49 protein-coding genes (1 of these 49 running past the window's edge) are annotated in these 57,671 nt (G+C 31.7%); 37 read left to right on the top strand and 12 right to left on the bottom strand.

The genetic code is table 11. The features are described from left to right. The 5 genes in view from HXZ74_RS14635 to HXZ74_RS14615 are tightly spaced (at most 9 nt apart) and all read left to right on the top strand, a layout consistent with a single transcriptional unit that may run on beyond the window. Positions 1-612: the 3' portion of a fumarylacetoacetate hydrolase family protein gene (locus HXZ74_RS14635; protein ID WP_115000416.1), read on the top strand. 357 nt of this gene lie to the left of the window's left edge; 612 of the gene's 969 nt are visible here — the last part of the coding sequence; its start codon lies beyond the left edge, outside the window; the stop codon is at positions 610-612. A gap of 9 nt (positions 613-621) precedes the next feature. After that, positions 622-1,500 carry a flavin reductase family protein gene (locus HXZ74_RS14630; protein ID WP_038330496.1) on the top strand — a complete coding sequence of 293 codons (879 nt, stop codon included), beginning with the start codon at positions 622-624 and terminating at the stop codon, positions 1,498-1,500. Between the two features lie 3 nt (positions 1,501-1,503). Then, positions 1,504-2,175 (top strand): NAD(P)H-binding protein, encoded by a 672-nt coding sequence (locus tag HXZ74_RS14625; protein ID WP_115000417.1) that lies wholly within the window; start codon positions 1,504-1,506, stop codon positions 2,173-2,175. Beyond that, positions 2,172-2,354, top strand: a complete 183-nt coding sequence (locus HXZ74_RS14620) for a YqaE/Pmp3 family membrane protein (protein WP_038330492.1) — start codon at positions 2,172-2,174, stop codon at positions 2,352-2,354. The genes HXZ74_RS14625 and HXZ74_RS14620 overlap by 4 nt, the downstream gene beginning before the upstream one ends. Further along, complete coding sequence (locus HXZ74_RS14615) at positions 2,351-2,911, top strand: hypothetical protein (protein ID WP_147279990.1); 561 nt, start codon at positions 2,351-2,353, stop codon at positions 2,909-2,911. Before HXZ74_RS14620 ends, HXZ74_RS14615 begins: the two co-directional genes overlap by 4 nt. Positions 2,912-2,957: 46 nt before the next feature. Here the strand turns inward: HXZ74_RS14615 and HXZ74_RS14610 are convergent, their stop codons facing one another. Then, complete coding sequence (locus tag HXZ74_RS14610) at positions 2,958-3,431, bottom strand: lipocalin-like domain-containing protein (RefSeq protein WP_115000418.1); 474 nt, start codon at positions 3,429-3,431, stop codon at positions 2,958-2,960. A 153-nt stretch (positions 3,432-3,584) separates the two neighbouring features. Between HXZ74_RS14610 and HXZ74_RS14605 the strand changes: the two genes are divergently transcribed. The 3 genes from HXZ74_RS14605 to HXZ74_RS14595 all read left to right on the top strand — a co-directional run bounded on the left by HXZ74_RS14605 (position 3,585) and on the right by HXZ74_RS14595 (position 7,197). Continuing rightward, complete coding sequence (locus HXZ74_RS14605) at positions 3,585-4,178, top strand: hypothetical protein (protein WP_286476051.1); 594 nt, start codon at positions 3,585-3,587, stop codon at positions 4,176-4,178. 112 nt (positions 4,179-4,290) lie between these two features. Continuing rightward, on the top strand, positions 4,291-6,561 hold the full coding sequence (locus HXZ74_RS14600) for an ATP-binding protein (protein ID WP_286476049.1): 2,271 nt from the start codon (positions 4,291-4,293) through the stop codon (positions 6,559-6,561). Between the two features lie 3 nt (positions 6,562-6,564). Continuing rightward, the gene (locus tag HXZ74_RS14595) at positions 6,565-7,197 is read left to right on the top strand and encodes a response regulator transcription factor (protein ID WP_280061540.1); all 633 of its coding nucleotides are present in this window, start codon (positions 6,565-6,567) and stop codon (positions 7,195-7,197) included. Between the two features lie 281 nt (positions 7,198-7,478). Here the strand turns inward: HXZ74_RS14595 and HXZ74_RS14590 are convergent, their stop codons facing one another. Then, positions 7,479-9,203 carry an MFS transporter gene (locus HXZ74_RS14590; protein WP_038330483.1) on the bottom strand — a complete coding sequence of 575 codons (1,725 nt, stop codon included), beginning with the start codon at positions 9,201-9,203 and terminating at the stop codon, positions 7,479-7,481. Between the two features lie 334 nt (positions 9,204-9,537). On the opposite strand from HXZ74_RS14590, the gene kduI reads away from it, so the two are divergent. From kduI to HXZ74_RS14550, 8 genes are read left to right on the top strand one after another with little or no spacing between them, the layout of a single operon-like run. Next, a complete protein-coding gene (gene kduI, locus HXZ74_RS14585; protein WP_280061541.1) occupies positions 9,538-10,374 on the top strand; it encodes a 5-dehydro-4-deoxy-D-glucuronate isomerase in 837 nt (278 codons plus the stop codon). A 7-nt stretch (positions 10,375-10,381) separates the two neighbouring features. Beyond that, positions 10,382-11,164: a gluconate 5-dehydrogenase gene (locus HXZ74_RS14580; RefSeq protein ID WP_286476048.1), complete on the top strand. Its 783-nt coding sequence runs from the start codon at positions 10,382-10,384 to the stop codon at positions 11,162-11,164. 14 nt (positions 11,165-11,178) lie between these two features. After that, a complete protein-coding gene (gene uxaC, locus HXZ74_RS14575; RefSeq protein ID WP_286476046.1) occupies positions 11,179-12,576 on the top strand; it encodes a glucuronate isomerase in 1,398 nt (465 codons plus the stop codon). A gap of 8 nt (positions 12,577-12,584) precedes the next feature. Further along, entirely contained in the window at positions 12,585-13,592 is a 1,008-nt protein-coding gene (locus tag HXZ74_RS14570; protein ID WP_286476045.1) for a sugar kinase, read from the top strand. A 2-nt stretch (positions 13,593-13,594) separates the two neighbouring features. Continuing rightward, a complete protein-coding gene (locus HXZ74_RS14565) occupies positions 13,595-14,269 on the top strand; it encodes a bifunctional 4-hydroxy-2-oxoglutarate aldolase/2-dehydro-3-deoxy-phosphogluconate aldolase (RefSeq protein WP_038330475.1) in 675 nt (224 codons plus the stop codon). A gap of 44 nt (positions 14,270-14,313) precedes the next feature. After that, positions 14,314-15,834, top strand: coding sequence for an MFS transporter (locus HXZ74_RS14560; RefSeq protein WP_286476043.1), 1,521 nt, complete (start codon positions 14,314-14,316; stop codon positions 15,832-15,834). 19 nt (positions 15,835-15,853) lie between these two features. Further along, positions 15,854-17,311 carry a tagaturonate reductase gene (locus HXZ74_RS14555; protein WP_286476041.1) on the top strand — a complete coding sequence of 486 codons (1,458 nt, stop codon included), beginning with the start codon at positions 15,854-15,856 and terminating at the stop codon, positions 17,309-17,311. Positions 17,312-17,320: 9 nt separating this feature from the next. Further along, entirely contained in the window at positions 17,321-18,934 is a 1,614-nt protein-coding gene (locus HXZ74_RS14550) for a UxaA family hydrolase (RefSeq protein WP_286476039.1), read from the top strand. Position 18,935: 1 nt separating this feature from the next. On the opposite strand, the gene HXZ74_RS14545 is transcribed toward HXZ74_RS14550, so the two are convergent. Further along, complete coding sequence (locus tag HXZ74_RS14545; protein WP_286476038.1) at positions 18,936-19,958, bottom strand: LacI family DNA-binding transcriptional regulator; 1,023 nt, start codon at positions 19,956-19,958, stop codon at positions 18,936-18,938. Between the two features lie 460 nt (positions 19,959-20,418). On the opposite strand from HXZ74_RS14545, the gene HXZ74_RS14540 reads away from it, so the two are divergent. From HXZ74_RS14540 to HXZ74_RS14485, 12 genes are read left to right on the top strand one after another with little or no spacing between them, the layout of a single operon-like run. Beyond that, on the top strand, positions 20,419-23,652 hold the full coding sequence (locus HXZ74_RS14540) for a SusC/RagA family TonB-linked outer membrane protein (RefSeq protein ID WP_286476036.1): 3,234 nt from the start codon (positions 20,419-20,421) through the stop codon (positions 23,650-23,652). An 18-nt stretch (positions 23,653-23,670) separates the two neighbouring features. Beyond that, entirely contained in the window at positions 23,671-25,494 is a 1,824-nt protein-coding gene (locus HXZ74_RS14535; protein WP_286476034.1) for a RagB/SusD family nutrient uptake outer membrane protein, read from the top strand. Between the two features lie 12 nt (positions 25,495-25,506). After that, on the top strand, positions 25,507-27,195 hold the full coding sequence (locus HXZ74_RS14530) for a DUF4957 domain-containing protein (RefSeq protein ID WP_286476032.1): 1,689 nt from the start codon (positions 25,507-25,509) through the stop codon (positions 27,193-27,195). A gap of 14 nt (positions 27,196-27,209) precedes the next feature. Next, the gene (locus HXZ74_RS14525) at positions 27,210-29,420 is read left to right on the top strand and encodes a pectinesterase family protein (RefSeq protein ID WP_286476030.1); all 2,211 of its coding nucleotides are present in this window, start codon (positions 27,210-27,212) and stop codon (positions 29,418-29,420) included. A gap of 30 nt (positions 29,421-29,450) precedes the next feature. Continuing rightward, positions 29,451-30,434 carry a DUF4861 family protein gene (locus HXZ74_RS14520; protein ID WP_280061551.1) on the top strand — a complete coding sequence of 328 codons (984 nt, stop codon included), beginning with the start codon at positions 29,451-29,453 and terminating at the stop codon, positions 30,432-30,434. Between the two features lie 10 nt (positions 30,435-30,444). Next, complete coding sequence (locus HXZ74_RS14515) at positions 30,445-31,659, top strand: glycoside hydrolase family 88/105 protein (RefSeq protein WP_280061552.1); 1,215 nt, start codon at positions 30,445-30,447, stop codon at positions 31,657-31,659. 5 nt (positions 31,660-31,664) lie between these two features. Then, complete coding sequence (locus tag HXZ74_RS14510; RefSeq protein ID WP_286476028.1) at positions 31,665-33,293, top strand: glycoside hydrolase family 43 protein; 1,629 nt, start codon at positions 31,665-31,667, stop codon at positions 33,291-33,293. Continuing rightward, positions 33,293-34,105, top strand: a complete 813-nt coding sequence (locus HXZ74_RS14505; RefSeq protein WP_286476027.1) for a rhamnogalacturonan acetylesterase — start codon at positions 33,293-33,295, stop codon at positions 34,103-34,105. Before HXZ74_RS14510 ends, HXZ74_RS14505 begins: the two co-directional genes overlap by 1 nt. After that, positions 34,105-35,772 carry a glycoside hydrolase family 28 protein gene (locus HXZ74_RS14500; RefSeq protein WP_286476025.1) on the top strand — a complete coding sequence of 556 codons (1,668 nt, stop codon included), beginning with the start codon at positions 34,105-34,107 and terminating at the stop codon, positions 35,770-35,772. The genes HXZ74_RS14505 and HXZ74_RS14500 overlap by 1 nt, the downstream gene beginning before the upstream one ends. Continuing rightward, positions 35,756-36,658 carry an alpha/beta hydrolase gene (locus tag HXZ74_RS14495; RefSeq protein ID WP_286476023.1) on the top strand — a complete coding sequence of 301 codons (903 nt, stop codon included), beginning with the start codon at positions 35,756-35,758 and terminating at the stop codon, positions 36,656-36,658. The genes HXZ74_RS14500 and HXZ74_RS14495 overlap by 17 nt, the downstream gene beginning before the upstream one ends. Further along, positions 36,655-37,629 (top strand): pectinesterase family protein, encoded by a 975-nt coding sequence (locus tag HXZ74_RS14490; RefSeq protein ID WP_286476021.1) that lies wholly within the window; start codon positions 36,655-36,657, stop codon positions 37,627-37,629. Before HXZ74_RS14495 ends, HXZ74_RS14490 begins: the two co-directional genes overlap by 4 nt. A gap of 1 nt (position 37,630) precedes the next feature. Then, the gene (locus HXZ74_RS14485; protein ID WP_286476019.1) at positions 37,631-38,371 is read left to right on the top strand and encodes a rhamnogalacturonan acetylesterase; all 741 of its coding nucleotides are present in this window, start codon (positions 37,631-37,633) and stop codon (positions 38,369-38,371) included. Between the two features lie 82 nt (positions 38,372-38,453). On the opposite strand, the gene lipB is transcribed toward HXZ74_RS14485, so the two are convergent. Continuing rightward, complete coding sequence (lipB, locus tag HXZ74_RS14480; protein ID WP_115000451.1) at positions 38,454-39,167, bottom strand: lipoyl(octanoyl) transferase LipB; 714 nt, start codon at positions 39,165-39,167, stop codon at positions 38,454-38,456. A gap of 51 nt (positions 39,168-39,218) precedes the next feature. Then, positions 39,219-40,061 (bottom strand): hypothetical protein, encoded by an 843-nt coding sequence (locus HXZ74_RS14475; protein ID WP_280037564.1) that lies wholly within the window; start codon positions 40,059-40,061, stop codon positions 39,219-39,221. A 164-nt stretch (positions 40,062-40,225) separates the two neighbouring features. On the opposite strand from HXZ74_RS14475, the gene HXZ74_RS14470 reads away from it, so the two are divergent. From HXZ74_RS14470 to HXZ74_RS14460, 3 genes are all read left to right on the top strand, one after another. Then, positions 40,226-42,394, top strand: coding sequence for a S46 family peptidase (locus HXZ74_RS14470; protein WP_280049976.1), 2,169 nt, complete (start codon positions 40,226-40,228; stop codon positions 42,392-42,394). 145 nt (positions 42,395-42,539) lie between these two features. After that, entirely contained in the window at positions 42,540-43,688 is a 1,149-nt protein-coding gene (locus HXZ74_RS14465; protein ID WP_286476017.1) for an AI-2E family transporter, read from the top strand. A gap of 33 nt (positions 43,689-43,721) precedes the next feature. Next, positions 43,722-44,153, top strand: coding sequence for a hypothetical protein (locus tag HXZ74_RS14460; protein ID WP_286476015.1), 432 nt, complete (start codon positions 43,722-43,724; stop codon positions 44,151-44,153). A gap of 118 nt (positions 44,154-44,271) precedes the next feature. Here the strand turns inward: HXZ74_RS14460 and HXZ74_RS14455 are convergent, their stop codons facing one another. The 4 genes from HXZ74_RS14455 to HXZ74_RS14440 all read right to left on the bottom strand — a co-directional run bounded on the left by HXZ74_RS14455 (position 44,272) and on the right by HXZ74_RS14440 (position 49,367). Beyond that, positions 44,272-44,835, bottom strand: a complete 564-nt coding sequence (locus HXZ74_RS14455) for a phosphatase PAP2 family protein (protein WP_286476013.1) — start codon at positions 44,833-44,835, stop codon at positions 44,272-44,274. Continuing rightward, positions 44,835-45,389 (bottom strand): twin-arginine translocase TatA/TatE family subunit, encoded by a 555-nt coding sequence (locus HXZ74_RS14450; protein WP_280063102.1) that lies wholly within the window; start codon positions 45,387-45,389, stop codon positions 44,835-44,837. The genes HXZ74_RS14455 and HXZ74_RS14450 overlap by 1 nt, the downstream gene beginning before the upstream one ends. Before the next feature lie 92 nt (positions 45,390-45,481). Next, a complete protein-coding gene (secD, locus tag HXZ74_RS14445; RefSeq protein ID WP_286476011.1) occupies positions 45,482-48,397 on the bottom strand; it encodes a protein translocase subunit SecD in 2,916 nt (971 codons plus the stop codon). A gap of 121 nt (positions 48,398-48,518) precedes the next feature. After that, positions 48,519-49,367, bottom strand: coding sequence for a DUF6929 family protein (locus HXZ74_RS14440; protein ID WP_286476008.1), 849 nt, complete (start codon positions 49,365-49,367; stop codon positions 48,519-48,521). 124 nt (positions 49,368-49,491) lie between these two features. Between HXZ74_RS14440 and HXZ74_RS14435 the strand changes: the two genes are divergently transcribed. The 4 genes from HXZ74_RS14435 to HXZ74_RS14420 all read left to right on the top strand — a co-directional run bounded on the left by HXZ74_RS14435 (position 49,492) and on the right by HXZ74_RS14420 (position 52,739). Further along, positions 49,492-50,709, top strand: a complete 1,218-nt coding sequence (locus tag HXZ74_RS14435; RefSeq protein WP_286476006.1) for an MDR family MFS transporter — start codon at positions 49,492-49,494, stop codon at positions 50,707-50,709. 37 nt (positions 50,710-50,746) lie between these two features. Continuing rightward, the gene (locus tag HXZ74_RS14430) at positions 50,747-51,313 is read left to right on the top strand and encodes a cob(I)yrinic acid a,c-diamide adenosyltransferase (protein WP_038330418.1); all 567 of its coding nucleotides are present in this window, start codon (positions 50,747-50,749) and stop codon (positions 51,311-51,313) included. Beyond that, positions 51,306-51,938, top strand: coding sequence for a thiamine diphosphokinase (locus HXZ74_RS14425; RefSeq protein ID WP_286476004.1), 633 nt, complete (start codon positions 51,306-51,308; stop codon positions 51,936-51,938). The genes HXZ74_RS14430 and HXZ74_RS14425 overlap by 8 nt, the downstream gene beginning before the upstream one ends. A 66-nt stretch (positions 51,939-52,004) precedes the next feature. Continuing rightward, complete coding sequence (locus HXZ74_RS14420; protein ID WP_280063094.1) at positions 52,005-52,739, top strand: SIMPL domain-containing protein; 735 nt, start codon at positions 52,005-52,007, stop codon at positions 52,737-52,739. 245 nt (positions 52,740-52,984) lie between these two features. Here the strand turns inward: HXZ74_RS14420 and HXZ74_RS14415 are convergent, their stop codons facing one another. From HXZ74_RS14415 to HXZ74_RS14405, 3 genes are read right to left on the bottom strand one after another with little or no spacing between them, the layout of a single operon-like run. Beyond that, positions 52,985-53,683, bottom strand: coding sequence for a hypothetical protein (locus HXZ74_RS14415; protein ID WP_280063093.1), 699 nt, complete (start codon positions 53,681-53,683; stop codon positions 52,985-52,987). Position 53,684: 1 nt separating this feature from the next. Continuing rightward, entirely contained in the window at positions 53,685-54,350 is a 666-nt protein-coding gene (locus HXZ74_RS14410; RefSeq protein ID WP_280063092.1) for a hypothetical protein, read from the bottom strand. 5 nt (positions 54,351-54,355) lie between these two features. Then, on the bottom strand, positions 54,356-54,973 hold the full coding sequence (locus tag HXZ74_RS14405) for a hypothetical protein (RefSeq protein WP_280063091.1): 618 nt from the start codon (positions 54,971-54,973) through the stop codon (positions 54,356-54,358). A gap of 270 nt (positions 54,974-55,243) precedes the next feature. Between HXZ74_RS14405 and mnmE the strand changes: the two genes are divergently transcribed. Continuing rightward, positions 55,244-56,641, top strand: coding sequence for a tRNA uridine-5-carboxymethylaminomethyl(34) synthesis GTPase MnmE (gene mnmE / locus HXZ74_RS14400; protein WP_286476002.1), 1,398 nt, complete (start codon positions 55,244-55,246; stop codon positions 56,639-56,641). A gap of 182 nt (positions 56,642-56,823) precedes the next feature. After that, complete coding sequence (locus tag HXZ74_RS14395) at positions 56,824-57,612, top strand: phage integrase SAM-like domain-containing protein (protein WP_286476000.1); 789 nt, start codon at positions 56,824-56,826, stop codon at positions 57,610-57,612. Positions 57,613-57,671: the final 59 nt, after the last annotated feature.

The following is a 57,671-nucleotide window of genomic DNA, read 5'->3' as shown; positions in this document are numbered from 1 at the left end:
GCTATTCAAGGTCCAGGAAAAGTTTATGCAATGGAAAAACATTTCGATCGAATGGATTTTGAACTTGAGGTCGCAATTGTCATCAAAAAAGAAGGCATCAATATCAAAGCAGAACATGCGGACGAATATATTGGTGGCTTTATGGTTTTGAATGATTTGAGCGCACGTGCATTACAAATGGAAGAAATGAAACTGAATCTTGGTCCAGCAAAAGGAAAAGATTTTGCCTCTATGTTTGGTCCATATTTAGTCACTCCAACCGAAATCGAAAAATACAAAGTTGAGCCTAAAGAAGGACATATCGGAAATTGCTATGATTTAGAAATGTCTTGTTCTGTTAATAATATCGAAGTTTCTCATGGAAATTTCAAAGATATGCATTGGACTTTCGCCGAGATTATCGAGCGTATTTCGTATGGTGTCAAACTTTATCCTGGTGATATTATAGGATCTGGAACTGTTGGTACAGGTTGTTTTCTTGAATTGAATGGCACTGGAAAACGTCAGAATCCAGCTTATCAAGAACAATGGTTACAACCAAATGATACCATCGAAATGTCTGTTACAGGATTAGGAAAATTAGTAAATTCTGTTCATCTTTACACCCAATAAACTCAACTTATGCAACATACAAAATCTTTTGAGCCAAATACAAGTCAATTTGATGACATTTTCAAACACGCCATTTCCCCACGTCCTATTTGCTTTGCAAGTACGGTAGATAAAGATGGAAATGTGAATTTGAGTCCGTTTTCATTCTTCAATATGATGGGACAAAATCCACCTATTTGCGTGTTTTCTCCACTTCGAAAAATGAGAGATGGATCGACAAAACATACATTAGAAAACATTTGGGAACACCCAGAATGTGTGATTAATATTGTCAATTATAACATGGTTCAGCAACAATCGTTGGCAAGTGTGGAATATCCAAAAGGTGTAAATGAATTTGAGAAAGCAGGTTTTACAGAATTACCTTCAGAGTTGGTAAAACCGCCTCGTGTAGCAGAGTCTCCGATTCAATTTGAATGTAAAGTGCGTGAAGTAATTTCTGTTACAGATCAACCAGGTGCAGCTAATTTGGTGATTGCAGAAATTGTGCGCATGCATGTGCAAGAGGATTTATTAGATGAAAATGATAAAGTTTCGCCTTATGATTTGGATTTAGTTGCTCGCATGGGTGGTGATTATTATTGCCGAGTTATTCCGGAATCTATCTTCGAAGTCGAAAAACCTACGCGCACAATTGGTTTGGGAATAGATCAACTTCCTGATGAAGTGAAGCATTCTAATTATTTAACAGGCAATAATTTAGGTCAATTAGGGAATGTGGAAAAATTACCAACTAATGAAATGATTCGTAATTTCAAAGAACAATTGACGCAACGATTAGATATTAAGAAATTTAAATCTGCAGAGGTTCGTCATCAAGTTGCAGCAAAACTTTTGGAACAAGGAGATGTAAATGGTGCGTGGTATTGGTTGTTGATGAAAATTTAGACGATGAACAAAACTGCATTGGTTTTAGGAAGCTCAGGTTTAATTGGCTCTCTTCTCTTAGAAAAGTTATTCAATCATCCTGATTATGCTACTATTGTCGCAATTGTTCGAAAACCTCAACAAATCAATCACCCAAAGTTAATTGAAATCGTAACTGACTTTAATTCAGAAATTAATTTAGATGAAATTGAGCAGATTGATTCTATTTTTTCATGTTTGGGAACAACTCGAAAAAAGACGCCTGATTTAGATGCTTATCATAAAATTGAAGTCGATATTCCGAATCAGTTTGCAAAGCTTGGGAGTCAAAAAGGACTAACTAAGTTTCATTATATTTCGGCAGTTGGTGCAAATGCGAACTCGTCTAATTTTTATTTAAAAATGAAAGGCGAAGCCGAAGAAACTTTGCAAAAGAATACTATCAAACAATTGTTCTTGTATCGTCCATCTTTGTTAATTGGCAATCGAACGGAATATCGTTTAGCTGAGAATATCAGTGCAAAAGTTTTTCCTTTGATTAATATATTTTTACGAGGAAACTTATCTAAATATAAATCAATTGAAGCTGAAAAAGTTGCTCAATCACTTATTGAAAATGATTTGCATTCAACATCAAATAAAGTTTCAATTTTACATTACAACGAAATAATTAATTCGATAAATACAACACAATGATCATATTAGCCGTACTCCTACCTTGGTTATCATTCATTTTAAGAGGAAAAATAATACAAGGCGTTATTTGCTTAATCTTACAAATTACCTTAATTGGATGGTTGCCCGCAGCAATTTGGGCTGTTGCATCACTCCTTGATAGCCGAAATAAAGCAAGAATAAAAGAATTGAATAGATGATAAATCAATATAAAATAGCAAAAGATAACATTAACTTGTACGTCACTTTAGAAATTAATCCTTCTAAAAGGAGAAAATTCTTTTTGTTCTTTTGCATTTTATTGATGATTTCAATTCCGATTAGTTTAATCTCAATAATTGATTCGGAGCCGCAAAATTTCATTATTCCAATTTCTATAATCAGCTTCCTTATTTTCTATTTTATTATTCGATATTTTCTGTGGAATATTTATGGAAAAGAGAATATTATTATCAATAATAAGACAATTAGTTATAATCGAGATTTTGGTTTATATCAAACAAAATATTCTTCTAATAAGTATTCAAAATTAGATTTTGCAATTCAGAAAATTAAAAATGAAAATGATTTAGATGTTGGAGATTTAGTTTTCATTGATTATTTAGAAGATTCTCAATTACCAGAAGTTATTTTTCAGACTTCGATATTAATACCAATTGATGATTTAAAGAAAATACAACAAGAAATTGAATTGCATTTGTTTGATATTGATAAAGATAAATTAGCAGGGAATTATATTGTTTTCTCTCAGAATTGAAATAATTTTTAATAAAAAAGACAACTAATTAAGTTGTCTTTTTGCGTTATTTACGTTCATAATAATTTAAGATTTTATCTTCTTTCCCATCATTATTTTTATCACGATATTCTATCAACACCAGCGTATTTTCGTCTACTTTTTGATATTTATACACAGTTGTTGTTCTTGTACCATAAGTTAAACTAAATTCGTTATTATTTTCATTTACCGAATATTTGCCTTTAACAGGATCCAAATACGAAGAACAATCTTTACCTGTTGCATACATCGACACAAATTTTCCTTTTGCCATAAACTCTATCGAAGATTTCTTTGTACATTCATCAAAATCATATTTTTCTTCGTTCCCATCTCCAGTATCAACAAAATAATGCGTAGGATACCACTTTCCTATCAACCAAGATGTATCAAATTTCACCTGAACTGGTTTTGACACAGTATGATGCTGCTCGTTGGCAAAACTTAAAGGAGCAAACATAATAAAGTTTACAAGAAATAATAAGCAATTCTTTTTCATAATTATATTGGTTTTAATTGATTTATAAATATACCATGAAATTAGAAATTGGATAATAATTTATTTACGATTTAATCTAGTAAATTCAATAATTATAGTGAGTTTTTTGAACAATTTTCGGGATAATTTAGCAGTATCAAAATAGAAAAGTAGATGAAAAAAATAATGGTTCTAATGGTTTGTAGTCTTTTGGCTTCTTTTGGAAATGCACAAGAATATACAACTAACAATCTTATTATAAAACAAGGAAATAAAACATATACTATTAATGAAGCTGAGCAAACAATCACGCTTCGCCCTGAAGAGTTTAGTATTGAATACCTGAATAAACCTTATCAAGAGAAGAAAAATCTGTTTTATGCTGCACAAGCATTAGTGACTGATAGTTCGGCTGATGTTAATTTACAAGAAGGAACGAAAATAGAAAGTATTCAATATTTTGAAGCTGGAACTGGCTTTGCTGTAGAAAAAAACCAAGTTATATACTATCCGATTTTATCGTATGATGGGCATCAATATTTATACTATGTTTCAAATAAGGAAAAACGTGTGGATAAAATTGGAACTTCTGGAAATTGGGACATCTACAAATGGACATTAAAAGGTGTTTATCAATATGACGCTGAAATGGATTGGAATATTTACGACAACGATCAAGTACATATTGCTTTAATTATTGATCGAAATTTAGACGGAATTCTTCAAAAAGGTGAATTCTTCAACGTTCATATTAATTTTAAAAAATAACAATAACCTACCTCAATTTATATACAAACTAAAACAGTCTTCGGATTGTTTTAGTTTCTTCGATTCTACAAAAGACATTATATTAGCTTAAATAAAACCTCAACATCACAATATGTTAAAAAGTAATAGTGCTTTAAAAAATCTTTTTTTTCAACTTATAGTCATCATTTTATGCGCTATTAGTGGAATTGCTAATGCACAAGAAGTACTTATTAATTTTGAAAATCAATATAATAAAACAGCTCCAAATTCTGTAGAACGATACGAAATAACAGGAAAATATGCGCAAGCTTTATTGTTTAATAACCAAAAAGAAAAAGCTTTCGCTGTTTTGAAACAAAATATTGCGAGCGCCGAAAAACTGAGTGATGGAAAATATGCTGCCTATTTGCATGCGGTTTCTGCGATGAATAATCGAATTGATGATAATTTGAATGCAACAAACTATAATTTGCAAAAAGCAATTTATTACAGCGGACGCACAACTGATTATTCAACAAAAGGATATGTAAAATATTGCGAAGGTTGGTTGAATTTAAGAAACAATGAAGAAGCAAAAGCTGTAAAAAACTTTATAGACGGGCTTAAATTTCTGGACAAAGCACCTGTTACGCCAACTGTTCTTACGCGAATGAGTTCTATTTATAATGAATTGACTGGAATTTATTCGAGATGGGACGATTACGAATTACAAGAAAAATACAGCAAACTTGCTTTAGAAGTAGCCCTTAAACAAAATAATCCTAATTTAATTTTTACTTCTTATATGTCGATTGGATACATGTATGAGCAAAAATTTATGCAAAATGAGAAGAATATTTTTGTGCGAGATTTGGCTGAAAAATATTATTCTAATGCAATTGATACGTATTATAAAAACAAAAATGAAATGGCTACAGCAACAGATTTGTCGTTTGTTGCCATCAATTTAGCGAATTTATATCTTCAATATTATCCAAAAACTTACCAAGGAAAAGTTATCAAATATGCGTATTTAGCCAAAGAAATTGCTGAACAAAATCATCAAGCGGATCACGTTGCTGCTGCCAATGGTATTTTGGCGGAGTTATCTTTGCAAAATAATGAAGTTTCTACTGCAAAAAACTATTTACTCAATTCGCTTATCAAAGTCAATGAAAACACCGTTCCAGACAAAAATATTCTGCTTTCGCTGTATTTGAGTTTATCTGATATTGAAGATCGCGAAGGAAATTACAAAGAAGCCTTGCGTTATTATAAATTGTACACTTCTACTTACAAAGAAGTCTATGATAACGAGCAAGCGCAGATCAGCAAACGTTTGGAAGCTCAGTTTGATAAAGAACGTCAACAACAACAAATGATTCGTTTGCAATTAGAAGCCGAGAAAAAAGAACAACAAATTCAACTAATGCATTCGTTAGGAATTCAACAAGAACAAGAATTAGAAAATTCTAGATTAAGTGAAGAATTTCAACGTAAACAATTAAAATTAACTCGATTAGAATCTGATAAGCGTTCTCAAGAATTAACTATTTCTGAACAAAATTTAAGGCTTTCTAAACTCGAAAATAAAAATAGAAAAGATGAATTGGTTAATTATATCACCGAACTTAATTTCAAGAATAAATTAAACAAATATTACATTTTCTCTATCATCTTCTTTATTGCTTTACTTGGATTATTGCTTTATGCTTTAAAACAACGTAACAAACATCTAAAGCAACGCGAAGAATTATACAAGTTGGAAATAGAACAAGAACGTCAAAATTCTAAAATCTCTACGTTAACGGCTCTTCTTGATGGCGAAGAACAAGAACGCGCACGACTTGCACGCGATTTACACGATGGTTTGGGCGGTTTACTTTCTGGAACAAAAATTCAGCTTACTCATTTAAACGATAAGATTGACGATCATTCTAAAAAGGACATGGCAAAATCTATTCAACAATTAGATGGAGCTGTTGATGAATTACGCCGTGTAGCTCATAATTTAATGCCTGATTTGTTATTGAAATATGGTTTGGAAGAAGCCCTAAAAGAATATGCAATCCGAATGTCGAATGAACAATTGGATATTGATGTTCAATTTTTGAGCTATACGAATTCGCTTGACAAAGAGCATCAATTATTGGTCTATCGTATTATTCAAGAATTAGTAAATAATGCCATTAAACATGCACATTCGACACAAATTATCATTCAATTTGTTGAAGATGAAAACAATTATTCTGTCACTGTAGAAGATGACGGGAAAGGTTTTGATATGAATAATACAAAACTAACGCAATCAGCAGGTTTACATAATATTCAATCGCGTGTCCAATTTTTGAAAGGACAATTAAATATACATTCAGAAATCGATTTAGGAACAAGTATAGAGTTCCAATTTCCTAAAATATAACTTATGATAAAAATAGCAATCACAGACGACCATCCCTTATTATTAGAAGGTTTACGAAATATTTTGAGTAATCAGCCAAACTTACAAGTAGTTGATTGTTATGCTTCGTCTCAACAATTACAAGAAGCCTTAAAAACCACAGAAATTGATATTCTTTTGTTAGATATCAATTTATCGGATACCAATAGTATTGAATTGATTAAACCTTTCAAGAAAAAATATCCTGAAATGCACATTATTATGTTGAGCGTGCACAATGAATACGCTGTGATTAATAGTTGTTTGGAAGAAGGTGCTTCTGGCTATATTCAGAAAAACGCTTCTGTTGACGAAATATTAGAAGGGATTAATTCTATTTTTGATGGAAAAAAATTTCTTTGTTCACAAACCAAAAATGTGATGAATAAGAAAGAAAAAGATGGTTTGAATACGATTCCGAAATTGACACGTCGCGAAAAAGAGGTTTTAATTGAAGCTGCGCAAGGATTAACAACACAACAAATTGCAGATAAATTATTCATCAGTACACATACAGTTGACAGCCATCGTAAGAATTTGATTGAAAAATTTAAAACATCAAATTTAAGTTCAGCAATCACATCAGCCATAGAATATGGATTGATTTCAAAACCTTAAAAAAATACCTATAAATAGGGATATTTTAATTCTAAAATTTTTATCAATTTTGAAAAAGAAATAACAACCTATATTTCAACCAACTAAACAACCCAAAATAAGATTACTAACCAATTCTTATTACCTTAACTACATCTATTGAAAAATCGCTTAGTTCTCTACTTAAGCGATTTTTTTTATATTATCTTAAATACTTAATAAAAAAGTATATAATTTAAAACTTAAAAAAAACGGAAGAATAATATTATTCTTCCGTTTTTTTATGACTAACATTATTCTTTTTAATGTCCTCCTTCAGATTCAATCTCATCTATATTAATTCCTTGTTTCTTTAAAAATCCTTTGACCATTACTGCAAAAGATATTAAATAAATAAAACAAATTAATGGAATAACATATGAATTATGAATTCCTATAATATCAGATAATTTTCCTTGTATAGGAGGAATAATACCTCCTCCTAAAATCATCATTACTAAAAATGCAGAACCTTGTGCTGTATATTTACCTAAACCTACAATAGATAAACTAAAAATTGCGGGCCACATGATAGAACAAGCTAAACCTCCAGCTAAAAATGCATAAATGGCAACAATACCTGTCGAAAGTAAACCAATTGTCATTGCGATCGCTCCAAAGATTGCGAAAATAAGTAATGTACGAGCTGGTTTATCTTTAGATAAGAAAAATGCTGCAATTTGTAAGGCTATACATATGATATAAAAATATAAATGTGACATATCAAATCCAGCTATAGTATTAACACCTATAACAATTGAAAAAGCAATAACCGGAACAATGATTAATAGGAATTGTTTTTTGGATTTAGTCAAATTAAATGCGCTTATAGCTCCTGCCCATCTACCAATCATCATACTTCCCCAATACATCGTTACATATGGAGTTATTTGTGATGAGCTAAGACTTCCAAATTCTTTTAGTGTCAACAATTCTCCTAGATTAGAACCTATAGCTACTTCAACACCTACATATAAAAACAATGCTAACATTCCTAGAATTAATTGAGGATATTTCATAGCTCCCCATCCTTCCGACTTTTTCTTTGCGCTGAAATAGGCATACAATAATCCAATTATAACAACTGATAAAGCTCCAAAAAGCCAAGCCATTCTTTTTAATTCTAAAGGATTTTTTAACGTAACTACTTCTGCTTTATAACTATCTATTAATGTTATGTTTGTCGTATTATTAATTAAGTTATTTAATTCTTCAATTCTTAAAGCTTCGACACTCTTATAACTTAAAAATACTGGAACAAACATGATTAATAGTAAAATTGTCATTACAATTAACATTGTTAATGCTTTGTTTGATTTCTCCATTGGTTCATTATTTATTCCTGCTGGAACTTTCTTAGAAAAGAAGAAAATTGCCGCAGCAATAACAAATAATAAACCTACTCCTATATATAGATATTCTACCTTTGTTAATGGTAAGCTCTTAATTACATCGTCTGACACATGATCAAAAGTACCAAACAATGCAAAACCAATTACTAATGGACCAATTGTAGTTCCAAAAGAATTTATTCCACCTCCCAAGTTAATTCGAGAAGTTCCTGTTTTAGGATCACCTAATAAAACTGCAAATGGATTTGCAGCAGTTTGCTGCAATGAGAATCCTAAAGCAACAATAAATAATCCCATTAGCATCCCAATATAAATATTTACTTGAACTGCAATTATCATAGCCCCAGCTCCTAATGCAGAAAATAAAAGTCCATAAACTATACTTTTTTTATACCCCCATCTTCCTACTAAATCCTTTCCTTTAACAACACTCAATATATATAATAAAAGCGCACCAATATAATAGGCTGTATAAAAAGCAAAATCGATTAATTGAGATTGAAATTGATCTAATTCAAAGTAATTTTTACAAAATGGAATAAAAATATTATTACCCGCTGCTATAAAACCCCAGAAAAAAAATACAATTATCAGCGTATAAAGTGCTGGATAATTAGTTTTTTGTGTTTGACTCATGTGTTTTGATATAATTATTAATAATGTTTGATGATTAGCTTTTTAAAAAGCTTATAAATATAGTTTATTTCTATTCTAAAAAACAAATATGATTTCATTTTATGTTAATGATAATTATAAATCATTTATATATTTCTGTAAGTAAATGGTATAAGTTTTTTTTATTACTAATAATTTTCAAACAACTACATTCGTCATCTCTTGTAAAGAAATTTTTATAGTGTTTTATGTACATTATTAAAAAACTTTTTAATACTTTTACAAAACATCATCTCGATGTATTTTTTTAAATACAAAATGTAATCGATTACATTAATTTTAATAAATAACAATTATGATAAATTCTGAATTTAGGTATGCACATCACCCTAATGATGTTAAAAAATATACAACTGAAGAACTAAGAGAACATTTTTTAATTCCTGATATATTTATAGAAGATCAGGTGAAATTAGTGTATTCGATGTATGACCGCTTGATTGTTGGTGGAATTTATCCAGCTAATCATGCGCTAACATTAGAACCTACAACAGATCTTAAAGCAGAATTTTTCTTAGAGAGAAGAGAATTAGGTATTATAAATGTTGGTGGAAAAGGAAAAATAACTGTTGATGGAACTTCTTATGAATTGAATAATAAAGAAGCTCTTTATATTGGTAAAGGGAATAAAGAAATCGTTTTTGATAAACTAAATAACGAACAACCTTTGTTTTATATCAACTCTGCTCCAGCTCATCACTCTTTTCCAACTAAAAAAATAACAAAAAACGAAGCTGAAATTGTTGAGTTAGGCGACTCTAAATACGCGAATAAAAGAACAATCAATAAACTTATTGTAAATAGTGTTTTAGAAACTTGCCAATTACAAATGGGTATGACCGAATTACATCCTGGTAGTGTATGGAATACAATGCCGGCTCATACACATGAAAGACGAATGGAAGCTTATTTCTATTTTGATTTAGAAAAAGGGCAATCAATTAGCCATTTTATGGGACAACCAAATGAAACGCGTCACATTTTCTTACAAAACAATCAAGCTGTTATTTCGCCAGAATGGTCTATTCACTCGGGTGTAGGTACTTCAAATTATACTTTTATTTGGGGTATGGCTGGCGAAAATATGGATTATGGTGATATGGATGGTGTAAATACGGATGAATTAAAATAATAGAATTATGAATTTATTTGATTTATCAGGAAAAGTAGCTTTAATCACTGGCGGTACACACGGTTTAGGATTAGCAATGGCAGATGGATTGGCGCAAGCTGGTGCTGAATTAGTTATTACAAGCACAACTCCATCAAAACTTGAGGAAGCCTTACAATATTATAAAAACAAAGGATTTACGGCATCAGGATATATTTTTGATGTAACTGATCAACTGAAAGCAAAAGAACAAGTTGAGTTAATCGAAAAAAATCATGGTCAAATTGATATTCTTGTCAACAATGCTGGAATTATCAAACGAGTTCTTGCGGTAGATATGGATGTCGAAGATTTCAGAAAAGTTATCGATGTCGATTTAGTTGGTCCTTTCATTATGTCACAATTGGTTGCAAAAGGAATGATTGAGCGTAAAGCTGGAAAAATAATTAATATTTGTTCGATGATGAGCGAATTGGGACGAGACAATGTTTCTGCCTACGCTTCGGCAAAAGGTGGATTGAAAATGTTAACGCGCAATTTAGCGACAGAATGGGCAAAACACAATATTCAAGTTAACGGAATCGGACCTGGTTATTTTGCAACTTCTCAAACAGAACCTATTCGTGTGGATGGAAATCCTTTCAACGAATTTATTATCAATCGAACGCCGACTGGTCGTTGGGGAAATCCCGAAGATTTAGCTGGCACAGCGGTTTTCTTAGCTTCGGAAGCAAGTAATTTTGTTAATGGACAAATTATTTATGTCGATGGAGGAATTTTAGCAACAATAGGTAAACCATCAAACGAGTAAAATTTAAATACTATATGAAATCATTTATTACTGATACATTTTTATTACAAAATAAATATGCCGAGGAATTGTATTTCAACTATGCTGAAAAACTTCCTATTATAGATTATCACAATCATTTATCGCCAAAAGACATTGCAGAAAATAGAGTTTTTGAAAATATTTCGAAAGTTTGGATAGCTGGAGATCATTACAAATGGCGTGCAATGCGAACGTTGGGAATTAATGAAAATTGTATCACGGGAAATGCGTCTGATTTAGAAAAATTTGAAGCTTGGGCGAAAACTGTTCCTCATACACTTCGAAATCCTTTATTTCATTGGACTCATCTAGAATTAAAACGATATTTTGGAATCGATGAATTATTGAACGAAAATAACGCAAAAGAAATTTTCGAAAATACTTCGGCTCAATTACAACAAGCAGATAAATCTTGTCAAGGTTTATTAAGCTTAGTAAATGCTGAAACGGTTTGTACGACAGAAGATCCGACAGATACGTTAGAATATCACAAAACGCTGAATGAAAGTAATTTCAAGACAAAAGTTAGTACAGCTTTTCGACCAGATAAAGCAATTCTGATTGAAAATGAAGATTACAATTCATATATTAATAAACTTTCTGAAGTAGTTGGTTTCGAAATTAATTCGTTCCAAAACTTGAAAGATGCGTTATATAATCGAATTGAAACATTTAATGCAATCGGTTGCAAAATATGTGATCATGGTTTAAATAATATTTCTTACGAAGAATTTACTGATAATGAAATCAATACAATTTTCGAATCAAAAAGAAATAATCAACCGTTAAATCATACTCAAATAGAGCAATTCAAAACTGCCCTACTTCTATTTTTAGGAGAAACGTATCATCAATTTGGATGGATTCAACAATATCATTTAGGCGCACTTCGCAATAATAATGCTCGTATGCATCGTGTTTTAGGGCCTGATACAGGTTGGGATTCTATCGGAGATTTTAAACAAGCAGCCAATCTTTCTAAATTCTTAAATAGACTAGATGGAAATGATAAATTGACAAAAACAATCATCTATAATTTGAATCCAGCTGATAACGAAATTTTCGCAACAATGATTGGGAATTTCAATGATGGAAGCGTAAAAGGAAAAGTACAATTTGGTTCAAGTTGGTGGTTTTTAGATCAAAAAGATGGTATCATCAAACAACTAAATGCCTTATCTAATATGGGGTTAATAAGTTGTTTTATTGGAATGTTAACAGATTCAAGAAGTTTCTTATCTTTCCCTAGGCATGAGTATTTCAGACGAGTTATTTGTAATTTATTCGGAGAAGAAATGGCAAATGGAGAATTACCAAATGATATTGAATTAGTTGGAAAAACAATATCAGATATCTGTTATTACAATGCAAAAGAATATTTTGATTTTTAGATTTATTTATGAGCAATAATATTTTGACTTTTGGAGAAGTTTTAATGAGAATTTCTCCATCAAATCATAAAACTTTGCAACAAAGTAAAGAAGTAGAATTCTTTTTTGGTGGAACAGAAATGAATGTTGCAGCTTCTTTGTCAACTTTTGGTTGTAAAACGCAGCACATCTCAAATGTTTCGAATGATTTTGTTGGAGATACAGCTATTTCTTACATGAAAAGCTTAGGAATTGATGTTTCATTTATCACAAAAAATGAGCATCCACTTGGATTATATTTTTTAGAAGTTGGTTCTGATGTTAGACCAAGTCGTATTGCTTACAATCGATTAAATGGTTCTTTTTCAAACATAAAACCAGAAGAAGTTGATTGGAATAAAGCCTTAGAAAACTGTAACTTTTTCCATTGGACAGGAATTACACCTGGAATTTCAGAATCTGCTTACGAAACGTTGAAACAAGGTTTACAATTCGCTTATTCCAAAGGTATTCATATCACAACTGATCCTGCTTACAGAAGTAATTTATGGAATTACGGTAAAAAAGGACAAGATATTTTGAAAGAATTAATCGGATATTCAACCATTTTTATTGGTGGAGTCAATGAAATCAATGAAATTTTAGAAACAAATTTCTCTACGGATAAAAATGGATTTATTGAGGCTTCTAAAACATTGATGAAAGAAATTCCATCAATTCAAAAAGTGTTTGATAAAGTTAGAATTGGAATTAATGCAAGCTCGCAAGCAACACAAGGTAGAGCTTGGATTAATAATGAATATTTAGAAACAGAAGAAATTCAAATCAACCATGTCGTTGATAGAATTGGAACTGGCGATGCTTTTGCTGCAGGTTTGATTTATGGTTTGATTAATCACGATGATCAATTTGCTTTAAACTTTGCAAATGCCGCTTGCGCAATGAAACATACCATTTTAGGAGATACAAATTTAGCTTCTGTTGATGATATTTTAGAGTTAGTTAATGGGAATTTTGGAGGAAGAATAAAAAGATAAAAATGGCACGATTTACAAGAATAGAAGTCGCTTTAAAAGCAAAAGAAACTGGAATTGTTCCTGTTTTTTACCATCAAGACATCGAAATTTCTAAAAAAATAATAAAAGCTTGTTACAATGGTGGCGCAAGATTATTTGAATTTACAAACAGAGGCGATTTTGCGCACGAAGTTTTTGCTGAATTAAATAAATATGCTGCAAAAGAATTACCAGAATTAATCTTAGGAATAGGTTCTGTTTTAGACGCACCAACTGCTGCATTATATCTACAATTAGGAGCAAATTTTATTGTTGCACCTTCTTTAAATCCTGAAGTAGCAAAAGTTTGTAACCGAAGAAAAGTAGCTTGGATGCCTGGTTGTGGTTCTGTTTCGGAAATATCTTTAGCAGAAGAATTAGGAGCTGAAATCATCAAAATATTTCCAGCAAGCCAAGTTGGAGGGCCAAATTTTATAAAAGCTGTAAATGGACCAATGCCTTGGACGGATATTATGCCAAGCGGAGGTGTTATGCCTACAAAAGAAAGCATCGCAAGTTGGATAAATGCTGGCGCTTATTGTGTTGGAATTGGATCACAATTGTTTACAAAAAATTCATCGAATGAATATGATTACTCTCAAATAGAAAGAACAGTTGGAGAATCAATACAAATCTATAAAGAATTAAAAAATATATGATTTAAAGGAAGAAGTCAAAATAATAAATCACAAAAACACACTAAATGAAGAACGAAACTTCCATTAAACCAATTAGTTTTAGATGGACTATTTGCAGTTTACTATTTGTTGCCACAACCATAAATTACTTAGATCGTCAAGTTTTATCATTAACTTGGAAAGATTACTTAGTTCCAGAATTTCACTGGAATAATAATGATTACGGAAATATTACCGCTCTTTTTTCAATATTTTATGCTGTAAGTATGTTATTTGCGGGCCGATTTATTGATAAAATGGGAACTAAAAAAGGTTTCTTATATGCTATTGCAATTTGGTCGATTGGTGCTTGTTTACACGCTTTTTGCGGAATTGCAACCGCAGGATTTATTACAAATAACTGGCTTGTTGGATTTGCTGGAGCAAAAGAAATCTTAGAAAAAGTAAGTGACACTTCATTAATTATTTCAACAAGTGTTAGCTTATTTATTTTTGCTCGATTAATTTTAGCAATCGGCGAAGCAGGTAATTTCCCTGGAGCAATCAAAGCTACAGCCGAATATTTCCCGAAAAAAGACCGTGCGTTTGCTACAAGTATTTTCAATGCTGGTGCTACTGTTGGTGCGTTAGCTGCTCCTCTTACAATTCCATTTATTGCAAAATCGATGGGTTGGGAAATGGCTTTTATCATCATCGGAGCATTAGGATTTATTTGGATGGGGTTTTGGATTTATTTGTACCAAGAACCACACAAACATCCAAAGGTTAATAGTGCTGAGTTAGAATATATTCAACAAGACATAGAAGAAAATACAGGAGTATCTACAGAAGGTAGAAAACTAACTTTTTCTGAATGTTTTAAATACAAACAAACATGGGCTTTTATCTTCGGAAAATTTATGACAGACGGTGTTTGGTGGTTCTATCTTTTCTGGACTCCAGCCTACTTAAGCTCAGTATACAAGATGGATAGCACACAAAGTGCCTTACCTTTATTTGTACTTTACATCATCACATTACTTTCAATTATTGGAGGATGGTTACCAAAATATTTTGTAGATAAATTAAACATGAATCCATATTCAGGAAGAATGCGCGCAATGTTAATTTTTGCTTTCTTTCCATTATTGGCATTATTAGCTCAACCTCTTGGTGCAACCTCTTTTTGGATTCCTGTAATTATCATCGGTATTGCTGGAGCAGCACATCAAGCTTGGTCTGCAAATATTTTCTCTACTGTTGGAGACATGTTTCCTAAAAGCGCTATTGCTACAATAGTTGGAATCGGTGGTATGGCTGGTGGAATTGGTTCTTTTTTGATCAACAAATCATCAGGAGTTTTGTTTGATTATTCGCACAAAAACTGGACAACTATCGATGGCACACCATTATTAGAAAAATATCCTCAATACATTAACGAAAGATTACCAGAAAATTTACTTTCAGATTTAGAAAAATCGGGAGCAATTATAGTTGATGGAATCAATAAAGGTTATATGATCATTTTTACAATTTGTGGAGTTGCATATTTAACAGCATGGATTGTCATGAAAATATTAGTACCAAAATACAAAGTGATTAAATAATCAATTTAAATTCAATAACTTGAAAACAAAATTAAATAAAAAACTATATCATCAAGAAAATGAACTTCCTATAAAAATTATTCAATTTGGAGGTGGAAATTTTATGCGCGCTTTTACAGACTATGTAATCGATAAACTGAATAAAGATGCCAATTTTAATGCAGGAATCGCAAACATAAAAGTTACGCCTTCTGGAAGTTCATTTCATACTTTTGAAGAACAAGATAATCTGTACACTTTATTTATTAGAGGGATTAAAAAAGGTGAATTGATTGATGAAAATCGTGTTATTTCTGCGATTCAGAAATCGATTAATCCTTATAAAGAATATCAAGATTTTTTGAAATTAGCAAAAGAAGACCAATTGGAATTTGTTTTTTCTAACACAACAGAATCTGGAATTGTATTTGATCCTTCAGAAGATAAATTAGAAAATGCGCCACACGAAAATTTTCCTGCAAAATTAACCGCGTTCTTATATGAAAGATATCTTTATTTTAATGGAGATTCTGACAAAGGTTTAACTATTATTCCATGTGAATTAATTGAGAATAACGCCATTATTCTGAAAGATTATATTTTAGAATATGCTAAATTATGGAACTTAGAAAATGATTTTATTACTTGGATTAACACTTCAAATAACTTTCATAATACATTAGTAGACAGAATTGTACCTGGATTTCCAAAAGATGATTTAGAAAACTACACAAATCAGTTAAACTATGAAGATGAATTGATTGTTGTTTCAGAGGCGTTCTTATTTTGGGCAATTGAAGGTGATGAAAAATTAGAAGAAAAGATTCCTTTTAGTAAAGCAAATGAACAGATTTTGCTTGTCGAAAATATAGCGCCATATCGTACTTCTAAAGTCAGAATTTTGAACGGCGCTCACACTTCAATGGTTCCTTTTTCTATCATGTTAGGAATAGAAACTGTTCGTTATGCAATCGATAACAAAGTAGCTGGAGGTTTTATTAAAAATATTATTTATAATGAAATTATTCCTATCCTTGATTTACCAGAAGAACAGTTAAAAGAATATACAGAAGATGTTTTAGACCGATTTAGAAATCCTTTTATCAAGCACTATTTATCGAGTATTGCGTTAAATTCAATTTCTAAATTCAAAGTTCGTGTTTTACCTAGTTTATTAGATTATGTGGAGAAATTCAATCAAATTCCGAAAGGAATTACATTTTCTTTGGCTTGTTTAATTCGTTTTTACAAAGGTGATTGGAACAATGAAAAATTACCTGTGAATGATGACGAAGCGATTATAAATGAGTTCAGAAATATTTGGGAAAACAATGATTATCAACAAATAAGTCATTCTGTTTTGAAAAATATAAATTTTTGGGAACAAGATTTGACAAAGGTTAATCAATTAGAGAATGAAGTTGAAAAAGCTCTTCGACTGATTGATGAATATGGGATTGAAAAATCTTATGAAATGTATAGCAACCAAACGATTTAAGAGAGAAAAATGCAGAAAAAAGCTATAAAAGTTAATCCAACGGATAATGTAATTGTTGCATTAGTTGACCTAAAAGCAAATGAAATTGTGGTCGTTGATAATGCTGAATATCAAATTCAGAAAGATACAAATGCGAAACACAAATTTGCTGCAATAGATTTTGTAGAAAATGATACGATTACAATGTATGGTATTACTGTCGGAAAAGCCGTTTGCAACATAAAAAAAGGTGAAGTTATTACGACTGAAAATGTAAAACATCAAAGTTCAAAAGTTGAAAAGAAAACGGCTACAACGTCATGGACTGCTCCAAATATCGATAAATGGAAAGACAAAACATTTATGGGGTATCACAGAGAAGACGGACAAGTTGGAACGGAAAATATTTGGTTGTTTTTTCCTTTGGTTTTTTGCGAAAATAGAAATGTCGAAATTTTGAAAGATGTTTTCGAAAAAGAATTATTATTCGAAAAACCATCTAAACATCAATTACTTTTACGTTCGTTAATTCAGAATTCTGATGAAAATGAGCAAGAAACAGATGAAGAAGATACAAGAGTTTTCAAAAATATTGATGTTAAATTCGTTACACATCAAGGTGGTTGTGGCGGAATTCGACAAGATGCTGAGGCTTTGGGAAGATTGCTTGCTGGTTACGTAAACAATCCTAATGTCGCTGGCGCAACAGTTTTGAGCCTTGGTTGCCAGAATTTACAAGTTGATATTTTTAAAGAAGCTTTGCATAAAATCAATCCTGATAGTCAAAAAACTATTATCGTTTATGAGCAACAAAAATCTGGAACGGTTGATAATATGTTGAACGGAATTATTAAAGATTCGTTCGAAGCAATCAAAAAAGCCAATGAAATTGAACGTAAACCAGCTCCATTATCTAAATTAGTTTTAGGTTTAGAATGTGGAGGATCAGATGGTTTTTCTGGTATTTCTGCTAATCCAACCTTAGGCTATTTATCAGATATTATGGCTGCAATTGGAGGCGCAACAATTTTGTCCGAATTCCCTGAATTATGCGGAGTTGAACAAGAATTAATCAACCGTTGTGTGAACGAAAAAGATGCCGAAAGGTTTTTACAATTAATGAAAGATTTCGAAGATTCTGTTGTCGCCGCGGGTTCTGGATTTGACATGAATCCTTCTCCTGGAAATATAAAAGATGGATTAATAACAGATGCGATGAAATCTGCTGGTGCAGCTAAAAAAGGCGGCTCCTCTCCTATTCAAGATGTGTTAGATTATACAGAATATATCAAAAAAACAGGATTAAATTTGTTATGTACTCCGGGAAATGATGTTGAATGTACAACTGCTTTGGTCGGAACTGGATCTAATATTGTCTTGTTCACCACAGGTTTAGGAACGCCTACCGGAAATCCTGTTGCCCCTGTTGTAAAAATTTCTTCGAACACAGCGTTACAAGAAAAAATGCCTGATATTATTGATTTTAACACAGGAGAAATCATCACAGGAAATAAAACAATTGAAGAAACCGCTGACGAACTTTTAGAATTTATCATAAAAGTTGCTAGCGGTGAAGTCAAAGTAAAAGCTAAAATTTTAAATCAAAACGATTTTATCCCTTGGAAAAGAGGTGTTTCATTATAACCTATTTTCTTTTCGAAGATTTTCGAATATGAATTTGAGGATTTAAAACAACCTTTTTTTCTATGCTTATCCCTGAAAAATTTTCGTTCATATATTCCAGAAATACTTGAGCGGAAATTTTTCCCATTATATCTGGTGTCTGATCAACACTACTAATAGGCAATTCCATATATTGTGTAAATGGTTCATTACTAAAACCTATTATTGCAACATCTTCTGGAATGCTAATATTTTTCTTTTTCAATTGTTGACAAGCACCCAATGCTGCATAATCACTGGCTGAGAAAATTCCATCTGGTGGCGAAGACAAACTCCACAATTTTTTTATTGCTTCAACTCCATCTTCTATCGAACTTTTAATTGGAAAAACATATTCTTCTTTAAAAGTTAACTTATTATCTTTCAACGCATCAATATAACCATTGTAACGATTCTGATAAATCTCCAAACGTAAATCTCCAGATAAATGACAAATTCTTCGACAACCTTGTTTAATCAAATGTTCGGTTGCTAAGTATCCACCTTTATAATCATCAATTGTCACAGTACTAATTCCCGCAATATCCTTTTTACGGTCAAAAAATATGATGGGAGTTTTTGATTCTTTTGCAGCTTCTATATGCGAAATATCTTCCGTCGTTTTAGAAACAGACATAAAAATACCATCAACCTGTGCATTTAATAATGTATTTAATTGTTTTCTTTCTAAATCTACATCTTCGTGACTTTGGCAAATAATAACATGGTAACCATGTGGAGACAACTCCTCTTCTATCCCACGAATTAGAGATGAGAAAAAATTTGTATTAATATAAGGAACAATAATTCCAATATTATTTGTCTTTCCACTTTTTAGAGCCTGCGCTAAAGTATTTTGTTTATAATTAAGTTCTTTAGCAGCTTTCATAACCAACTCTTTCGTTTTCTGACTAATTTTAGGATGATCATTTAAAGCCCTCGAAACGGTAGCTGCACTAATATTCAATTTTTCAGAAATATCATATATTGTAGCACTTTTTTTCATAATAAGGTAAAATTCAAGTTCGTTATCAAGATTTGCAGTAAATATAAATTAAATCTCAATAGTATTATATAGTAATGTATAAATTACAATGGTTCTAAAACTATTTAAAAGCGTTCAAAACGCATTTGTAATCGATTACAAATTTAAATATTTAAAAGTCTAAAATCAAAGAATTAGAAAAAACTAACACAAATTTATACATTCTTTAAAAAGTCATCTCTTGATTATTGCATACTCAATCATTATATATGATAATTTATATTATATATGATTTTGATTATCAACAATTAACAAAAGTTAAAATATTTTTTTTATAAATTTTAAAGTTTATATATTTTTTTAAAAAAATAGTTATATTTTAGTGTTCTCTGTACACCTTTAAATTTATTATTGCAATCGATTACATTGTATTGCAACTTAATAATTGACACAGTTTGAAAAGAAACACAAAACCATACATATGAGGATATCAAAAATTAAATTATTCACGCTTTTGCTTCTACCAATCGCGAGTTTTGCGCAGGAAGAAATAAAAGTTTCCGGAACAGTTAAATCATCTATTGATAATTCTCCACTAAATGGAGTAGATATTTATGTAGATGGAACCACATACGAAACAATTACGGATGAAAATGGATTTTATGAAATTGTTGTTCCAGATAATTCGACTTTAACCATTACCTATGATGGCTATGAAATACAGACTATTCCTGTTAATAAAAAAGGAATAATCGATATAAAACTGAAAGATCTTGTTGCAACAGAACAACAAAATCTAAATGAAGTTGTTGTAATTGGATATACAACTGTAACACGTGATGAATTAACAGGTTCTGTGGCAAGTGTAAATGCTGATCAAATAAAAGATATGGCGGTAAACTCAGCTGCCGAAGCGATACAAGGTCGATTGGCTGGTGTACAAGTTAGTATGTCCGAAGGTGCGCCAGGAGCAGATATTACTATTAAAGTTCGTGGAGGTACATCGATTACACAAGATAACAGTCCTCTGTATATCGTAGATGGAATACAAGTAGAAAACGCTTTATCTATTTTATCTCCACAAGAGATTGCAAGTATTGATGTTCTGAAAGATGCTGCTTCTACAGCTATTTATGGAGCTCGAGGTGCAAATGGTGTTGTGCTTATTACTACAAAAAGTGGTTTCAATATGCCTACACAAGTTACTTATTCTAATTATACTGGATTTAGAGAAATTCAGAATAAATTAGAAGTAATGACTCCATATGAATTTGTACGTTATCAGTATGAATTGTATAATATTAATAATGATGAACAATTAGCAAATTCTTTCAGAAAAAGATATGGGGATTTTAGCGATATTGACATCTATAAAAGTATGGAAGCGAGAGATTGGCAAGAAGAAGTTTTTGGAAGAAAAGCTTTTTCTCAAAATCATAGCGTTTCGATTGTTGGAGGAAATAAATCGACTGATTATAGCTTAAATTTAAATCACATTAACGAAGATGGAATTATGCTAAATTCTGGTTATAAAAGAAATTTAGCAAACTTCAAATTAAATCATAAAATCAGCGACAAAGTAAAAACTGGCGTTAGTTTTAGATATAGTAAAGATAAAATCATGGGAGCTGGTACTTCAAATACAGGTTCTCAATCAAATAACAGACTTCGTAATTCAGTGAGATATCAACCTTTTGCTGCTCCAGGAAACGAGTCATACGTAGACTTCTTCGATCCAGATTATTACGCGCAAACAAACCTTACAAGTCCTGTTTTGTTAGCGAATAATGAAGTAAGAGAAGACGAAAGACAAAACCTTTTGATGAATGGTTATTTGTCTTGGCAAATTGTTAAAGGATTAACCTTCAAATCTGTTTTTGGTTATGTACAAACAGATCGTAATGACAATAGCTTTTATGGGAATATCACAAGTGTCGCAATGGCAAACGCTAATCTTCCTGTGGTTGATCTACGCGCAAGTCAAACAAGAAGAATCTCTAATTCAAATACATTACAATATTCACCGAAATTAGGTTCTAATCATAAATTAGATGTGATGATTGGACAAGAAATTGTAAAAACAGACGGAGAAACATCAAGAACATATATCAAATGGTTACCAAAAAATATTTTGGCTCATCAAGCATTTTCTAATTTACAAAGTGCGGTTCCTCCAGCAGGAATGGTTCAAGATCCAGTTTCGACATCAGTAAATGTAGATCGATTGGCTTCGTTTTTTGGGCAAGTTAATTATTCGTTCAATAAAAAATATATGTTAACGCTTTCTGTCAGAACAGACGGATCGAGTGTTTTCTCTCCTGATAATCGCTATGCTACCTTCCCTTCTGCTTCATTTGCTTGGAATGTTGCAAGAGAAAATTTCTTAAAAGATTCTTCTTGGATTGACGAATTAAAATTACGTCTAAGCTATGGTACTTCGGGTAATAACCGTATCGAGCCATTCTTATATTCAACATTCTTTAGTAGTTCAAGTAACTGGGGATATTCATTTGATAATGCTGTAGTTCCAGGTTTAGCGCCTAATGAAAGGTTGGCAAATTCGGGTGCGAAATGGGAAAAAACAATTTCTAAAAATATTGGTTTAGATTATACTTTATTCAATAAACGTGTTTATGGTAGTATCGATGCTTATATAACAAATACAAAAGACTTATTATTATTAGCTAAAATACCTCAAACAGGCGGATACGAATACCAATATCAAAACTCTGGTGAAACGGAAAACAAAGGAATTGAATTTACAATAGGTGCTGATATTGCGAAATCTAAAAACTTTAAATGGAATGTAAACTTCAATATTTCTCATAATCAAAATGTTATCAAATCTTTAGGTAAAGATGTAACTGGTGATGGTCTACAATATTATTATCAATCATCTGGATGGGTAAATAATTTGCAAGATTTCAAAGTTGAAGTTGGTAAACCTATTGGACAATTCTATGGTTATGTAACAGATGGATGGTACAAAGTGAGCGATTTCGATTATAACGCTTCAACTCAAAAATATACATTAAAAGCTGGTGTTGCAAGTAATTCTGCTGCTGCATTAGGTTCAAAAGATGTCAGACCTGGAGATTTAAAATTGAAAGATTTAAATAACGATGGAATAATTGATGACAATGATAAAACAGTGTTAGGAAATGCTCAACCAAAATTCTATGGTGGATTTAATCAACAATTTCAATGGAAAAACATCGATCTAAGTATGTTCTTCACTTATTCTGTTGGAAATAAAGTTTACAATGCCAATAAAATTGAATTTACAACACAATATTTATACCGCGACAATAATATGTTAAAAGCTGTTGCTGGAGCTTGGAGAAATTTTGACGACAACGGAAATCGAGTAACAGATCCTACACAATTAGAAGCTTTAAACGCAAATGCTACATTTTGGTCACCTCCTTCTGGAAACTATATTTTACATTCTTATGCCATCGAAGATGGATCTTATTTAAGATTAAGCAATGTTACAGTTGGGTATTCTTTACCAGAAGATATGTTAGCAAAAACGAAATTTATTAGCAAAGTAAGAATCTACGCAACAATCAATAATTTATTTACAATTACTGGTTATTCAGGTTATGATCCTGAAGCAAATACAAGACGTACAAGTCCTTTAACTCCTGGAGTTGATTATGCTGCCTATCCACGAAGCAGATTTTTCTTAACAGGTATTAATGTTACTTTCTAATCTCAAAACACATCAAAAATGAAAACAAAAACATTTATAAAAATATTAGGCGTTAGCATCGTTTTATTAACAACAACATCATGCGATGATTATTTGGATGTTAGTAGCCCTTCCAATACTTCCGAAATAGAAGTTTACAACGATGCAAGTTACACCTACTCTGCTTTGGTTGGCGTATACAATCAATTGGCTGGTGACAATGGTTACGGAAACAGAATTTCTTCTATCATTGGACAAGCAGCTGATGATTTCAAAACATCTGGTGATTACAATTGTAACGATCGTCGTGGAATTAGTATGTACAATGCATGTCCTACAAATCCAGAATTAGACAAACCTTTCCGTCAATTATACACAGGAATTGAAAGAGCAAATTTATTAATTTATAATATTCCAACCTCTGATGTCTACAAATCTGGAAGTGATAGCGACAAAAAGTTAATGGACAGATATTACGGAGAAGCATTGACGTTAAGAGCACAATATTATTACGAATTAATCAGAAACTTTGGAGATGTTCCATTTCAAGATAAACCATCTTCTCAATACGAACATATTTTCCTTCCGAAAACTGATCGTGATGAAGTGTATGAGGTTTTATTAAATGATTTAGAAACAGCTTCAAAAGTTATTCCTTGGAGAGCCGAATCTGGAGATCCTACAACACGTATCACAAAAGCTTTTGTGAAAGGCTTACGTGCTCGTATTGCACTTGCTAGAGCTGGATATTCACTAAGAAGACAACCGATACAGATGGTTAAAGGAGCAAATCCAGAAAAATATTATCAAATTGCTCGTAACGAAACGTTTGACATTATGCAACAACGTGGAAGCCATAACATCAATCCAAATTACGAAGATGTTTTCCGTGCTATTCACGAAGGTCGCATGGATAACACAAACGAAATGATTTTTCAAGTTGGTGCTTTCGGTGGAAATGCACGAACAGATAGTAAACTTGGTTATTACAACGGATTGCGTCATAACGCAGCTTCTAAATGGAATGGTGGCGGTGGAATCAATGCTTTACCAACTTATTTTTATGAATTTGATAAATATGATCAAAGACGAGATGTCACAATCAATGCATTCGAAATTAATGCTGATGATTTAACACAAGTGGTAAAAATTGATGCTTTAACAGACGGAAAATTTAGAAAATCTTGGACAAAAGTAACAGGTCCTTCTCAAAATGTTGGAATCAATTGGCCAATTATGCGTTTTGCAGATGTTTTATTAATGTTTGCTGAGGCAGAAAATGAATTAAACGGTGGACCAACAGCTGCTGCAATAGATGCTTTGAGAGAAGTTAGAGCTAGAGCTTATGCAAACAATCCTGATAAAATGCCTGCAGTTACAGCGAATAGCTACCAAGGATTTTTTGAGCAAATTGTACACGAAAGATTATTGGAATTTGGTGGAGAATCTATCCGAAAATATGACTTAATCAGATGGAATCTTTTAGGTCAAGTAGTAACAGAAACTCGTGCTAAATTGCAAAATTTATTAGATGGAACGGGAGAATATGCCAATGTACCTAAATACATCTATTACAAAATTGGGAAATACGATCCAACACAGACAGCCCAAAAAACTGTTTTGAGTTTAGATACTTATTTTGTTGGAAATGATAAAACAGAATTGTTCTACACTCCTTCTGTTGCTTCTACTCCAACGGGATATACACGCATAAACTGGCAAACAGGAATGGCTGCAACAATGATTAACGACGAGCGAAAAGGTTGGTTACAATATTACAAACCAAATCATTCAGAATTGTTACCAATCTATCAAGATATCATCAATACAAATTATAATTTAACACAAGATTACGGATACTAAAACACAATTATTATGAAAAAAACTTTTTGTAAAATATTGATTATAGGAGCAGTATTACTTTCTGCAAATGCTGTAATCTCTTGTAATGATGATGAATTTCAATCAGAATCTAACGATCCAATGAGAATGTTTACACCATTGTCTTTATCTGTTGAAAATTTTGAAACAGAAACAAAAGTCACTTGGTCACCTTCTCTATACACTAATAATATTGACGAAACTTACACAACAGAGGTTTCGAGCGATTCGTTGTTTACAAATCCAAAAGATATCATTTTAACTAAAAAAACAGATTCTGCTGGAGTTGTTATTACGGATCAAGAAATTCCCGTGAGAAAAAATTTCTTTATACGTGTTAAAACAAATGCTTATGAAAACAGACCAGAGTCTCACTGGTCTGTTAGTAAGCGAATTAAAATTATTGGAATCCAAATTTTGCATCCTATTTATGATCCAAATATTCTGGAAAATCAAGCAACGGTTAGTTGGGACGTAACTTCTGGAGTAACTGAATTGAGATTTCAAGCTTATACCCAAGTTTCTGGTCAAGATCCTGTTTATGTTGGCGATCCTATTGTAAGTCAAATCACAAGTAGCGAAGCAGCTGCTGGACTTAAAACAACAAAAGGACTTAATCCAAGCACACGATATACAGTCGAAATTTATAAAGGAAATACAAGCGTTGGTTCTCAGAATTTCACGACAAAATCATCTACAAGTTATAGTGTTATTGCTAACTCTGGCGATGATTTAATCACCTTGATTAACAATGCAAAAGATGGTGATATCATTGGATTAAATCCTGGAAAATATGATTCTGGCGATAAATTATTCACGATTAATGCGAAGAAAATTTCATTGATTGGAATTTCTGGAAATCCAGAAGACACAAAAGTTTCTTTCAAAGAATTTACGTTAAATGATACTGGAGCTGGTTTACATCTAAAGAATATCGAATTAGATGGAAGCGCAAATACGGCAGATTATTTAATCAATTTGACAAGCAACAGTAGCAATGGTGCGAAGGCTAATTTTGCAAATGTATCGATTGAAAATTGTGTTGTAAGCAATGTTAAAACCTCAGCTTTCAGAGCAAATAGAGGTCCAAATAGCGGATATGTAATGGATAAATTTGAAATTAAACATTCTTTCTTCAAAAATTTCCCAGCTTCATCTTACGGATTTTTACATTTAGATAAATTACTTTTTAACGAAGTTAATATCGAAAATTCAACATTTACAGAAGTTGGAGATTTATTTATTCGATACAGAGAAAGCATTACTACGCCATCTGCAAACGCAACAATTAATGTCAACAATTGTACGATTAACAGTTTTGGACAAAGTTCTTCTTTTCCTCTATTAGACAACAATAACGTGCCTATCAAAGCTAATTTTACCAATAATATTATTGCAAATTCGCCAAGAGTTGGAGGAAGTTTATCGAGTAATAATTTAATTCGTTTGACTACTACAAGTACAGCTGTTTTTACGTTCAACAATTTCTATAATTTAACGAATGGTAAAGCTGCTGATTTACAAAAACTTGTTTTTCCAACTGGAGTAACTTCTACAAATAATCAAGAAAATGCTCTAAATTGGACAAACACAACAATTGATTTTACATTACCAATCAATTCTCCATTAAGAACTGCATCTTCTACAGGTGCTGCGATTGGAGATCCAAGATGGTGGAATTAATTAAACGATAAAGAATGAAATCACACATCGCAATTACATTTATATTTTTAATTCACTCATGTTTATTTGCACAGAATTTACCTGCTTTTCCTTCTGCCGAAGGATATGGCAGGTATAGTTCTGGTGGACGAGGTGGAGAAGTCTATATTGTCACAAATCTCAACGATTCTGGTAAAGGAAGTTTACGATACGGTATTCAGAAAAAATTGAGCAGAACAATCGTTTTTGCTGTTTCTGGAAACATTGTATTGCAATCCCCTTTGGATATTAATTACGGAAACATTTCTATTCTTGGACAAACTGCTCCTGGAGATGGTATTACCGTTTCTAATTATCCTGTAACCATCAAATCTGATAATGTAATTATTCGTTACATGAGATTTCGTTTAGGCGATTTAGCAAAAGTAGAAGGTGATGCTTTGGGTGGTCGAAATGCACAAAATATAATCATAGATCATTGTTCGGTAAGTTGGGCTACGGACGAAAACATCTCGTTTTATCGTGTCAAAAATCTTACAATTCAATGGTCTATCATATCAGAAGCTCTTAATAAATCTGTCCATATAAAAGGAGCGCATGGTTATGGTGGTATTTGGGGTGGTGAGCCTGCAAGTTTCCACCACAATCTAATTATGAGTAACAATAGTCGAAATCCTCGTTTTAGTGGTTCAGAATCAACTGTGAATCCTGAAGATGAAATGGTTGATTTTCGTAATAACGTGATTTTTAATTGGGGCGCAAATTCTATTTATGGCGGAGAAAATGGAAAATATAATTTGATTAATAATTATTTCAAATCTGGTCCAGCCACAAAACATAAAAATAGAATTGTAAATCCTTCTATTCCGTATGGTAAATTTTATGTCAACGGAAATTTTATAGAAGGTTATGCTGATATAACATCAAATAACTGGAATGGCGGTGTACAAGCTGATGAGCCATTAAAAGCAAAAGCTGAAACTGAATTTGGTAAAAATGAAATTATCACTCATTCTGCTGAAAATGCATACAAAATGGTTCAAGCACATGCTGGAGCAAGTTTAAAACGCGATGAAGTTGATAATCGATTAATTGGTTATTTAACAAATGGATATCCAAAAAATATGACTGGAATTATCGATAGTCAAACAGAAGTTGGCGGATTTCCTACGTTAAAAACATACAATATTCCTACAGATACAGATCTAGATGGAATGGACGATGAATGGGAAAAAAGAAATAATTTGAAAGTTGGTATTAATGATGCAAACGGTTACAATTTATCAAGTCAATATACCAATTTAGAAGTTTATGCAGAATCGTTAGTTTCAGAAAAGATTAATTCAGCGAATAACAAAGTCAAAGATTATGATTTTATTGTAGCGAAAGATGGTTCGGGGCAATTCAAAACTATTCAAGAATTAATTGCTGCACTACCCGATTTTAGTCGAGTTCCTGTAAAAGTTTTGATTAAAAATGGTGTTTACAAAGAAAAAATCACTTTGCCTCCTTCTAAAACGATGATTAATTTTATTGGTGAAAATCAATACAAAACCATTTTGACGTATGATGATTACGCATCAAAATTAAATAATATTGGTCAAGAAATTGGAACATCAGGTTCGGCTTCATATTTTATTTTTGGAGACAATTTTTCAGCCGAAAATATAACATTCGAAAATAGTGCAGGCGAAGTTGGACAAGCTGTTGCTGTTCGCGTTGATGCAGATAAAATAAAATTTACAAATTGTCGATTTTTAGGAAATCAAGATACGTTGTATTTGGTGAAAAGCGGAAGCAGACAATATTTTAACAACTGTTACATCGAAGGTACAGTCGATTACATTTTCGGAGCAGGAACCGCTTATTTTGAGAACTGTCAGCTAAATAATAAAGGGAAAGGATACATTACAGCGGCATCAACGACAGAAGATCAGAAATACGGTTTCGTTTTCGAGAATTGTAAAATTTCAGGAAACAATCAAGATTCTCATCATTTGGGAAGACCTTGGCGACCTTTTGCTCAAACTGCTTTTATCAATTGTGACATGGATTTGTCTGTTAAAGCAGAAGGTTGGAACAATTGGGGAAAAGTTGCAAATGAATCTACAACACGCTACTCCGAATACAAATCTACTGGTAAACATATCGCAAATAAAAGAGTTAAATGGAGTCGTCAATTAACTGCTCAAGAAGCTTTAGCATTCTCTAAAAAGAATGTTTTAGGTGATTGGATCGTCAATTAAACTCCTTACTAATTTTAAAAATTAATACGTATGAAAAAAATTATTGCCACAATAACAACATTAATCCTTGTCACTTCTTGTAGTAACAGATTGGTTCAACATGAAAACAATGGATTTACCTATTCAGAAATTTCTATAAAAGAAGGCGGAAAATGGGTAGATGGAAAAAGAGGTCATAAAGAATATGAAGGCGGAACATTTCGAAATGTACAAGAACATACACTTGATCCTCAACATACCGATCATGCTTTTGATATTCGATACGAAGGTCCAGGTTGGGAAAATCAAAATGTTGGTTACCGCTTGTATTTGGATTGGAGAAATGCGGTTGATATTTTTGGAAAAAAAGTGAAAACACAAGTTTTACAAGATGTTGGACAAGATGGTTTTGATTCTTATCACGAACCTCTTCCTTGGGGACAAGATATCTTGAAAGCTGGTAAATCGCTTGGAATTGGTGGTTTTGGACGATTAGTGAATGATACAGTTGCGCATTTGCATCAAGTTGAAAACACATATATCAAAATAAAAAACAGTAAAAATGTTTCGAGTTTTGAAATTGATTATTCTAAATGGAAAACTGATAATCATACAACAGATGTAAAAGCGAAAGTTTCAATTTATCCTTATGATCGTTTTTCTAAATTTGAATTGAAAACTTCTGTCTTAACGAATGGTTTAACAACTGGTTTGGTGAAATTCAAAAATATTCCGTTGAAGCAAAAGAAAAGCTTAAATGGAAATTGGGGATATATCGCAACTTACGGAAAACAAACTTTAGTTGACAAAAATGATTTGCTTGGAATGGCAATTTTCTATAAATCGGATGAGGTAGAAAAATTAGTTGATGGAAAAGATGATCATTTAATCGTTTTCAAACCGACAACCAAAACAATGACATATTATATTTTGGCAGCTTGGGCACAAGAACCAAATGGACTTAAAAATGAAACTGAATTCTACAATGATTTGAATTCGAAATTGGTTCAATTAGAAAAGTCTAATCGTTTATAAATAGTTGATGATGAAAAACATTTTAAAAACAACGGTTTGTGGTTTGATGATAATCTCGAGTACGTCTTGTATCAGTCAGAAAAAAAATACAGAAGATATTCTTGTCAATCCAAAATTAAAATGGTCAGAACGAATGGCAATTTCAGAGACTATTCGTTTCCCTGATCCTACGCTTTTAGATTTTCAAAAAAAACCACGTTGGAGTTATACAAATGGATTGGTTTTAGACGCTATGTACAAAGTATATGAGCAAACAAATAATCAAACGGTCTATAATTATATCTACGATTATGCAAATAGAATGATTGATTCGAACGGAAAAATTGATACGTATAAATTCGAGAATTATAATTTAGATATGATCAAATCTGGTGATGCAATTTTTGATTTATATGAAAAAACAAAAGAAAATCGTTTCAAAATTGCAATGGAAACGTTGGATAAGCAATTAGAACAACAACCAACAACAACGGAAGGCGGATATTGGCACAAAAAAATCTATCCAAATCAGATGTGGTTAGATGGTGTTTATATGGCCGAACCTTTTCATGCAAAATATGCAACAAAATTTCAGAGCGCAACAGAAGCGAAAAAATCGTACGATAAAATTGTTTTACAATTTGACTTAATCGAAAAATATAATCGCGATCCAAAAACTGGTTTATATTATCATGGTTGGGACGAAAGCAGAAAAGAAAAATGGTCAAATAGTACAACAGGCCTTTCTCAACACTTCTGGTCGAGAGGAATGGGTTGGTACGGAATGGCTTTGGTTGATGTGTTAGATTATTTGCCAAAAGATTATCAAGGTCGTGATAAATTAATCAAATACCTTAATCAATATGCAGAAGCGATTGTGAAGGTTCAACATTCTTCGGGGACTTGGTATCAAGTTTTGGATCAAGGAAATAGAACAGGTAATTATTTGGAAGCGACGGGTTCTTCGATGTACGTTTATACGTTAGCGAAAGGTGTTAACAAAGGTTATTTGCCAAAATCATACATGAAAAATGCCAAAAATGGATTTGAAGGAATTTTAAAAGAATTTATTCAAGTCGATGAAAAAGGTATTGTAAGTTTAGAAAAATGCTGTGCTGTTGCTGGTTTAGGAGGAAATCCTTATCGTGATGGTTCTTACGAGTATTACATCAATGAAGAAATAAGAGCAAATGATCCAAAAGGAACTGGACCATTTATATTAGCTGCATTAGAATTAAATCGTTAATCGCCATGAAATCAACATTAATTCTCCTATCATTATTAGGATTAAATTTCTTGCCAATACACGCTCAAAAATCAAATGTTTGGGTATCAGATTTAGGAAACGGAACATACAAAAATCCTGTTTTATATGCAGATTATTCTGATCCTGATGCAATTCGTGTGGGTGATGATTTTTTCATGACAGCTTCCAGTTTTAATGAAGCGCCAGGTTTACCAATTTTACATTCAACTGATATGATTAATTGGAAATTGGTTAATCATGCCCTACCCGATGTTTTTCCTATCAAACATTTTAGCACGCCAAAAAGAGGCGATGGTGTTTGGGCACCGAGTATCAGATTTCACAACAACGAATATTATATTTATTGGGGCGATCCAGATTTCGGAATTTATATGGTCAAAACCAAAAATCCTTTCGGGAAATGGGAAGATCCTGTTTTAGTTGAAGAAGGAAAAGGTATTATTGATACGTGTCCGTTTTGGGATGAGGACGGAAATGCCTATATCGTACATGGTTGGGCAGGAAGTCGCGCTGGTGTAAAAAGCCTTTTGACAATCAAAAAAATGAATGCGGAAGGAACAAAAGTCTTAGATAAAGGAAAACACATTTTCGATGGACACGAAAATCATCCAACTGTCGAAGGCCCAAAAGTCTATAAACGCAATGGTTATTATTACATTTTTGCTCCTGCAGGTGGTGTAGCTACTGGTTGGCAATTGGTTTTACGTTCAAAAAATATTTATGGACCTTATGATGAAAAAATTGTTTTAGAACAAGGAAAATCAACTGTCAATGGACCTCATCAAGGTGCTTGGGTGGATACAAAAAATGGAGAAGATTGGTTCTATCATTTTCAAGACGCGGATACTTACGGACGAATTGTTCATCTTCAACCGATGAAATGGATCAACGATTGGCCGTTTATTGGTGTCGATCAAGATAAAAATGGAATTGGAGAACCAGTTTTAACATATAAAAAACCTACAATTTCAAATAAATCTGAAATTATAAATCCTTCGGAAACGGATGATTTTAAAGGAAATGATATCGGATTACAATGGCAATGGAGCGCAAATCCTTCAATTGTTTGGTACAGTAAATTAGCAAACCAAAATTTTCTTCGTCTTTTCTCTATCAAAGTTCCTGAAAATTCGAATAACCTTTGGACGGTTCCTAATTTGTTAACGCAAAAATTTCCTGCACCAAATTTCACAGCTTCAACAAAAGTAAAACTTACGCCTGAAGATGCTACAGAAGGAAAAACAGCTGGTTTATTAATCATGGGAACAGATTATCAATCTTTGGTTATTACAAATAAAAAAGATGGCTATTATTTACAATTGATTCGAGCAGAAAAAGCAGAGAAAAATAATCCAGAAAAAATTCTATCCGAAGTAAAATTATCAACGAATGAAGTTTTCTTGAAAGTAAAAGTGAGCGAACCAAACGGAATTTGTCAATTTAGTTTTAGTGAAAACGGAAAAAAATATACATCAATCGGAGAACCATTTCAAGCTAAACCAGGAAAATGGATTGGAGCAAAAGTTGGCGTGTATAGTATAAGTTCTCAAGATGCAAAACGTGGTGGTTATGCTGATTTTGATTGGTTCAGAATAGATAAAAACGAGAAATAATGAAGACAAAACAATTTTTATATACCTTGATTTGCTTCATTACTTTGTCAAGTTTTTGTCATGCACAAAAAGGAAAATCTATCACCATTTTCTTAATCGGAGATTCAACTGTTGCGGATTATACAGGCGATTATGATCCGGGTAAAAACTATATGAAAAACAGATATCCAATTGCTGGTTGGGGACAAGAATTTCAACCATTTTTTGCAAAAGATAGCATACAAGATGTAAAGCATTTAGCGAATAAAAATATCATCGTCAAGGATAAAGCAAAAGGTGGTCGAAGTACGCGTACTTTTTTTCAAGAAGGTAGATGGCGAGAGGTTTATTCACAATTAAAAAAAGGTGATTATGTGTTGATTCAATTTGGACATAATGATGCCGCCGAAGATAAACCAGAACGATTTGTAAATTTAGAAGGTTACAAAGAATTTTTGAGATTATATGTGGATCAAACAAGAGAAAAAGGTGCAATTCCAATTATTTTAAGTCCTGTTGCGAGAAATTATCCTTGGAAAAATGGAAAGTTAGAAAATGTACATGGCGAATATCCATTTGTCGCTAAAGAAATTGCAAAAGAAAAAAATGTTGCATTCTTAGATTTGAATCAATTATCGATGGATTTTTTTAGCCAAAAAGGACAAGAATATGTAACAAAAACCTATTTCATGAATTTTGAAGCGAATTTGTACGATGCTTATCCAAATGGACAAAAAGATAACACACATTTTCAAATTGCAGGCGCAAAAGCTGTCGCATCAATTGTTTTCAAAGAATTCAAAACTATCATTCAAAACAAAAACATTAAATAATGAAAAAATACATAAAACTACTTACAGTTGCCTTAGCGGTTGTTTGTTCTACTCATTTATCAGCTCAAGTTGATGAGAATATTTACAAGGATATTGAGTTCAATATGCCGAAAGTAAAAGAAACTTCGTTTCCAAATCGTGTTGTTTCAATTGCACAATATGGTGCAAAATCGGACGGAATTTTCAAAAATACAGAAGCAATCAACAAAGCTATTTCAGAAACAAGTGCGAAAGGTGGAGGAAAAGTTGTTATTCCGCGCGGAATTTGGTTGAGTGGACCTATCGAAATTAAAAGTAATATTAACTTACATTTAGAAGATGGCGCTTTATTGATTTTTAGTAAAGATTTTAACGATTATCCTTTGGTTGAAACAAGCTTCGAAGGATTAAATACAACGCGTACAGTTTCGCCTATTTCTGCTAAAAATGCACAGAATATTGCGATTACTGGAAATGGAACAATCGATGGAAATGGTGATGCATGGCGTTTTGTAAAGAAGGGTAAAATGACAGATTCTCAATGGAAAAATTTGGTTGCGTCTGGCGGAGTTTTATCGAATGACAAAAAAACGTGGTTTCCAAGCGAAGGTTCTAAATTAGGTTATATCAGCAGTTCTAATTTTAATGTTCCTGATAAAATCAGCAAAGAAGATCTAATTAAAGTAAGAGATTTTTTACGTCCAGTAATGGTTAGTATTGTTAATTCGGATCGTGTACTTTTAGATGGTCCAACGTTTCAAAATTCACCTGCATGGAACATTCATCCGTTAATGAGTTCGAATATTATCATTCGAAATTTGAATGTTAGAAATCCTTGGTATTCTCAAAATGGAGATGGATTGGATTTAGAATCGTGTAAAAATGTGTTGATTTACAACAATACGTTTGATGTGGGTGATGATGCAATTTGTATCAAATCTGGAAAAGATAAAGATGGTCGCGATCGTGGAATTCCTACTGAAAATGTCATTATCAAAAATAACACAGTTTATCATGCACACGGCGGATTTGTAATTGGTAGTGAAATGTCTGGTGGCGTTCGCAATGTTCATGTTTCTGGTGCAACTTTTATCGGAACAGATATTGGTTTAAGATTCAAAACGACTCGCGGTCGTGGTGGATTAATCGAAAATATTTATATCTCTAATATTGATATGATTAATATTCCTGCACAAGCAATTGGTTTTAACATGTTTTACGAAGGAAATTCTCCGATTGTAGAAGATGATCAAAATGCGGATGACGAAAAAAGAAATGATAAAAAAGTTCCAGTAACAGAGGAAACTCCAACAATTCGAAATATATTTTTCAAAAATATTAATGTTGTAAGTTCTCACGAAGCCTTGTTTATCATGGGACTTGCAGAAATGAATATTAAAAATATTGTGGTTGAAAATTCGACTTTCGACACGAAAAAAGCTTTAAGTATTATTGATGCTGATGGAATTCAATTGAAAAATGTAAAATTCAATTACAAAGACGGAAAAGCGGTCACAATTTTTAACAGTAAAAATGTTGATTTAAGCACTACTGAATTCAAGTCAGCTATAACTCCAGAAATTAAGATTATTGGTAATGAATCTGATAAAATCAAGTTACCAAAAGCATTTGATAAGAAGAATGTAACAAGTTCTAAAGAAGTCAAAAAGAATGCAGTTATCAATTAAAAAGATTTTGTTTGTTTTTATGATGCATATGGTGATAGCCTTCGGTCAAGTTGAGAGACCGAAGGCTTCGCCTTATACAATCGAAACGACTTACAAAAAATTAAAGAAAAATTATCCTTTTATTACGCCGATTTCTTCTAAAAACTTCGAAAATATTAATGCGTTTGAGGATATAATTTATCAAAAAAAACATCAATTAAAAGCAGATATTTATCAACCAAAAAATCAAACTAAAACTTCTATAGCTATTGTTCTTGTACATGGTGGAGGTTGGATTTCGGGTAGCAAAGAAAATCAAAAACCAATGGCTCAAGCGCTTGCTTCGGCTGGTTTTGTAACAATGGCAATAAATTATAGATTAAGTGATGTTGCAAAATATCCTGCTCCTTTAGAAGATATGGATGATGCAGTTAATTATTTAATAAAGAATCGTAAAAAACACAAACTCGATCAATCGAAAATCGTTATTCTTGGCGCTTCTGCAGGTGCTCAATTGGCAACACTTTACGGCGTAAAATCAAAGAAAATTGCTGCAATTATCAATATTGATGGAATTGTTTCTTTTATTCATCCCGAAGCTGAAGAAGGTACTTATGCCAGTTATTTTTTCGGTTATACGAAACAAGATAATTTTGAACTTTGGAAAGAAGCTTCGCCTTTGGAATATGTGAATTCTAAAACGCCTCCTACTCTATTTATCAATAGTTCGCAACCGAGATTTCGAGCTGGTAGAGATGATATGATGAAAAAATTAAGCGATTATCATATTCTAAATGAAGCATACGAAATTAAGAATTCGCCTCATTCTTTTTGGTTGATGAATCCTTGGTTTGATGAAACGAAAGACTACATTATTGATTTTTTAACGAAACGATTTAACAAATGAAAATCATTCAATTCATTTTTATAGTTTGTTTACATTTCATCTATACTAATGTAAATGCTCAATACAAAACAATTACTGTTGCAAAAGATCAACAAGCAGATTTTACATCTATTCAAGAAGCGATTAATTCGTTGAGAGATTTAGGACCAGATCAAGCTTTGATTCTTGTTAAAAATGGCGTTTATCACGAAAAAATTAGAATTCCTTCTTGGAAACATAAAATAAAGATAAAAGGTGAAGATTCAGAGAAAACTATTATTACTAATAATGATTTTTCAGGAAAAATAGATGGTTTAACCAATCAAAAAATGACAACCTATACTTCCTACACTTTTTTGGTTGAAGCAGATGATATACAATTAGAAAATCTCACGATACAAAACGAAAGTTGTAACCAAGGACAAGCTGTTGCGTTGCATGTGGAAGGCGATAAATTTGTGGCAAAAAATATTCGATTATTAGGATGTCAAGATACATTGTACACTGCAACAAATAGAAGTCGACAATATTATCAAAATTGTTATATCGAAGGAACAACCGATTTTATTTTTGGTGAAGCAATTGCCGTTTTTGAGAATTGCATCATAAAAAGTTTGGCTAACTCTTATATTACAGCTGCGGCAACACATCAAGAGCGAGAATTTGGTTATGTATTTTTCAATTGTAGCCTTATTGCAGAAGACAATGTGACAAAAGTTTATTTGGGAAGACCTTGGCGACCTTTTGCCAAAACAGTTTTTATACATACCGAAATGGGAAAACATATTCTTCCTATTGGCTGGAACGAATGGAAAGGTGATGCAATGTTTCCAGATAAAGAAAAAACAGCTTATTATGCAGAATATAAAAGCAAAGGTTTAGGAAATAATCCTCAAAAAAGAGCAAATTGGTCGCATCAATTAACCGAAAAAGAAATACAAAAATATACCATCGAGAATATTTTTAACGGATGGAATCCAAAGCAAAATTAACATGAAAAAAATAATTTTATCAACAATATTATGCTTATTTTTTAGCATATCATTCGCACAAAAAAGAACCTTATTCCTTGTTGGAGATTCGACAATGGCGAATAAAGAAAATCCAACTAAAAATCCCGAACATGGCTGGGGACAACTTTTACCTGAGTTAATGAATTCTGATTTAGAAATTCAGAATCATGCAACAAATGGAAGAAGTTCCAAAAGTTTTAGAACAGAAGGAAGATGGAAAAAAGTTCAGAATCAATTAAAAAAAGGCGATTATGTAATTATTCAATTTGGACATAACGATCAAAAAATTGAAGATTCTATTCGTTACACAAATCCTGTCACTCAATATCGCGCAAATTTGGAACAATACGTTACAGAAGCACGAGCAAAAGGTGCAATTCCGATTTTAATGACTTCTATTGTTCGTCGAAATTTTAACGAAAAAGGCGTTTTGGTTGATACACATGGTTTATATCCTTTGATTGTGAGAAATGTTGCAAAAGATTTGGATGTTCCGTTTGTTGATATGCAATATTTGACAGAGAAATTGGAAATAAAATATGGTCCAGAAAACTCTAAAAAATTGCATTTACATTATCAACCTAATGAAATTGAATATTATCCAAAAGGTAAAGACGATGATACGCATCTATCAAAACTTGGAGCCGAAGAAGTTTCGAAATTAGCGGTTAGAGAACTGATCAAGCTAAATATTGGCTTTGAGAAATATATTAAAAAATAAGTTTTAGTTTTTAATTCTCATCAAAAAAATAATCCTCGCTAAAAATCTTAACGAGGATTATTTTTTATATTTCTTAATTATCTTATTTAAATTCGACATCAAAAACTTCTGCAAAATGTTTCTTCGTAAACGCTTTTACTTCGTTCATATCTACCTGATGTCCAAGTTCTCTTTCTAATGAAGCTACAGCTTTATCCTGAATTCCGCATGGAATAATGTATTCAAAATAACGCAAATCTGTATTCACATTTAGCGCTAAACCATGCATCGTTACCCAACGTGAAGCCTTAACACCCATTGCACAAATTTTTCGAGCAAAAGGTCGACCAACATCCAACCAAACACCAGTTTCTCCTTGAGAACGCTCACCTTTTAATCCATATTCGGCAATAGTTTTGATAATCACTTCTTCCAAATTGCGCATATACAAATGAATATCTGGCTTGAAAGTATCCAAATCCATAATCGGATAACCAACCAATTGTTGCGGTCCATGATACGTTATATCTCCACCACGATTGGTTTTCACAAAAGTTGCATTTATTTCGTTTAATTTATCACTCGAAGCCAACATATTTTCTAAATGTCCACTTTTTCCAAGCGTATAAACGTGCGGATGTTCTACAAAAAGTAAATGATTTCTAGTATTTTTAAAATCTGAACTTCCCTCCTTTTCTTGCGCTCTATTATATTGTTTTACGGCTATATTCTCTGCTAAAAGACTTTCTTGATAATCCCAAATCTCTTGGTAATCTCTGTTAATTCCTAAATCTTGGAATTCGACAATTTGTTTCATTTCACAATGTGTTTCGAATGTCAAATTTACGAAGGATTTCAAAAATTATCATTAATCTTCAAGCTCTACTTTAAAATTTCCTAAACTAGGATTATTAAGGATTTCTTCTAATGTATATTCCTTTATAAATGTTTTTCCATCTAAAGTAAACATTGCATCAGTAATATTTAAAGATTTTATTTTCTTAGAAAAAGTATATTTATATTTAAACTTAATTTGTTTCAACATTCCTAAAAAAATCGCTTTTTCTTCATCATTATCAAAGTTCTGTTTATCAAAATCTTTTGAAAATTTTTCAGCATCAATTGTTTTAGAGAAAGATTTTCCATCGAAAGCATATGTTGAGCTTGTCATCATCGCCATAGGATTATCACTAAATAAAGGTTCATCGACTAATTGTTTTGATTTTCTCTTTCTCTTTTTCTTTTGACTTAATTCATCTGTAATTCTTTTTTCTTCTTTTATATTGATACCTGCAAAAGTTTCTTCAATAATTTTTGAATTTGAATTAAATTCTTCTGCAGATTTAGATTTATTAATCATTTCTATTGCAAATTTATCTCTCAAGTCTAATCGAAATTTAAAAAAATCAATTGCAGATAAATCATCTTTATATAAGTCAAATTTTTCGGTTTGTTTTCTGAATTTTTCTCCACCTTTTTCTTGTAATAACTGAACAAATTCATAATATGAATACTCATTATTCGAAATTTGATTCATCTCAATCTTATCATCAATATTACTTGAATTCATCATTGCTCCAATTTGAGGTATATCTATTTTTTGAAAATAATCAAACTCACCTTTTTCATTTACAACAACTTCCTCAGAAATTGTACATGAAGTTAAAGTAGCTAAAGCTAATAATAGTGTAAATATTTTACTGAAATTCATATATAAATTGTTAATTTTTGTTAAAAATAATTGATTTTGTCCAATAAAAAAAACTGAATAAACACCTCTAAAAATAATGGTTTTGAGCAATACATTAACGATTGAATAAAAATCTTTATCTTTGGAATTCTTAGAAATCGGTAGAATAAAATAATCAAATAAAAATGAAGAAACTATTCGTTAAAGGATCTATTTTAATGGCTTTGTTTGCAAACTTTAGTGTTTTTGCACAACAAGGTGGTGGAATGTGGATTCCAACAGAATTGAATGAAAAGGAAATGAAAGACATGGGATTGAAAATCTCATCAAAAGACATTTTCAGTACTGGAGATAAAAGTATCAACAATGCAGTTGCTCACTTTGGTGGCGGTTGTACATCAGAAGTTATTTCTCCAAATGGTTTACTACTAACTAATCATCACTGTGGTTATGGAGAAATCCAAGCACATTCATCTTTAGAAAATGATTATTTAACAGATGGTTTTTGGGCTAAAGAGCTGAAAGACGAATTACCAAACGAAGGTTTAACAGCGACTTTTATTGTAGACATTAAAGATGTAACTACAGCCATTTTAGCTGGTGTTAATGATAATATGTCGGAGGAAGATCGTAACAAAATCATCAAGAAAAACATTGAAGATTTTAATGCTAAAAGCAAGACAGAATCTTATCGTTCAGTATTTATTAAGCCTTTTTACAAAGGAAATAAATATTACCAATTTACGACAGAAACATACAAAGATATTCGTTTAGTTGGTGCGCCGCCATCTGCAATTGGGAAATACGGAAATGATACAGATAACTGGGTTTGGCCACGTCATACAGGAGATTTTTCGATGTTTAGGATTTATGCAGATAAAAACAACAAACCTGCTGATTATTCTCCAGACAATGTTCCGTACAAACCAAAACATTTCTTACCAATTAATATTTCAGGAATTAGCGAGGATGATTTCACGTTTGTATATGGTTTCCCAGGTGCAACGGACGAATATTTACCAGCATCTTCTATCCAGCAAATAAAAGATGTGATTGATCCTGCGCGTATCAATGTGCGTACAATTGCGTTATCTCATATCGATAAAAAAATGCGTGAAGACGATGCAACTCGTATCGCTTATGCATCTAAACAAGCGCGTATTTCGAATTCACACAAAAAATGGGTTGGTGAAGTTTTAGGACTTAATCGTTCGAAAGCTGTAGAAAAACGTCAACAATACGAGCAAGAATTTATGAATCGTATTGCAAAAAATCCAAAATTAAAAGGTGAATATTCGAATATTATTTCTGAATTAAATCAAGTTAATAAAGCAAATCAAGATTATAATTTAGCGTACACAATGTATTCTGAAACGTTTTTCTCAAATTCAGAAACATTCAGAATGGCATTAACATTAAACAATATTTTGAATGCGGTTGGGCAAAAAAATTATGCCGAAACTAAAGCAAAAGCGTTGAATACTGTTGCGTCTATGCACAAGGATTATAATCCTGAATTAGACAAAACTATTTCTTCTGATTTGGCAGATAATTATTTCAAAGTTGTTCCTCAAAATTTATTACCAACTACAACTGCTGCAAATATCAAAACGGCTTTAGGAAATTCGGTAATCAATGGAACGAAAAAAATTAATGGTCAATCTGTTTTAGGAAATATCAAAGCATTAGCTGAAAATGATGCTGAGTTTATTAAAGCCTTAAAAGAAGATGCTTTAATTGCTCAAATTCGTTTGATTTTAGATGCAAATCAAACAAAAGTTACGCCTACATATTTAGCGAATCAAGATAAAATTAACAAGTTGATGCGTACGTATATGAAAGCACAAATGGATGTTTTTACAGACAAAAAAATCTTCCCAGATGCGAATTCTACTTTACGTGTAACTTACGGAAAAGTTGATGGTTACCAACCACGCGATGCGGTTTATTACGAGCCTGTCACACACATGGAAGGTGTCATGGAAAAATATATTCCGGGAGATTATGAGTATGATTTACCAAAACAAATGTTGAGTTTATATGACAAAAAAGATTATGGAAAATACGCCGATAAAAACGGAAAATTACCTGTAAACTTTATTGCAACAAACCATACAACTGGTGGTAATTCTGGTTCTCCTGCATTGAATGCAAAAGGAGAATTAATCGGATTAAATTTTGACCGTGTTTGGGAAGGAACAATGTCAGATTTAAATTATGATCCAGAGATTTGTCGTAATATTATGGTGGACTCTCGTTACATTTTGTGGGTAGTTGACAAGTATGCTAATGCGCAACGTTTGATTGATGAAATGACCATCGTTGACGAAAGCAAAAATGCAAAGAAAAAATAATATTTTTCACTATATTCTGAAAACCACGTTATTACAACGTGGTTTTTTTATTGAAATAAACGTAAGATTCAAATAAAATCTTAAGAAATAAAACTATATTTATACAACTTATCTAAAAAATTGTCAAAATAAAACACTTATAATTATGGAAGTCATTAGAAAATGGCCTTTTTATTTAAAACTAACTTGCACATTATTGTCAATCATTTGTTTAACATTTATTTCAATAATAGGTAAAGGAATTTTAGTTCCATTAATATTAGGCTTCTTAATTTCAATATTATTAGCACCCGTTTGTGCATTTTTTGAAAGATATTTACGCATTCCGCGTGCTATTTCGAGTATCATTACCACCTTGCTTTTTGCAGCATTTATCTTAGGAATTTTCTATTTGATTGCTATACAAATGGCGGAAATAGCAAATGAATGGCCTACGTTTCAGAAACAAATCATAGAAGCTTTTATGAATTTGCAAGATTGGATTCATCATACATTTGGTGTTAATTCGCATGCGCAAATGGAATATTTGACAAAAAATGTCAAAACAACTATCGAAACGAGTACAATTGTAATTGAAAAAGTAATTTCGATTGTTTCATCGATGGCTGTTACAGTTTTGTTCACCTTTTTATACATTGTTTTCTTGTTGATTTATCGTCGTCATTTAGTAAAATTTTTATATTACGCATTCAATTCAAATACACACGATCAGGTTTATAACGTTATTACATCTATTCAAAAAATGGTCAAACAATATTTGATTGGCTTGTTTTTACAAATGTTAGTCGTATCAATTTTATCCTTTATTGCATTTTCTATTCTTGGTCTTAAATACAAATTTGTTTTAGCTATTTTAACTGGCGTTCTAAATGTTGTTCCTTATGTAGGAATTGTTATTTCGTTAATTATAACGCTAATAATTACATTTGCTACAATGTCAGCTTCAAAATTGTTCTTTGTTTTAATTGCATTTATTGCAATTCATGCAATTGATGGAAATGTAGTAATGCCAAAAATTGTAGGTTCTAAAGTGAAAATCAATTCATTGATTGTCATTATTGGATTAGTAATTGGAGAAATGACGTGGGGAATTATGGGAATGCTTTTATCGATTCCAATACTTGCGTTGATGAAAATTGTTTTTGATAATGTGACTGAATTAAAACCTTGGGGTTATCTTTTGGGTGATGAAGATTCAACAGAAATTGATGATGATTTAAATTCATTTTTAGCCAAAAAGAAAGCCAAAAAATTGAAGAAAAAAACAAAGAAGTTGGACGAGAATTTGGAATAATCTGATTTCTATTTTACATAATTATCACTCTTTATGAAATATAATTTATTATTCATTTTTAGTTTATTGATTTTCAATATTTCTTGTGAAAAGAAGTTAGAAAAAGAAGTAAATAAAAAATATATGTACAATACAATATCAATTGATGATAGAAATTTATCTATAAGAATTTATGATTACTCTGACTCAATAGAATTTATTACATGGAAGAATATCAATGATTATACAACAAAATCATTCAAAATTTCTAAGAACGATAAAAAAGTATTAGAAGAAAATATTTATAAAATAGTTACAACTCCATATGAAAATGAAATATTTTGCACAGACTATGTAGGAAAAATAAATATTAGTATATCCAATCATAATAGTAAATATTCTATTAATCTAAATTCTGTTTGTGATTGGAAAACATTTAATGAAGAGACTAAGAATATTTCTAAAATAATAGATCGTTATAAATAAAATTATATTTTATCAAATAGAATGAGAAACTGAAATAAATTCAGTTTGACAATACAAAAAAAGTCTATAACAAATTATTATAGACTTTTTTAATTTATATTATTTTGGTTCTAATTCTTCAAATATTTTTTTCTAAGAAATAATACAATTTCAAGAAAAGAATCGAGAAAAATATTCCGATTAGTGTTCCGAAAAATATATCACCCGTAAAATGTACTCCAACATAAACTCTACTGTAAGCAACCATTAACGCCCAAACAAGTAAGACATAAAGTAACCATTTGTAATAGCGTCTTAATAGTATTCCAATAAAAATTGCAATCGCCATATGATTAGATGCATGTGCCGAAGTAAAACCATATTTACCTCTACCCTCGCAATCTATCGGGCGAAATAATCCTTGAATCGATTCGGTGTAACATGGACGAAAACGTTGAAAAGAATTTTTCAAGATATTTGTAAATTGATCTGCACATGTTATCATCAGTGCTATACAAACTCCAGCTAACAAGGTTTTCTTCCAACCAAGTTTTACATAAAGTAAGATGAGAAAGATGACATACAACGGAATCCATGTTTTTTTATCGGTTACTAATAACCAAAACCAATCCCATTTTTCGTTCCCTAAATTATTGAAATACAAAAATATTTGTACGTCCCAATCAAAATAATCTTGTATCATTATCTACTTACTGATCCACCTAAACCTAATGCCTCGTCTACAGATTTTGGTTCTACAACAACCACAGGTTCTTCCACAATTGGCTCAACCACATTTTCTACAACGGGTTCTGTTGTTTCTTGCACATCCAATTCCAAATCCTGTACAGGATCTACAGCTTTCATAGTTGGTGCATCATCTTTCAAGGCTGCATTTACTGTATTATCTTGATGAATTGCTTGATGCATTTCATCTACTGGATTACGAACTTCGTCAAATGATTTCTGAAAATCTTCCATTGGATTGATTTTCGCAAAAGAATCTTTGACTTCATTCATTGGATTTAACTCTTTTATGGTATTCTGAATCTCTTTTGTAGGATCAACATCCTGAACAGGATTCATGATTTCTTGTTTGATATCTTCAGATGCTTCTTTTAATTTGCGCACAGCAGTTCCCAAACCACGAGCAATTTCTGGAATTTTATCTGGTCCAAAAATCACTACAGCAACCACCATAATAATCACGACTTCTTGGAAGTCTAAAAACGCTGGGTATATTACTAAACTATTCACTAAACAAATGTATAAAATCTAAATTTAGTAGAAGAAAAAAAGCCATCAAATTTCTTTGATGGCTTTCTTAAAATTTATTTAAAATTTGAATCTTATTTATTCATTTGACCTTTTTTAGTAAAGTCATACAATAAAGGAGATGCAACGAAAATAGACGAGAATGTACCAATTACGATACCGATTAATTTCGCAAACATAAATCCTTTGATTGATTCTCCACCAAATGCAAAGATGATTAATACGATTAAGAACGTTGATAAAGACGTATTGATTGTACGTGATAATGTTTCTGATGTAGAAATATTAATAATATCGTACAAGTTGTGGTTTTTCTCAACTGTTAAATTCTCACGAATACGATCCAAGATAATAATCGAGTCATTCATCGAGTAACCAATTACCGTCAAAATCGCCGCGATAAATGCTTGGTCGATCTCCATGTTGAAAGGTAAAATTCCTTTGAATAAAGAGAAAACTCCTAATACAATAATCACGTCATGCGCTAATGCGATGATAGTTGATAATGAGAATTGCCAACGTTTGAACATCACGATTAAGTAGAAGAAAATTGCAACTAATGCTAAAGAAACCGCTATATAAGAAGCTCTTGTTGTATCATCGGCAATTGTAGGACCTACTTTTGCAGAAGACATTAAACCTATTGTAGCATTATCTTCAGAGAAATCTTTTTCAGACATATTTGCTGGTAGATAAGATTTAAGACCTGTATATAATTTGTCTTTGATCTCGTCATCTACATTTGTTCCGTCTTCGTCAGCTTTGTATGCTGTTGTAATTTTTACTTGATTTTGACCACCATACGTTTTCACCTGTGGCATCATTTTTTCGCCATCTAACACGAAAACATCACCCAAACTTTCAGAAATTTGTTGTGGATCTACGTGTTTATCAAAACGAACTGTATATGTACGTCCACCTTGGAATTCGATACCCATATCAAATCCTTTTGTGAAGATAGAGATTAAAGCAACTACTGTTAAAACAATTGAAATCGCATAAGAAATTTTTCTTGTTTTTAATAAGTCAACCTTAATATTTTGTAACCAGTGCGCTGTAAATGATGTATAGAAAGGAACAGATTTTCCTTTTGCTAAACGTCCTTCTACGAAATAACGTGTAATGAAAATCGCTGTAAATGTTGATGTAAAAATACCAATCATAAACGTTGTTGCGAAACCTACAACAGGACCTTTACCAAAGAAGAATAAAATTAATGCTGTGATAAATGATGTTGAGTTGGCATCGATAATTGCAGAGAAAGCCCCTTTCCATGAATAAGCGAAATCTACTGCTTGACGTAATGATTTTCCTTTTCTTAATTCTTCTTTTACACGTTCGTAAATCAAGATATTCGCATCCATTCCTGTTACCAATGTCAAGATAATCCCGGCAATACCTGGTAAAGATAATGTAGCTTTAAGTGATACTAAAAATCCTAATAAGAATAATAAGTTAACGATTAATGCAACGTTAGCATAAATACCTGCACGGCTGTAGTAGAACACCATCCAGATTAATACTAATGCAAATGCACAACCAAAAGCGATTAACGAACTGTTGATTGCTTCTTGTCCTAATGATGGACCAACAACCTCAGCAGAAACGATTTTAGATGAAGCTGGTAAAGAACCTGCTTGTAAAATGTTTGCTAAATCTTTTGCTTCGTCAATTGTAAAGTTTCCAGAAATAACAGAATTACCTCCTGTAATTTGATTACTGATGTTTGGCGCAGAATACACCATATTGTCTAACACAATTGCAACACCTTGACCTGGTTGTCCAGGACCTGCAGGTTTCAACTCGTCTGTAATACGAGACCACTCTTGTGCACCAACTTGGTTCATTTGCATTGTAACAACAGGCTCATTTGTAAGAGAACCAGGATTACGTTCACCAGCAGCAGAAACTACTTTATCTCCTTCAATTAATGGTTCTTGCGTTCCATTTTTACCTTTTAAGACATAAAACTCTAATAATTTAGGAGCAGATTTATCATTTGCTTGTTTACCTAAATTCATTGGCTTATTCGCCCAAGAGTATTTGTATCCTCTAATGTTTGCTGGTAATCCAGGTACAAAACCTTTGTCTTGCATCACACGGTTTACAACAGCAGTATCTTTTACATTCACAACAAAACTTGCGTTAGAACCAGCTGGTTGCATAACTTCTGCTAAAGTTTTGATTGTTTCTCCTTTCTCATTTTTTACATTATATTTCTCTGTATTAACGCTAGAAAAATATTGTAAAACTGTAGGATCTTGACGAACAACTTGCCAAAACTCTAATTTTGCTGTAGATTGTAATAATTTTTTTACACGGTCAGTGTCAGAAACACCTGGTAATTCTACCAAGATACGTCCATCACCTTTATCACCTAAACGTTGAATTACTGGCTCAACAACACCAAATTGATTAATACGAGAGCTAATTACATCATAAGCTGTTGCAACTTTAGCTTCGATATCTTTACGGATTACTTCTTTTACCTGATCGTCAGAAGCATTGTACGCAATTTTATCTGCATTGTTTTTGTTTCCAAACAAATCTGCAGCTGCGTATTTTGTTCCTCCTTTTATTTTATCAAATTCTTGAAAAAATAATTCGACATAAGGTACGTTACCGTTTGTTTTTTGAGCTTTATCTGTAGCATCCAAAGCCGTTGCCAACATAGGGTTTTGACTTTTCGCTGATAAATTCTCGATTAAATCTCTTTCAGAAACTTGTAAAATTACGTTGATACCACCTTTCAAATCTAATCCTAAATTGATTTCATTGTTTTTGGCATACCCATAATCGTACTTAATAATTCCCAAATCAAGAGGATGCTGAGCCAAGCTATCTAAAATTCTTGGTTCGTCTTCTGGCTTACTCGCCAAGCGCGCCGCCTCATGCTCCACTTTAGTTGTGTACCAAGTATAACTTAGTTGTCTGATACACAAGAGACTTAAAATAATTGCAAATGCTGCAATGAGCCATCTTCCTCGCATAATGTTTAATTGATAAATAAATTTTGACGGACAAATATAATAGTCTTAAAAATACTTTCACAATTTTTTAAGAATAAATCGAAAATCGATGTCCGTATTTCGAAATTCTTTATTCAAAAAATTAGATTTCCTTTTGGTATTTGTAGATATAAATTGACGCTTTATTAGAGTCATCATCATTATCTTCGCACAAATACAAGGTATAATTCTTTCCAGATTCTTTATACAACGCTAAACCTTCGATTTTCTTATCATCCGAAATTTTTTGCCAACGTGTAACCTCCATTCTAGCTAAATCTAACTCACCTATAATAGAGCCTTTTATTTCTCCATTAAACTGAGTTGTACTTTTAGATTCTACTGTTGCTGTAAACAAAACTTTTCCATCTACTAAAATAGCATCCGAAAAAGTGGTAGTTTCATTGTTAATTTTAGGCAAAGTGATTGGAAAAAAATCAATTGATTTACCTCTCAAATCATTTATCTTACCTCCCACTCTATAAATTCCATTTACACCAGCAGGTCCATTTCCTCTGTTGAAAAAATATGTACAATGTCCATCTGTAATAATTCCTTCGATGTTAAAATCTTTTTTAGATAAATTCGAAACTTTTAAAAATTCATCCAAAAGAAAACTATAATTATCGTTTTGTACCTCCTTGGTTTTGATGTTATATGAAATCAAATCGAAACGATTTTCCTTAGAACCCGAACCAAGAATATACAAATGATTGTCAAATTTTGTAATCGCTTCAAAATCTGGTTTATCTTTTTTGGTGATATGTTTTGATTTTACTTCTGGATTCAAATCAACTTTATCCACTTCTTTTTTCTTTTTATTGTAAACGTACAAATGTGCTTTATCATCGGAAATTGTGTAAACATGGTGTTTATCAACCACTAATCCAGATGCCGCTCCAAGCCCATTTATGACAATTAAAACCTTAAGAATGAAATTGTAAAACAACATAGATGTAAGATTTGTTTTTAAGAGGTTTCAAAAGTAATCAAAGAATATCAGAAACCTCGATAAATAACCGATTTTTTGTAAAAAAAGAACTTAACTTTGTAGCATTTAAAAAGAAAATTGAGAGATGAAAAAAATTCTAAAAATTTACATTGACGCCTACAGCGGACTTTCGAAAGAATCTTGGATGTTAGCCATCGTAATGTTGTTGAACCGAATGGGTTCGATGGTTTTACCATTTTTAGGAATTTATATGATCTCCGAATTAGGATTTTCTTTAGAAAACTCGGGAATAGTCTTAAGTTGTTTTGGAGTTGGTTCTGTAATTGGTTCTTGGCTTGGAGGTTGGATAACAGATAAAATCGGAAACTTTAAAGTGCAAGCCATCAGTTTATTTCTAAGTGCTCCGATGTTTTTGATTTTACCTTATTTTAAAACGGTAGAATCTTTTGCAGTTATTATGCTTGTTTTGAGTATTATTAGCGAAATGTTTCGTCCAGCAAACTCAGTTGCCATCACACGTTATGCTAAGAAAGAAAATATCACTCGTGCTTTTTCTTTGAATAGAATGGCGGTTAATTTAGGTTTCTCAATTGGTCCATCAATGGGAGGTTTTTTATCTAATTATTCGTACGATTTATTATTCTATTGTAATGCAGGAGCTGCTTTGGTTGCTGGAATTGTATTCTTTGTCTTTTTCAATGGAAGAAAAGAACGAAATGCTGCCTCAGAAAATATTTCTGATAAATCCGTCGTAGAAAAAGAACGTAATGCATACACTGATACACCTTTCTTAGTATTCAATCTGTTTTGTGTATTATTCTCTATTGCATTTTTCCAAATCCTAAATACACTTCCATTATTTTATAAAGATGTAGTGCATTTAACACAAACAGAAATTGGGTTATTAATGGGATTCAGTGGAATAATCATTGTTGTATTCGAAATGTTATTGATCCATTATACCGAAAAAAGATTTACAGTTACACAACTTTTAGTTTTCGGTTCATTTATCACAGCAATTAGTTATTTTATCTTCACATTTAGTCACACATTAGGAATGTTGTACTTAGCAATTGGACTGATGTCTATTGGAGAAATGCTTGTTTTACCTTTGATGTCAACGGTTACAGCTTTTCGTTCGCAAAAAAATAACCGAGGAGCTTATATGGGACTAAACGGAATGACAGCAGCGATTGCCTTTATTGTTTCGCCATTTTTAGGAACTCACATTGCTACCGATTACGGTTTTAATACACTTTGGATAATCACCACAGTTATTTTAGTTATCGTAGCTATCGGATATCACTTTTTTACTAAACCACTTTTACCAAAAAATATTTAAGATTTTCTTATCTTCGATAATTATTAGTTGAAATCACATGAAAGTATATACAAAAACAGGAGACAAAGGTACAACAGGTTTATATGGAGGAACACGTGTCTCTAAAAATAGTTTAAAGATTGATTCTTACGGAACAGTTGACGAATTAAATTCTTATTTAGGATTAATTCGTTCATATGAAATTGATCCAGCATTAGAGGAAGAAATTATCATCATCCAAAAAGGTTTATTCAATCTTGGAGCTGAATTAGCAACACCAGTCGATAAATTATACTTGGCAAATGGTAAACCTCGTATTCCGAAAACTATTTCTGAAGAAGATATTGTACAATTAGAGGAATGGATTGATGATTTGGAAGGACAATTGGAACAATTGACTCATTTTATTCTTCCAGGTGGAAATCAACCAGCTTCTCATGCTCATGTTGCGCGTTGTATTTGTCGTCGTGCCGAACGTTTGACAGTTGGTTTGGCTGAGGAAGAAGAAATCCGTCCAGAATTACAAAAATACTTGAATCGTCTTTCTGATTATTTGTTTGTTTTAGGGCGTAAAATTGCTACAGACAATAATCACGAAGAAGTAAAATGGATTCCAGGTGAATAAAAAAGCTCTTTTATTTTTGAATGGCGAAGTCCCTACTATTCTGCCTGATACATCAAATTATGATATGATTTTTTGTACAGATGGTGCATTTCGTTATTTACAAAAACTAAATATAACGCCCGATGTTATTTCGGGCGATTTTGATTCTTTCGAAATCAGTCAATTCCCTTCTGAAATAGAAGTTATTTCTACTCCAGATCAAAATGATACAGATTTTGCAAAAGCCTTACAAATCATTTTGGATAAAGGTTTCAAAAACGTTGATGTTTTTGGAGCAAGCGGTCGTCAACAAGATCATTTTATTGGAAATCTAAATGCGGCTTATCGTTTCAAAGATCAAATCAATATTTTGTTCTACGATAATTATAGTCAATATTTTTTCGCAGAAAAAGAAACGAAATTAGAAGGTTATTTTGGACGAACAATTTCGCTTTTACCCTTTCCTGAATGTAAAAACATTATCACAAAAGGTTTGGAATATCCTTTGAATAATGAAGATTTGAACTTACTTTCTCGCATAGGAACTCGTAATAAAGCTAATGAAGATTTGGTTACAATTGATTATTCAGAAGGTAATTTAATTATCTTTATCATCGATCAAGAATTTCCTATTTTGATTGCTTAATTTCACTATTTTTAGTGAAACGCATCTTTTCTTTTTTTTTGTACATTTACTGAAAACCAAATTACTATGAATAAATTTTCAGTTATTGTTGCATCTATTTTAGCCGTTGGGCTGATTGCTGCAACATGTATATTAGGAAACGCCTACAAATATAAATTCAAAAGCTCTGAATCGATCAATGTTACCGGAAATGCGTTGAAAGATTTTAATGCCGATTTAGTTAAATGGCGTGCAACGTTTAGTCGCAAAGATTATGATTTGCGCGTTGCTTCGGATCAATTAAAAGCTGACCAAACGGTCGTCAAAAACTTTTTGATTTCGCAAGGAATCAATCCAAAAGAAATTGTTTTTGAAGCGGTAAATATTTCAAAAGATTTTCAGTACGGAACAGATGCAAACGGAAATTCCATTAGTCAATTTACAGGCTATAATCTTTCGCAAGATGCAACAATCGAGTCGAAAGAATTGGATAAAATAGAGAAAGCTTCGCGAGAAATCTCAACTTTAATTAGCCAAGGCATCGAATTGAGTTCATCTAATCCAAATTATTATTATTCGAAATTAGAAGATTTAAAACTTGAATTGATTGCGCAAGCTTCTGAAAATGCGAAACAACGAGCTGAAAATATTGCAACAAAATCTGGTGCTAGTTTAGGAAAATTGAAACAAGCCGATTTGGGTATTTTTCAGATTACAGGTAAAAATGATAATGAAGAATATTCGGCTGGTGGATCATTGAATACCACATCTCGCCAAAAAACGGCTCAAATTACTGTGAGAGCAAGTTATAACTCAAATTAATAAATCAATAAAAAAAGCTTCTTAATATTAAGAAGCTTTTTTTTTGTCTATTTAAATACTACTGCAAGTAATATCAAAGCAGATATTACAATAAGTACGTCTACAATTTTAATTCTAAAATTACCAATTCCAAAACCTCTTTTTGTAGCATAATTTTTCTTTGATGACATTATAAATCCAATTTCTGATGGAAATACTAAAAGCATGCCAATAATCTAAATTAGAAAAATTATTTTATCATATTTTTAAATTTTTGCTGGCGCCGGAGCAGTTGCTGTTTTTGTATTTTTCATATCCACAACTATCTTTTCATTTGTATCAGATAATAAAAGATTTTTTCTGTAAATAGCAACATTAAGTATTAAATCTATTCTAACTTGATCAAAAGTAACTCCGTTATTTGGTTGAAATTTTAATCTCCAAGTATTTCCTGATCCAACATAAGCTCTTGAGGTATACAACACATTACCATTAATTTTTGTAGAAGTTCCCGTAACTTCTGAAATTCCTAAAGGATCTAATTCTTCTGGAGTTTTTGGATCGCCCGTTTTTATACCATAAATAATAAATCCTCCAATCATCACATGATATTTAGAAGCATCTATTTTTGTGTCATATTCTGTTAAACCTGTATTTGGTAATTTATTAAATCTGAACGTTGCATAATTAATTGAAGCATAACTCATTGTAGAAGGATTGAAAACTTTCATTTTGTTATCATCCTTATCAATTACAGTTAAATAACTATCATTTGATTTTCCTGTGTAAATTCCAGGATTTTCAAAAAACCATTTATCATTACTCCCTTTCGAAATTGTTGTACCATTTACATCTAATGTTCTTTTAGGATTATCGGTATTAATCCCTACTCCTGGAGTATAAGTTTGTCCAAATGTTATGGTTGTAAGTAATATAATTACTACACTGTATATTTTATTTTTCATTTTAATTAACTATAGGTGTTACTGCATCTCCACTTTTATTTCCTCCTAAATTATAGGATTTTGTATTTAAGTTTTTGAAAAATCTATTTGGATAAATTAATACATCAAAAAAATAATTAAAAGCATTATTTACATTTGCAGGACTTGTTGAGGGATTTCTAACTTTTACATGCCACATATTATCTAATCCTACAAAAGCATTATATTCAAACCTTCCTTTACTAGCTGTAGTTGGAAAGCCTTGTTTTAAATTGTCAACAGCTTCAAAATTTGTAATAGCAACAAAATAATCACTTAATGGAATATTAAGGTTTAAATCATCTAAATCATCACCATTTACATTCTGTATTTCATAAGGCTGAATGATAATTGGTAAAACATTTTGTTGACCATAGATTTCTTTTATTTGTCCACTAACATTTCCTATCTGATTCGGATCTTGGGCAACTACTCTATAATCTGTATTAACTTCAACATTATTAACTATCTTTTTTTCAAGTAATTCTTCTAACTTATTTACTTGACCAACTTTATTTGTAATAATGAAATTTCCATTTATTTGTAATTCTTCAGAAGTTAAATCACTATTAGAAACTCCTATTCCTACTTGACTGTACGATATATTTGTTGTAAGTAATAAAATACTTACAATTAAAAAGTTTTTCATTTTTATTAATTTAATATTGGAGTACCTCCTTCATTTAGATTAATTCCAGAATTATTCATATTAACCGTTTGCTCTGGGAGTATTTTTACATAAGTTTTTGGAAAAATAGAGCATGTGATTACCCATTTCTGAGTTCCATTTGTCACAGTTGAATTTAAAGCGGGGTAATCTGCATTTAATGTCCATTCATTATTTACAACTTTAGCTCCTACTCCAGGCAAAGCACTTGTTGTCGTACTTCCTGTAATATTTTCAGAAAAATATCCACTTAATACAACTAATGCATATTTAGTTGCATCAATTCTTGTATTAAAACTTTCAACCCAATCTCCATTTGGAGCGATAAGCTCAAAAGTCACTAACGCAGCAATACCTGTATTATCTGTAGTTCTTACATCTAATATTTCAATATTATTTGTAACAGTATTCTGTACTAATAAATTATATGATTTCTTAATATCTGCCTCAACTGGAGCTAAGTTTTTTGGAAAAATTAATTGATTAGAAACCATATCTCCATTCACTTCAATCGCCCCTCTCGGCGTATCAGTATTAATTCCGACTTGGGCAAACATTGTGGTAGTAGAGAGTAATGTTGCTAGTGAAACTAAAATCGTCTTCATTATTTTCAATAATTCAATTATCGCTAATTGACTTTCATGAGGATAGGAAAAACAAAAGTACATTTATCTACTTAAATGAAATAATGTTAACAAAAAAAATATGAAATATAAACAATAGATAAGTAGGTAAAATACTGTTGTATAACTATATATGGAATTGTTTAAAATGATTAAAAAATAGACTTTAACAGGTGTTAACATAATATTAAGAATTGTTGTTTCAAAAAAGAATAATTTCTTCACTACTCGAGAAAGTTGTAAATTTGCATTATGCTAAACAACGATACAATTTGTGCATTGGCAACTGCCAATGGAATGGGCGCTATAGCGGTTATTCGTATTTCTGGACCAGAAGCAATTTCTAAAGTTGCTCAGATTTATCAATCAAAATTTAATGTCACTAAATCTTTGAATGACGCCGAATCTCATACCATACATTTGGGGTATGTGATGGATGGAGATACCATTGTTGACGAAGCATTATTCTCACTATTTAAAAATCCACATTCGTATACAGGTGAAGATGTCGTTGAAATTTCGACACATGGATCAATTTATATTCAACAAAAAGTATTAGAGCTTTTAAATAAAATAGGTATTCGAAATGCTGATCCGGGTGAATATACTTTTCGTGCTTTTTGGAATGGTAAAATGGATTTAACACAGGCAGAAGCTGTTGCGGATTTGATTGCTTCGGATTCGAAAGCTTCGCACGAAATTGCGATTAAACAAATGCGTGGAGGATTCTCTAATCAAATCAAAGATTTGCGTGATCAAATGATCAACTTTGCTGCTTTGATGGAGTTGGAATTGGATTTCTCTGAAGAAGATGTTGAATTTGCAGATCGTACACAATTCTATGATTTATTGAATAAATTACAATCTATTTTGAAACGTTTAGCAGATTCTTTTGCTTTTGGAAATGTCATCAAAAATGGTGTTCCAGTCGCAATTGTTGGTGCTCCAAATGCAGGAAAATCAACTTTATTGAATGCTTTATTAAACGAAGAACGCGCCATTGTTTCGGATATTGAAGGAACAACACGTGATACGATAGAAGAAACTATTTACATCGACGGCGTTGGGTTCCGTTTTATTGACACAGCTGGTATTCGTGAAGCAGGAGATACGATAGAACGTATTGGAATCGAAAAAACCTTTGAAAAAATAGACAACGCTTCGATTATTATCTATTTGTATGATGCCAATATTACTGCTGATAACCAAATTGCCAATCAATTGGATGACTTGCAACGTAGAGGAAAAATCTTGTTTAATGTTGCGAATAAAATTGATGTAACGAATAACGAATCGGCTATCTCAGCAGCTATCAAACAAGAATTTAAAGATGTTGTTCATTTAGAAATCTCGGCAAAAGATCAGTTTAATATTGATGCATTGAAAGAAAATCTGATTCATCAGATTAAATTAAAAGGAACAAATCAGGATGACACAATCGTTACTAACTCTCGTCATTTAGAAGCGTTGCAAAATACACTTTCTCAAATTGGAAAGATCAAACAAGGTATGGACATGGGACTTCCTGGAGATTTGTTAGCCATGGATATCCGTGAAGCTTTGACTTATTTGGGACATATCACAGGTGAAATTGATGTGGATCAGGATATTTTAGGGACCATATTTGGTAAATTTTGTATCGGGAAATAAATCGGATAATAACGGATAACAAAAACCTAACAACTGCTTAATATAGTGATTGTTAGGTTTTTTATTTTTATATTTGGTGGTAGTTAAAAGGATGTTATTTGTACTTTGTTTGTACCGTATCTACACCTTTTTTTTAATGATTTATAAAAGATGTAGTTCGCTACATCTCTACTCTATCAATTATGAAAATAAGCTTAAAACAGAAGAAATTAAACTCAGGTAAAATTAGTCTTTATCTAGAATATTATAAAGGTTCAAAGATAGATGATAATGGAAAAGAAATTCATAACCGAGAATTTGAATATCTAGGAAAGGAAATTGGTTATCTAATCAAAGATCCAATAAAAGCTGATGAAAAGAAAAATAACAAAGAAATTCTAGAGTTAGCAGAAAATATATTAGCTATTCGTAAAAGTGAATTTTTACAAGGTAAATTTGGAATTGTAGATCGAGATAAAGCTAATATTACCCTTTATGAATATTTTGATCAATTAAAAGAACATCGTTCTTCTTATTTATCAAATTACGGAACATGGAAGTCTGTAAAAAGGTATATCGATCAATATTTTCATCATTCAACTACTTTATCAGAAATAACAATAGATTCAATAAATGGATTTAAAAGATTTTTAGATGTCGATGCAAAAACCAAACATGGGACACCTTTAAAACATGGTTCTAAATATTCTTACTTCAATAGATTTAGAGCAACTATTAAGCAAGCTTATGAAGAAGGTTACATCACAAATCATAAGCTTTTAAAGATAAAACCTTTCGAAGAAAAAGAATCTCAACGCGAATATTTAACTTTTGAAGAACTTCAAAATTTAGCTGTTACTGATTGTAAATATGAAGTAGTGAAACGTGCATTTCTTTTTAGTTGCCTAACAGGTTTAAGATGGAGCGATGTATTCAAATTAACTTGGAAAGAAGTTAGAGATGAAAATGAAGATCTGGATATACTAACTTAGTTGGGAGTAAAAGTTAAGCATAAAACCTTAATTTTAATATATGAAAAGAATCCGTAAAA

The organism is Empedobacter sp. R750 (genome assembly GCF_030324345.1).
GTDB classification, from domain to species: domain Bacteria; phylum Bacteroidota; class Bacteroidia; order Flavobacteriales; family Weeksellaceae; genus Empedobacter; species Empedobacter falsenii_C.
This window is presented reverse-complemented; position numbering and strand designations above follow the sequence as displayed.

Excerpts from the sequence above, each read along its gene's own strand:
- HXZ74_RS14630 (WP_038330496.1), top strand. The coding sequence starts at position 622 with ATGCAACATACAAAATCTTTTGAGCCAAATACAAGTCAATTTGATGAC.
- HXZ74_RS14625 (WP_115000417.1), top strand. The coding sequence starts at position 1,504 with ATGAACAAAACTGCATTGGTTTTAGGAAGCTCAGGTTTAATTGGCTCT.
- HXZ74_RS14620 (WP_038330492.1), top strand. The coding sequence starts at position 2,172 with ATGATCATATTAGCCGTACTCCTACCTTGGTTATCATTCATTTTAAGA.
- HXZ74_RS14615 (WP_147279990.1), top strand. The coding sequence starts at position 2,351 with ATGATAAATCAATATAAAATAGCAAAAGATAACATTAACTTGTACGTC.
- HXZ74_RS14610 (WP_115000418.1), bottom strand. The coding sequence starts at position 3,431 with ATGAAAAAGAATTGCTTATTATTTCTTGTAAACTTTATTATGTTTGCT.
- HXZ74_RS14605 (WP_286476051.1), top strand. The coding sequence starts at position 3,585 with ATGAAAAAAATAATGGTTCTAATGGTTTGTAGTCTTTTGGCTTCTTTT.
- HXZ74_RS14600 (WP_286476049.1), top strand. The coding sequence starts at position 4,291 with ATGTTAAAAAGTAATAGTGCTTTAAAAAATCTTTTTTTTCAACTTATA.
- HXZ74_RS14595 (WP_280061540.1), top strand. The coding sequence starts at position 6,565 with ATGATAAAAATAGCAATCACAGACGACCATCCCTTATTATTAGAAGGT.
- HXZ74_RS14590 (WP_038330483.1), bottom strand. The coding sequence starts at position 9,203 with ATGAGTCAAACACAAAAAACTAATTATCCAGCACTTTATACGCTGATA.
- kduI (WP_280061541.1), top strand. The coding sequence starts at position 9,538 with ATGATAAATTCTGAATTTAGGTATGCACATCACCCTAATGATGTTAAA.
- HXZ74_RS14580 (WP_286476048.1), top strand. The coding sequence starts at position 10,382 with ATGAATTTATTTGATTTATCAGGAAAAGTAGCTTTAATCACTGGCGGT.
- uxaC (WP_286476046.1), top strand. The coding sequence starts at position 11,179 with ATGAAATCATTTATTACTGATACATTTTTATTACAAAATAAATATGCC.
- HXZ74_RS14570 (WP_286476045.1), top strand. The coding sequence starts at position 12,585 with ATGAGCAATAATATTTTGACTTTTGGAGAAGTTTTAATGAGAATTTCT.
- HXZ74_RS14565 (WP_038330475.1), top strand. The coding sequence starts at position 13,595 with ATGGCACGATTTACAAGAATAGAAGTCGCTTTAAAAGCAAAAGAAACT.
- HXZ74_RS14560 (WP_286476043.1), top strand. The coding sequence starts at position 14,314 with ATGAAGAACGAAACTTCCATTAAACCAATTAGTTTTAGATGGACTATT.
- HXZ74_RS14550 (WP_286476039.1), top strand. The coding sequence starts at position 17,321 with ATGCAGAAAAAAGCTATAAAAGTTAATCCAACGGATAATGTAATTGTT.
- HXZ74_RS14545 (WP_286476038.1), bottom strand. The coding sequence starts at position 19,958 with ATGAAAAAAAGTGCTACAATATATGATATTTCTGAAAAATTGAATATT.
- HXZ74_RS14540 (WP_286476036.1), top strand. The coding sequence starts at position 20,419 with ATGAGGATATCAAAAATTAAATTATTCACGCTTTTGCTTCTACCAATC.
- HXZ74_RS14535 (WP_286476034.1), top strand. The coding sequence starts at position 23,671 with ATGAAAACAAAAACATTTATAAAAATATTAGGCGTTAGCATCGTTTTA.
- HXZ74_RS14530 (WP_286476032.1), top strand. The coding sequence starts at position 25,507 with ATGAAAAAAACTTTTTGTAAAATATTGATTATAGGAGCAGTATTACTT.
- HXZ74_RS14525 (WP_286476030.1), top strand. The coding sequence starts at position 27,210 with ATGAAATCACACATCGCAATTACATTTATATTTTTAATTCACTCATGT.
- HXZ74_RS14520 (WP_280061551.1), top strand. The coding sequence starts at position 29,451 with ATGAAAAAAATTATTGCCACAATAACAACATTAATCCTTGTCACTTCT.
- HXZ74_RS14515 (WP_280061552.1), top strand. The coding sequence starts at position 30,445 with ATGAAAAACATTTTAAAAACAACGGTTTGTGGTTTGATGATAATCTCG.
- HXZ74_RS14510 (WP_286476028.1), top strand. The coding sequence starts at position 31,665 with ATGAAATCAACATTAATTCTCCTATCATTATTAGGATTAAATTTCTTG.
- HXZ74_RS14505 (WP_286476027.1), top strand. The coding sequence starts at position 33,293 with ATGAAGACAAAACAATTTTTATATACCTTGATTTGCTTCATTACTTTG.
- HXZ74_RS14500 (WP_286476025.1), top strand. The coding sequence starts at position 34,105 with ATGAAAAAATACATAAAACTACTTACAGTTGCCTTAGCGGTTGTTTGT.
- HXZ74_RS14495 (WP_286476023.1), top strand. The coding sequence starts at position 35,756 with ATGCAGTTATCAATTAAAAAGATTTTGTTTGTTTTTATGATGCATATG.
- HXZ74_RS14490 (WP_286476021.1), top strand. The coding sequence starts at position 36,655 with ATGAAAATCATTCAATTCATTTTTATAGTTTGTTTACATTTCATCTAT.
- HXZ74_RS14485 (WP_286476019.1), top strand. The coding sequence starts at position 37,631 with ATGAAAAAAATAATTTTATCAACAATATTATGCTTATTTTTTAGCATA.
- lipB (WP_115000451.1), bottom strand. The coding sequence starts at position 39,167 with ATGAAACAAATTGTCGAATTCCAAGATTTAGGAATTAACAGAGATTAC.
- HXZ74_RS14475 (WP_280037564.1), bottom strand. The coding sequence starts at position 40,061 with ATGAATTTCAGTAAAATATTTACACTATTATTAGCTTTAGCTACTTTA.
- HXZ74_RS14470 (WP_280049976.1), top strand. The coding sequence starts at position 40,226 with ATGAAGAAACTATTCGTTAAAGGATCTATTTTAATGGCTTTGTTTGCA.
- HXZ74_RS14465 (WP_286476017.1), top strand. The coding sequence starts at position 42,540 with ATGGAAGTCATTAGAAAATGGCCTTTTTATTTAAAACTAACTTGCACA.
- HXZ74_RS14460 (WP_286476015.1), top strand. The coding sequence starts at position 43,722 with ATGAAATATAATTTATTATTCATTTTTAGTTTATTGATTTTCAATATT.
- HXZ74_RS14455 (WP_286476013.1), bottom strand. The coding sequence starts at position 44,835 with ATGATACAAGATTATTTTGATTGGGACGTACAAATATTTTTGTATTTC.
- secD (WP_286476011.1), bottom strand. The coding sequence starts at position 48,397 with ATGCGAGGAAGATGGCTCATTGCAGCATTTGCAATTATTTTAAGTCTC.
- HXZ74_RS14440 (WP_286476008.1), bottom strand. The coding sequence starts at position 49,367 with ATGTTGTTTTACAATTTCATTCTTAAGGTTTTAATTGTCATAAATGGG.
- HXZ74_RS14435 (WP_286476006.1), top strand. The coding sequence starts at position 49,492 with ATGAAAAAAATTCTAAAAATTTACATTGACGCCTACAGCGGACTTTCG.
- HXZ74_RS14430 (WP_038330418.1), top strand. The coding sequence starts at position 50,747 with ATGAAAGTATATACAAAAACAGGAGACAAAGGTACAACAGGTTTATAT.
- HXZ74_RS14420 (WP_280063094.1), top strand. The coding sequence starts at position 52,005 with ATGAATAAATTTTCAGTTATTGTTGCATCTATTTTAGCCGTTGGGCTG.
- HXZ74_RS14415 (WP_280063093.1), bottom strand. The coding sequence starts at position 53,683 with ATGAAAAATAAAATATACAGTGTAGTAATTATATTACTTACAACCATA.
- HXZ74_RS14410 (WP_280063092.1), bottom strand. The coding sequence starts at position 54,350 with ATGAAAAACTTTTTAATTGTAAGTATTTTATTACTTACAACAAATATA.
- HXZ74_RS14405 (WP_280063091.1), bottom strand. The coding sequence starts at position 54,973 with ATGAAGACGATTTTAGTTTCACTAGCAACATTACTCTCTACTACCACA.
- mnmE (WP_286476002.1), top strand. The coding sequence starts at position 55,244 with ATGCTAAACAACGATACAATTTGTGCATTGGCAACTGCCAATGGAATG.
- HXZ74_RS14395 (WP_286476000.1), top strand. The coding sequence starts at position 56,824 with ATGAAAATAAGCTTAAAACAGAAGAAATTAAACTCAGGTAAAATTAGT.